This window comes from Tomitella biformata AHU 1821, assembly GCF_000524475.1.
GTDB classification, from domain to species: Bacteria; Actinomycetota; Actinomycetes; order Mycobacteriales; family Mycobacteriaceae; genus Tomitella; species Tomitella biformata.
The window spans coordinates 170,651-225,101 of the sequence record NZ_BAVQ01000043.1 but is presented as its reverse complement, the minus strand read 5'-3'; the positions used below and the strand labels follow the sequence as shown (position 1 = coordinate 225,101).

The window sequence follows — 54,451 nt, the reverse complement described above, 5'->3', positions numbered from 1 at the left end:
GGGATCCAGCTGCTGCCGAACACCCGCGTCACCGCGCTGGTCACGGATGGCGAGGGCGCCGTGGTGGGAGTGGAGGGGATGACCATGCGCGATGCCCCCGCGAACATCCAGCGCATCTATAACGGCCTGGTCCGCGTCTCCGACAAGCCCGGCGTCTACGCGCCCGACCTGCGCGCGATCATGCAAAAACGCGCCCGCAAGCTCGAGGCCAAGCACGCGCGGCCCATCCGGATCGGCGCGGGCAAGGTCATCCTCGCCACCGGCGGGTTCATCGCGAACAAGGCGATGGTGCGCGCGCACGCGCCGAAGTATCGCATCGGGCTACCGCTCGGCACCGCGGCGTGCGACGGCAGCGGCATCACGATGGCGGCCGAGCTGGGCGCGGCCACCGGCAAGATGTCCCACGTGTCCGCGTGGCGTTTCATCACCCCGCCGGCCGCGCTCATGGGCTCGCTCGCGGTGAACGTGGCCGGTGCGCGGATCCTGGACGAGTCCCGCTACGGCGCGGCGCTCGGCGTGGAGATGGTGGACAACCACGACGGCCGCGGCTGGCTGCTGCTCGACGAGGCCCTGCTGAAGGACGCCCGCACGCAGCTGGGCCCGCAGACGGTGTGGTTCCAGCGGATGCAGATGGAGGGCCTGTTACGCATGGGCCGCGTCAGCGGGGCCACCCTCGAGGAAGTCGCGCAGAAGGCCGGGATCGACCCCGTGGGCCTGCGGATGAGCGTCGACGCACACAACCTCGCGATCACCAAGGATGTGGAGGACCCGATGGGCAAGCCGGCCGAGTTCCGTCGCCCGCTGATCACCGCGCCGTTCTCGCTGCTGGACATCTCCGTCCGGCCCAGCCAGATCAACCCGACGCCGATGCTCACGCTGGGCGGGCTCGTCGTGGACGAGAAGACCGGCCTGGTCCAGACGACAAGCGGCTCCAGCATCCCCGGGCTGTACGCCGCGGGCCGCGCCGCCGTCGGCATCTGCTCCAACGCCTACGTCAGCGGGCTCTCGATCGCCGACGCGATCTACTCCGGCCGCCGGGCGGGGGCGCACGCGGCGGGGCGATAGCCGACAGCCGGTGCCGGGTGTCAGCCGATGACAGCGCGCAGCGCGTCCAGGACCCGCGCCAGGCCGAACTCCCAGGCGGCCGCCGGGCTGTAGGCCGCGTCCATCGCCTCGCCGGCGGCGGCGCCGACGCGTTGAGCAAGGGGATAGTCGTCGCCGAGATAAGCGGCCAGTCGAGGACCCCAGGCGGACCACGCCGCGGCCATGTCGGCGGCGCGGGGATCGGGGCGGCGGGCCTGCGCGGAGGATCGGGCGAAGTCCAGGACGAAGGTCAGTGCCGCGTCCCGGTCGATGTCGGACAGGCCCGCGCCGTCGAACGCGCGGAGCTCGTGGTCGTACTTGGCGATGGTGCCGGGCCCCAACGCGGTGCGCTGATCGGCGATATCCAGGATCCACCAGTGTCCCGAGTACAGGTCAAGCTCGGACTTGGCGACCTGCCGGACGCGCCCGCGCCAGCCCTCGTCCGCGTATAGCGCGGGTCGGTGGCGGGCGCAGGCGGTGTCGAGCATGAGCACCCGCAGGTCCTCGAGCGAGCCGACGTGCGTGTACACGGCCATGGCGGAGATGCCGAGGTCCGCGGCGAGGCGGCGCGCGGTCACGGCGTCGAGCCCCTCGGCGTCCGCGAGGGCGATGGCGGCGTCCACGGCCTGCGAGGTGGTGACCTTCGCCCGCGGGCCGCGGGCGCCGCCGCGGGGCGCGAGGGGATGCTCGCGCCACAAGAGGTCGATCAGCTCCTGGGCCATGCGGCGCCTCCACCGGTCGGGAATACTTCTGCCACGATAAACCTTATACGTCGTACAACTATCTTGGAGGTCATCTTGAACGTCACCGGCACCGCACTGTCCCTGAACGTCGCCGACACCGCCGCGTCCGCCGAGTTCGCCAAGGCGCACTTCGGCTTCACCGAGGAGATGGCGGCCGACGGCTTCGTCTCACTGGCCCACCCCAGCGCCGGGTTCAACATCGTGTTCTTGCGCACGGGCCTCGAGTCCTTCAAGCCGGCATCCATTGCCGGGCCGGCGGGCGAGGGCCTGCTGATCGCCTTCGTCGTCGAGGATATCGACGCCGAGTTCGCCCGCATCGCGGCCGGGGGCGCGGAGGTGGTCACGGCGCCGGAGACCGAGGAGTGGGGCGAGCGCTTCTGCCAGTTCGCCGATCCCAACGGGATTGTGTGGCAGCTGGTGCAGTGGGTGTGACCTACCGCGAGACGGTGTCCTTCGCCCAGCGGTAGTCGGCCTTGCCGCTGGGGGAGCGGCGGATTTGCTCGACCACCACGAGCGAGCGCGGGGCCTTATAGCCGGCCAGCAGCGGGCGCAGATGCTCCTTCAGCTCGGCGAGCGTGGGCTCGGCGAAGCCCTCGCGGAGTTGGACCACCGCGGCGACGGCCTGGCCGAACTTCTGGTCCGGCGCGCCGGCGACCAGGGTGTCGAGGATGGCCGGGTGGCTCTTGAGGGCCTGCTCGACCTCCTCGGGGAAGACCTTCTCGCCGCCGGTGTTGATGCAGCCGGAGCCGCGGCCGAGCACGACGATGGAGCCATCGGCCTCGACGCGCGCCATATCGCCCAGGATCGACATGCGCACGCCGTCCTTGACGGGGAACGTCTCGGCGGACTTGACCGGGTCGCCCAGGTACTCGACGGGCACGTGGCCCAGGCGGGCGAGGTAGCCGACCTCGTCGGAGCCGGGCTCGATCGGGTCGAGGCGCTCGTTGACGACCGTCGTGTGCTTGCTCGGCGGCAGGCGCAGCACGCCCTCGTCGTCCATGGTGACCGTGCCGTCGGCCCCGGACTCGGACGCGCCGAAGCTGTCGCGGATAAACGTGTTCGGCAGCAGCTTGAGCAGCTTCTGACGGGATGCCTGGGACCAGATCGCGCCGCCGTTCGCGACGGAGAACAGGCTGGACACGTCGTACTTGTCGGGATTGGCGGTGAGCTCGTCGACGAGGGGGACGCCCATCGCATCGCCCACGATCATGACGATCTGGATCTTCTCGCGCTCGACGAGCTTGAGGGCGTCGACGTGGTCGAAGTTGCGCATCAGCACCTGGCGGGCGCCCATGAAGAACATCGAGAACATGGCGTAGGACGCCGCGCCGTGCATCAGCGGCGCGGTGACCAGCAGCGTCATCGGCGGGAAGTCCACGGCCGCGTCGGTGAGCTCCTTGATGGACTCGCGGGGCTCGCCGTACTGGTTGCCGCCCGAGAGTGCGGCGTAGAAGAAGTCCTCCTGCCGCCACACGACGCCCTTGGGGTTGCCGGTGGTGCCGCCCGTGTAGACGATGAACTTGTCGTCGATGCTGCGCGGGCGGAAGTCACGGGCGTCGGACGCGGGCTCGTAGATGTCGGCGAAGCGCTGCACAGAGACTCCGCACGCCGCGCCGGCCGCGACGAGCTCCGGCACCGGGTCGCCGATCACGAGGACCGCCTTCAGGTCCGGGCAGTCCGCGAGGACGTGGGCGACGAGCGGGGTGAACTCCGTGTCGACGACCAGCACCTTGGACTTGGAGTTGGTGTACAGGTATGTCAACTCCGCCTCGGTGTAGCGGTAGTTGATGTTGACCGGAACCGCGCGGATCTTCAGCGCGCCGATGAGGCACTCGAGGAACTCCAGGCTGTTGCGCATGTGCATGGCAACGTGCGTGCCCGGCTCCGCGCCGACCGCGGCGAGGGCGTGCGCGGCCTTGTTGGAGGTCGCGTCGAGCTCGGCGAAGGTCAGGGTCGTGTCCTCGAAGACCAATGCGTCGCGTTCGCCGATGGCGTCGGCGAGGGCCTCGTAGATGTCGGCAAGGTTCACAGCTCAGTCACCAGTCCTCAGTTGTCATTCGTCGTACGAGACCTTCACAATGTCGGTCAGGGGAAGCGATTGGCAGCCGAGGCGGATGCCGTCGGCAATGTCTTCGGGCTCGAGGACCTCGTTGATCAGCATGGACACGTCGCCCTCGGTCACGATGCACGCGCAGGCGCTGCATGCGCCCTGGCGGCAGGAGAACGGCGCGTCGAGGCCCTTGCTCAGCAGCAGGTCCAGGAGCTTGGTGTTGCGGGGCCACGCGAAGTTGTGGGTCTCACCGTCGAGGATGACCTCCACCTGCGCGGCGTCGGCCTCCTCCTCCGCGGTGAGATCGTTGAGGACGATCTCCGCGAACGGGTCGCCGTCGATGGACTGGAACACCTCGACGTGCACGCGGGCATGCGGCATCCCGAGATCCGTCTTGAGCGCAGTCTCTGCGGCCGCCATGAACGGGCCGGGGCCGCAGATGAACGCGTCGCGCTCGTGGAACGGCGCGGCCAGCGCACCGAGGGTGGTCTGCGACGGCAGGCCCTGCAGGCTCTGGATCCAGTGGATGATCGACAACCGGTCTGGGTGCTTGGCTTGTAGGTCGCGCAGCTCCTCGGCGAAGATCACCGAGCCCTCGTCGCGGTTGGCGTAGATCAGCGTCACCTTGGCGGAGCCCTTGAGCAGGGCGGACTTCAGGATCGACATCACCGGGGTGACGCCGCTGCCCGCGGCGATCAGCAGCAGGTCCGTGTCGAGGTTCTTCGGCACGAACATGCCCGACGGCTGCAGGACTTCGAGCTCGAGGCCCGCGGCGGCGTTGTCGCAAAGCCAGTTCGAGGCGTAGCCGTCGATGGTGCGCTTGACGGTCACCGTCAGCTCGTCGTCCGCGAACGGCGAGCTCGACAGCGAGTAGCTGCGCGCCACCGAGCCGGTGCGCTCGCTCGGAATGCGCAGCGTGAGGAACTGGCCGGGTTCATATGCAAACCTCGTGCTCAGCTCGACGGGGATCTCGAACACCAGCGAGCGCGCGTCGTCGGTCTCCGCGACCACCCGTGCCAGCTTCAGGGTGTGCACGTGGCTCCCGACCAACCCAATGTTGGTCGGGAGCCCGTTGTTGTCTTCCTCAGGCATTCCCAGCGTCCTCTTTATTGTCCTCGAACTCCGGAGCAGCATTGCCATGCTCCGGCAGTGTGATCACACCTAATCGAACAGCATGCCCGATCGAGGACTCTAGGTTGGGGCAGGCGTCTTGCAGAGCGGAAACTTTGCCTGCCGCGCGGGCCTCGGCGAACCGGGGGCACACCTTCGACGGCGTCTCCTGCCACTGCACGCTGGTCTGGTCGAGGCTGTTCTTGCGCACCAGCACCTCAGTGCCGCACGCCTCGCAGGAGACTGGCGCCATGCCGGCCTCCATGTAGCGGAACCGGTCGTCGGCGGTCGCCGCCCGCATCGCCTGCGCCGCGATGGGGTCGGTGAACGTCTTGGCCTTGGCCCAGCCGTGCTGCTCTGACCCGGACACTGGACTAGGCCTGTGCCTGCTGCTTGCGCGCCAGGTTCTCCGCGACCTCGGACTCCCAGTACTCGTTGGCCTTGGTGGTGTCCACCTCGTACTCGAAGCGCTGCGTCATGTCCTCGGTGATGTCGGCGACGTCGACGTAGAACTGCTCGTACCAGCGTCGCATCTGGTAGACGGGGCCGTCGTTGTCGCAGAGCAGCGGGTTGTCGATCTTGGTCTTGTTCTTCCAGATCACGACATCCTGGAGGAAACCCTCGCTGATGCCCTCGGTGAACTTCTCCGCGAGGGTGTTGGCGAGCTCGTCCGTGACGCCCTCGGGCTTCTTGACCATGACGCCCCACTGCAGGACGAACGCGTCCTGGCTGATGGGGTAGTGGCAGTTGATCAGAACCGACTCGACGCGGTAGCCGCTGTAGATGTTGATCAGCGGGTTGATCATGTAGGACGGGCCGTAGTACGCGGCGACGGACTCCAGCAGCGTGTCGCCGCCGTACTGCGAGGCCATACCGACGTCCGGGCGACCCTTGGTGGTCAGCCACTGCGAGGCCACATGGCCGTCGAAGATGTTCTTGAAGTACGTCGGGAACGCGTAGTGGATGTAGTAGAAGTGCGCCATGTCGACGACGTTGTCGACGATCTCGCGGCAGTTGGAGCCCTCGATGACCATCGAGTTCCACGTCCACTCGGTCCACTCGTCGGAGCCGAAGCCCTCGAGCTCGGGGATCGAGATCTCATCGGTGGGCTGGCTGCCCTCGGGGTCGTTCCACACGAACAGCTGGCCGTTGCGCTCCATGGTGGGCCAGGTCTGCGTGCGGGCGCGCATGGGGACGCGCTTGGCGTAGGGGATGTCCTTGCACTTGCCGTCGCCGCCCCAGCGCCAGTCGTGGAACGGGCAGGCGATCTCATCGCCCTTGACGGTGCCCTGGGAGAGGTCTCCTCCCATGTGGCGGCAGTACGAGTCGAGGACGTTGAGCTTGCCCTCGGAGTCGGCCCAGATGACGAGCTTGCCGCCGAAGGCCTCGATGGAGTGGGGTGTGCCGTCTCGGAAAGTCTCGGCCAGGCCTAGGCAGTGCCAGCCGCGGGCATAGCGGGTGGGGGCCTCGCCGACATCGATGTGCCTGACGTCTTCATGGATTTCGCTGCTCGGCATTGAACTCACATCCTTGCTCATTGCCGGCCCCGGCGCGGGAACGGCGTTGATCGCTGTAGGTAGAACAGGTTATAGAAATACTACTAGCGATGCTAGTCCAGAGGGTTGTATAGGGCCAGATTGCCAGGAGAACTGGCTGAGGGGATCCTGGTCTCGACACCTTTAGGAACGTGTTCTAGTCTTGCAGCTATTAAGGTGTCCGATAGTCACTACATGAGGAGTTCTGGGGATGAGCAAGGACATGCAACACGAAGTGCTGGGCCGTATTGACGCCCTACTGCCGGCGATTCGCGAGCGCGCGGCCGAGGCGGAGGAGTTGCGTGTGCTGCCCGAGCAGACGCTGACGGACCTGCAGGAAGCGGGCTTCTTCAAGCTGCTCCAGCCCAGCCAGTGGGGCGGTTACGAGGCCAACCCCGTGGTCTTCTACGAGGCCGTCCGCCGACTGGCCGGGGCCTGCGGATCCACCGGCTGGGTCGCCGGCATCGTCGGCGTGCACAACTGGCACCTGGCGCTGTTCTCCCAGCAGGCGCAGGAGGACGTCTGGGGAGTCGACCCCAACACCCGCATCTCCTCCTCGTACGCGCCCATGGGCGCTGGCGAGGTCGTCGAGGGCGGCTACAAGGTCAACGGCTCCTGGGCCTGGTCCTCGGGCAGCGCCCACGCGGAGTGGATCGTTGTCGGCGGGCCGGTGTTCAAGGACGGCCGCGCGGTCGACTTCGTCAGCTACCTGATCCCGCGCGCCGACTACGTCATCGATGACGTCTGGCATGTCGTCGGGCTCAAGGGCACCGGCTCCAACACGCTGAAGGTCAAGGACGCGTTCGTGCCCTCGCACCGCGTGCTGAGTTTTAAGGCGATGTCGAACCTGACCGCGCCGGGCCTGGAGAACAACACCGCGCCCGTCTACAAGATGCCGTGGGGCACCATCCACCCCACGACCATCTCCACCCCCATCGTCGGCATGGCCTACGGCGTGTACGACGCGCATGTGGAGCACCAGGGCAAGCGCGTGCGCGCGGCCTTCGCCGGGGAGAAGGCCAAGGACGACCCGTTCGCGAAGGTCCGCGTGGCCGAGGCCGCCAGCGACATCGACGCCGCCTGGCGCCAGCTCTCCGGCAACGTCGCCGACGAGTACGCGCTGATCGTCGCCGGCGAGGAAGTGCCCATGTCGCTGCGCATGGCCGCCCGTCGCGACCAGGTCCGCGCCACCGGCCGCGCCATCGCGTCCATCGACCGGCTCTTCGAGGCCTCCGGCGCGACCGCGCTGGTCACCGACGGTGTCATCCAGCGCCTGTGGCGCGACGCCCACGCCGGCCGAGTGCACGCCGCGAACGACCCCGAGCGTGCGTACGTGATGTACGGCGGCTCGGAGTTCGGCCTGCCCATCGCGGACACGATGGTGTGAGCATGAGCATCAGGGCGCTGGCGTACCTGCGCATCGAGACCACCGACATGGCGGCCTGGCGCGACTATGGCCTCAAGGTCCTCGGCATGGTCGAGGGCAAGGGTGCAGACCCCGAATCGCTCTACCTGCGCATGGACGACTACCCCGCGCGCCTGGTCATCCAGCCCGGCGAGCGCGAACACCTGTACTCGATGGGCTGGGAGTGCGCCACCGAGGAGGGCCTGCAGGAGATCCGCGACCGGCTCACCGCCGCGAACTGGGCCTTCGAGGAGGCGACGGCGGAGGAGCTCAAAGACCGCTGCGTCGTCGGGATGATCAAGTGCGTCGACGCGTCGGGCGCGCGGCTGGAGATCTTCCACACCGTCGCCCTGCAGCACCGCCGCATCACCAACCCGTACGGGCATAAGTTCGTCACCGGCGAGCAGGGCCTGGGCCACATCGTCCTGGCCACCAAGGACGACGAGGCCGACCTGGCGTTCTACCGGGACGTCCTCGGATTCCGCCTGCGGGACTCGATGCGGTTGCCCCCGCAGGTGGTCGGGCGGCCAGCCGACGGCGAGCCCGCGTGGCTGCGCTTTCTTGGCTGTAACCCCCGTCACCACAGCCTGGCGTTCGCGCCGCTGCCAAGCGCCACGGGTATCGTGCACCTGATGGTTGAGGTGGAGAACTCCGACGATGTCGGACTGGCTCTGGACCGCGCGCTCCGGCGCGAGGTCAAGATGTCGGCCACCCTCGGCCGCCATGTCAACGACCAGATGCTCTCGTTCTACATGAAGACGCCCAGCGGCTTCGATGTGGAATACGGTTGCGAGGGACTGGAAGTCGACGACGCCGATTGGATCGCGCGCGAAAGCACCGCGGTCAGCCTCTGGGGGCACGACTTCATGATTGGATTCAAATAACATGACCGACGCGGCACCGGTGGAGATCGACGGCAGGGCACTGCGCAACATCTTTGGGCAGTTCTGCACGGGGATCACCATCATCTCGACGATGGTCGACGACGAGCCGGTGGGCTTCGCCTGCCAGTCCTTCGCCGCCCTTTCGCTCGATCCTCCACTGGTGCTGTTCTGCCCGATGAAGTCCTCCCGCTCCTGGCAGGCCATCGAGCAGACGGGGAAGTTCTCCGTCAGCATCCTCTCCGAGGAGCAGCAGGAGGCGTGCGCCGTGTTCGGCTCGCGCAACCCCGACAAGTTCGGCAACGTCGACTGGCACAAGTCTCCGGGCGGGATGCCCCTCCTCGACGGCTCCCTGGCCTGGCTGGACTGCACCATCGAGAACGTGCACGACGGCGGCGACCACCTGGTGGTCTACGGCCGGGTGCAGGCGTTCAACTCGATGACCAACAAGACGCAGCGGCCGCTGCTGTTCTACCGCAGCCAGTACACCGGCATACAGCCCGACAAGTCGGTGCCTGCCCAGTGGCGTGCCGACCTGGAGGAGTTCCTGTTCACGGCCGGTGACAAAGAGACCTGGCTGTAAATGGGTGTGCACCGCGACCGCATGCTGCGCGGTGAGCTGTACCTCGATCAAGACCCTGAGCTGCTGGCAGAGCGAGAGCGCTGCCAGCAGCTCACTGGTCTATTCAATGCCGCTCCGGAGCCTGAGCGCTTCGGGGTCCTCGAGGATTTGCTGGGTTTTGTGGGGGAGGGAGTGCGCATCATGCCGCGCTTCCAATGCGACTACGGCTACCAGATCCGCATCGGCCGCGGCTCGTTCATCAACTACGACGCCATATTTTTGGACTGCGCCCCGATCACCCTGGGCTCTAGCGTCTTCATCGGCCCCCGCGCCCAGCTGCTGACCCCGCTGCACCCGATGGCGGATCACGAGGCCCGACGGCAGGGCTGGGAGACCGCCAAGCCCATCGTGATCGGCGACAACGTGTGGCTCGGCGGCGGCGTCATCGTCTGCCCAGGCGTCACCATCGGCTCCGAGTCCGTGATCGGCGCGGGCAGCGTCGTCACCCGGGATGTGCCTGCGCGGGTCTTCGCGGCGGGTAATCCGTGCCGGGTGATCCGCGAGCTCTAGCCGAGGGTGCCCCGCGTGGCGAGGAACAGCAGCCCCGCAAGAGCGCCGCCCAACAGCGGGCCCACGATCGGCACCCACGCATACCGCCAGTCCGCGGAGCCCTTGCCCTTAATCGGCAGCAGCGCGTATGCGACGCGCGGGCCGAGATCGCGCGCCGGGTTGATGGCATAGCCCGTCGGCCCACCAAGGCTCGCGCCCAGCCCGAGCACCACGAATGCCACCGCCGCGTAGCCCAGGCCCGCGTTGCCGACATTCAGGCTCGCCACCCCGTCCGTCGCCGAGAGGCCGGGGCTCAGCAGGATCCAGAACACCAAGACGAACGTCGCGATCACCTCGGTGACGGTGTTCCAGCCGTAGTGCCGCACCGCCGGCGCGGTCGCGAAGATGCTGACGGACTCCGAGTGGTCGGCCTCCGCGTCGAAGTTCTTCTTGAACGCCAGCCAGCACAGGACCGCGCCGACGAATGCGCCCAGCAGCTCCGCCCCGAAATACACGGGCACCAGCGCCCACGGCGACTTGTTGGAGATCGTCAGCCCCAGCGTCACAGCGGGATTCAGGTGCGCGCCGGAGCGCCACGCAATCGACGCGCCGGCGAAGACCGCCATGCCCCAACCCATGTTGATCAGCAGCCAGCCCCCGCCGTGGCCCTTGGATTGCTTGAGCACGACGGTCGCCACCACCCCCGCGCCGAGCAGGATCATGATGGCGGTGCCGATCGACTCCCATACGAAGACCTGGAGCACAGAGGGGTGGACGGGCATGGCGGCTCCCTGGTGGCGGCGGTGTGGCTACACGGTATTCGGGCCCGCGGTACTTGGCAGGGAGAATGGGAAAGGCCCCCGACCGGGCGAACCGGGGCGGAGGCCTTTCTGCTGCGGATGGCTCTAGATGCTGGCGTCGAGCGAGCCCATCGACAATGACGGCGCGCCGGCGAGTAGCGGGCCGAGATCGGTGATGGCGCCCTCGCCCGCGCGGAACTTGCGGTACTCGGCGTCGTGCTCGGCTGACTCCCACAGCTCGAGGAAGCGCCACACGTTGGAGGACTTGGCGTCGATGACTGTCTCCACGCGCACGCAGCCGGGGAATGCGCGGGTCTCCTTGAGTACCCGCGTCATGATCTCGCGGGCGGCATCGAGGGACTCCGGCTTGAACGTCAACTCCAGGATCGCGAGCTGCTGCATTTTCACTCCTAGTAATCGGGTAATTAACGTGGTCGAGGATTCTGTGGATCATTCTGCGCCGACGAAAACCCCGTGTGGCCGAGCCCAATTGGACGGCATGGACCACCGTGGCCACAGTTTCCGACGCTTCGCCGATAGTAACCCGCGTCACTTTTGGCTGAGGGCCATGGTCGACTCTGCCGACATTCGATGCGGGTGCTGGGCGCACTGTCCAGGAGCCGTCTGGCTACTGAGCAGTGGGCCGTGGACGCTCCAGCACCGTGTGATCACCCGGCTTGAAGCCGAACCTCTCGTATAGCCCGTGTGCGTCCTCGGTGTGCAACAGCCAGCGGAACCCCGCGCCGGGGCCGTTCTCGATCATCTCCGCGACCAGCCGGACCCCGAGGCCGTGCCGGCGGTGCTCCGGCAGCACGAACACATCCGACAGGTACGCGATAGATACCCCGTCGGAGATCGCCCGGGCGAAAGCCACCAGGCTGCCCTGGGCGTCGTAGCCGCCGACCACCCGCCAGGAGCCGTCGATGCACGCCGAGATCTGCTCCGCGGTGCGCCACCTGCCCCAGTAGGCCTCGGCCATCAGGAATGCGCGGATGACCTCGTGGTCGAGGCGCTGGGGATCATCGCTGAAGGTGTAGTCCACTGGTTGATTATGGCCCGTGGACGGTCCCGCGGGACCGTCCACGGCGGGCGGGACTGTCAGAGGGCGGGGATAGAGTGCGGCAAATCGTTCTACGGGGGTAGAGATGATCGATCCACTCGGCGAGCCACTGCCTGACGATGCGCACATGGCTGCGGCAAAGGCCAAAGCGGCGGAGATAGCGGAGTTGGGGGATGAGCTCTGCTCGCTGGCCGGGCATATCGCGGCCGCCACCGCGAAGTTCCTGGCCTTGCTCGCAGAATTCGATGCCAAGGCCGGCTGGGCCGGCGCCGGCATCGTCTCCTGCGCGCACTGGCTGTCCTGGAAGTGCGGGTTGGACCTGCGCACGGCACGTGAGCACGTGCGGGTGGCGAAAGCGTTGACCACCCTGCCGAAGACCGAGGCCAAGTTCGCCGGCGGCAGATTGTCCTACTCCAAGGTGCGGGCCATCACCCGGGTCGCGAAGCCGGAGACGGAGGGGGACTTGGTCGAGATCGCGCTGGAGGCGCCGGCCTCGCAGGTGGACAAGCTCATCCAGGGGTTACTCGCCTCACCAGATCCGGACAGCGACCCATCGGTGGTGGTGCCGCCAGATCCCAGCCGCCTGCGAATGTCGCATCGCTGGGACGAGGACACTGGCGACCTGGTGATCACCGGGCGGTTCACACCGGAGGATGGCGCGGTGATCCTGGCTGCGCTGACCAGGGCCGAGTTCGAGCGACTGCGCAAGGACGATGGAGAACCGGACTTGACGGGGCCGCCGCCGTCGAACGTGGGCCCCGCGATGGTCGTCATGGCCCAGACAATGGCGGCGGTGGTGGAGGCACCGGCCGGCGCGCCGGCGGCGGAGATCGGCTTCATTGTGGAGAAGGGAGCCGCGAGGGTCGAGGGCGGGCCAGGCCTGGGGAAGCAGGCCGCGAGCGAGGTGCAGTGCGGGGGCATCGGCCGACGGATCACCAAGGGCCGCGGCGGCGGCCCGATCCTCGGCTACGGGCGGCGGCGCAGGATGCCGTCGCAGGCACAACTCGACGTGCTGCACCTGCGAGACGGCTGTTGCCAGACCCCAGGGTGCGGCCATACCCGCTTCCTCCACGCCCACCACGTCCGCTTCTGGGAGAGGGGTGGCAGGACGGATATGGACAATCTCATTTTGCTCTGTGGATCGTGCCACCGGGCACTTCACCATGGGGAGTTCACGATAAAAGCGTTGGGGCAGCAACAGTTTCAGTTCCGGAACAAGGTGGGAGCGGTTGTGGAGCGGGCACCGGGTATCGCCGGAGATCCGGCCAAGGTGTTCGACGGCAGCGTGGATCGGGACGCGATCATCCCTGGATGGCGGGGCGACGTCATGGATATGGGCTACGCGACGAGCGTCTTGATCGACAGTTGGGAATACCAGAAGCGGGCGAGGAAGGCCGCGGAGGAGGAAACGAAAGGGGGCGCGCCGGAAGAAGATCCGACGCGCCCCTCTGACGAAGCGACCTAGCTGAGGCCGACCGCGCCCTCGAGTGCTCTCAGATGCGTGCGGGGCTGCCCAAAGAGCTGGGCACTGCCGTGCGCGCGCTTGAAGTACAGGTGGGCATCGTGCTCCCACGTGATCGCGATGCCGCCGTGCAGCTGGATCGACTCGCCGGCGACCGTCTGGAAGGCCTCCGAGCAGTAGACCTTAGCCAGCGCGGCGTCGGTCGAGCTCAAAGACTGGGCCGCGGCGTAGGACATCGACCGGGCGGTCTCCACGAGGACGTAGAGGTCCGCCATGCGGTGCTTGAGCGCCTGGAAGCTGCCGATCGCACGGCCAAACTGCTTGCGCTGCTTGGTGTACTCCACCGTGAGCTCGAGCAGCCGGGCCGCTGCGCCGACCTGCTCAGCGGACAGCGCGATGGACGCGATGGTGAGGGCCCGCTCGACGACCTCGGTGCCGGCGGCCAGCACGGTGGTAGCAGCGCTGTCGAACCGCACGCTCGAGAGCGGGCGGGTGGGGTCCATCGCGGCGGTGCGCGCGCGGGTGACGCCGGCCGCATCCCCGGCGACCTCGAACAGCGCGGGGCCGTCCGGCGTGTTCGCGGCGACCAGCAGGACATCGGCGGTGTCGCCGCCGATGACGTAGGACGCCTCACCGGTCAGGACGCCATCAGCGAAGGAGACCGCGAGATCCGTTGCGTTCCACACGCCCTCAGCTCCCGACCAGCACAGCGCGAGGGCGGTGGAGCCCTCTGCGACGCCGGGCAGCAGGCGGGCACAGGCCTCGGTGTTGCCAGAGGCGAGCAGCGCCTGCGCGCCGATGACGACGCTGCCGAGCATGGGCGAGGGCACCAGGTTCCGGCCGAGCTCCTCGAGCACGAGGTGCGACTCGAGGTAGCTGACGCCGATCCCGTCGAACTCCTCTGGGATCGACAGGGCGGCGACGCCGACCTGCTCGCACAGCAGCGACCACAGCGTCTCGTCGTAGCCGGCCGCGGACTCGGCGGCGGCGCGGACGGCCTCGCTGCCTGCGTGCTTGGCGACGACGTCGCGGACCGTCTTGGCTAGCTGGCGCTGGTCCTCCGTCAGGGTGCCGGCCGCGGAGAGGCTGACCGGGGCGCTCACAGCGCCGCCAACACGCGGGCGCGGTGCGCGGCCGGGGTGCCCCAGGCTGTGAGCAGGGCGCGGGTGCGGGTCAGGTACAGCGACAGATCGTGCTCCTGCGTGTAGCCGATGGCGCCGTGGACCTGCAGGGCGACGCGCGAGGACTTATAGGCGGCCTCGGCGCAGGCGACCTTCGCGGCGCTGACGTCGCGGCGTGCGGTGGGGGAGCCGTCGCGCACGGCCATCGCGGCGGCGTGCAGCAGAGGCGCGGCCATCTCGACGGCGACGGCGACCTCGGCCAGGTGGTGCTTGATGGCCTGCAGGCTGCCGATAGCGCGCCCAAACTGCTTGCGCGCCTTGGCGTATTCGACGCTGACGTCGAGCATGGTGCGGCCCAGGCCCTGTAGTTGCGCCGCGGTGGCAAGCGCGCCCAGGTCGAAGGCCGCAGCCAGGGCCGCGTCGTCGATGGTCCCGAGGGACTCGCCCGCGGTGACCTCGAAGAGCTTGCGGGCCAGGTCCACAGACTGGCGGGAGGAGCCGGGCGTGCCGACGGACACGTCGTTGCCGGTGACGAGCAGCGTCAGCGAGGCCGCGTCGGAATCCACCGCGAACGGCGTCTCCGGCGGGGCGGCGACGGTGGCGAGGGCGCCCTCGGCGAGCGCCTCGAGGCGCTCGGGCGCGACGGCCGCGAGCAGCGCTGGGGCGACCGCGAGGGTCTCGGCGACGGGGCCGGGCACGGCGTGGCGGCCCAGCTGCTCGATCGCGACGACGAGGTCGATCGCGTCGGCGCCCATGCCGCCGTGCTCCTCGGCGATGGTCAGCGCGGTCACGCCGGTCTCGGCGAGGCGCTCCCACACGGTGAGGCCGGGGGCGGTGTCACTGGTGTTCCAGGAGCGGATGACGGCTGGCAAGTCGGCCTTGCCGAGCAGCGAGTCGATGCTGGCGGCGAAGTCGGTGTGGTCGGAGGTGAGTGCGAATCTCATCGGTCTGCCTTCGGTAGGCCGAGGAGACGCTCGGCGATGACGTTCTTCTGAATCTCGTTGGTACCGGCGTAGATCGGGCCCGACAGGGAGAACAGGTAGCCGTCCATCCAGTCGGTCATCAGCTCGGCCTCGGGGCCCAACAGGTCGAGGGCAGTCTCGTGCGTGGCGACGTCCCACTCGGACCAGAAAACCTTGTTGATCGAGGACTCGGCGCCCAGCTGGCCGCCATCGTTGAGGCGAGTGACGGTGCCCCAGGTGCTCAGCTCATATGCGCGGGCGCCGATCCAGGCGTCGGCGACGCGGCCGGCCAGCGCGGTGTCGCCCGCGTCGCCGGTCTCGCGCCACTGCTTGAGCAGGCGGTCGGTGGTCGCGAGGAAGCGGCCCGGTGCGCGCAGGGACAGCCCGCGCTCGTTGGAGGCGGTGCTCATCGCGACGCGCCAGCCGTTGCCGACGTCGCCGATGATGCCGGAGTCTGGCACGAAGACGTCCTCGAGGAAGACCTCGGCGAAGCCGGGCAGGCCGTCGAGCTGGTCGATCGGGCGCACGGTGACGCCCGTCGATTTCAGGTCGAACATGAAGTACGTGATGCCGCGGTGGCGCTCGGAGTCCGGGTCGGAGCGGAACAGGCCGAAGCCCCAGTCCGCGAAGCTGGCCCGCGAGGACCAGGTCTTCTGGCCGTTGAGCAGCCAGCCGCCCTCGACCTTCGTCGCGGTCGCCCGCAATGATGCGAGGTCGGAGCCGGACTCGGGCTCGGACCAGGCCTGCGCCCAGATGTCGTCGGCGCGCGCCATGCGCGGCATGATGACGTCGAGCTGCTCCTTCTTGGCGTGCTCGAACAGCGTGGGGGCCAGCAGGAAGATGCCATTCTGGCTGACGCGGCCCGGCGCGCCGGAGCGGTAGTACTCCTCCTCGAAGATGACCCACTGCTCGAGGGACGCGTCGCGGCCGCCGTACTCGGCGGGCCAGGATACGACGGACAGGCGCGCGTTCGCCAGTGTGCGCTCCCACTCGCGGTGCGCCTCGAAGCCTTCGGCGGTGTCCATCGAGGGGAGGGGCTGCGAGGGCACATTCTCGCGCAGGAAGGTGCGGACTTCGTCGCGGAAGGCGACGGAGTCGGCATCGAATTCGAGGTCCACTACGTGTTGTCCTTTTCTCTGTTTGCGGCTGCCATCGCCTTGGCGTCCATGCCGCCGAGCGAGTCTCCGGCGCGGGTCTCGGCGTTGTAGGAGTGGGCGAAGTGGTGGTAGCCGAAGGCGGTGTCGATCCCGTCCTGCAGGCCCATCTGGTTCTCGCAGAGGTTGACCACGCGCTTGGTCAGCGCCAGGCCGAACTGCGGCATCTGCGCGATCTTGCCGGCCATCTCGTCGACGGTCGCGGCCAGCTCCTCGCGGGGCACGACGCGGTTGACCATGCCGACCTCATAGGCGCGCTGCGCGGTGAAGCGGTCGCCGGTGAACAGTATCTCCTTGGCCAGGCGCGGCCCGAGCATCCACGGGTGGGCGAAGTACTCCACGCCCGGCATCCCCATGCGCAGCACGGGATCGGAGAAGAACGCGTCGTCGGAGGCGACGATGAGATCGCAGATCCAGGCGAGCATGAGCCCGCCGGCGATGCACGCGCCATGCACCTGGGCGATCATCGGCTTCGGGATCTCCCGCCAGCGGCGGCACATTCCCAGGTAGACCTCCATCTCGCGGGCGAAGCGCTGGTCGCCGCCCTCGCGATCGGTGTGGTCCCACCAGATGGCGGCCTTGTTCTCGTAGCTGACATGGTGGTCGCGCCCGGGCGTGCCGATGTCGTGGCCGCCGGTGAAGTGCTTGCCGTTGCCGCGCAGCACGATCACCTTGACCGCGTTGTCCTCGGTGGCGCGGGTGAACGCGGCGTCGAGGGCGTAGGTCATCACCGAGTTCTGCGAGTTCGAGTACTCGGGGCGGTCCAGGGACACGTACGCGACGGGGCCGACGACCTCGTACGCGACAGGATTGGCGTCACTCATTTGGCTGTCTCCTTCAGGACGAGGTCCCGGAGCTCGTTCTTGAGCACCTTGCCCGACGCGTTGCGCGGCAGCGCCTTGACGAGGCGCACGGACTTGGGGTTCTTGAAGTTCGCCAGGCGTTCCTTGGAGAACGCGAGAACCTCTGCCTCCGTGAGGGACTGGCCGTCCTTGACGACGATGAACGCGCAGCCGACCTCGCCCATCCGCTCGTCGGGCACGCCGATGACGGCGGACTCGGCGACGGCGTCTAAGCGCGCGAGCTCGTTTTCCACCTCGGCGGGGTAGACGTTGAAGCCGCCGGAGATGTACATGTCCTTGAGGCGGTCGGTGATGTCGAGATAGCCGCGCTCGTCAATGGTCCCGACATCGCCGGTGTGCAGCCAGCCATTGGCGTCGATGGTCTTGGCGGTGGCCTCGGGGTCGTCCAGGTAGCCCAGCATCACGTTGTCGCTGCGGACGAGGATCTCGTCCTTCTCGCCCAGGCGGACCTCCATGCCGGGGATTGCCCGGCCGGAGGATGTGGAGATCGTGACGGGGTCGTCCTCGGTGCGGCACATGGTGATGACGACGGCCTCGGTCTGGCCGTAGGCGGTCAGGACCGCGTCGAAGTTGAGGTCGGACTGCATTTTCTCGACGAGTGCGACGGGCACAGGGGCCGCGCCGGTGATGGCGATGCGCAGCGACGTCATGTCGAAGTTCGCGCGGTCCGGGTGGTCGAGGATCGACTGGTAGACCGTCGGCGCGCCGGGCAGCACGGTGATGCCCTCCGCGGCGACGATCGTCATCACGGCGGGGACGTCGAACAAGGCCATTGGCACGATCGTCGAGCCGTGCAGCAGGCAGGGCAGGATCCCGGCCTTGTACCCAAAGGAGTGGAAGAACGGGTTGATCAGCAGCATCTTGTCGGTCGTAGTCATCTCGGCGCAGTCGGCCCAAGCGGCGGCGATGCCGACGGTCTGGCGGTGCGCGGACAGCACGCCCTTGCTCTTGCCGGTGGTGCCAGAGGTGAAGAGGATGTCGGCGACGTCCTCTGGCCCGACGGCGTCCGCGCGCGCCTCGGCCGCGGCGGGGTCGACCGCCGCTGCGGCCGTGCTGATGTCGGCCCAGTCCAGGACGGCGCCCGAGGGCAGCGTCGGAGTGGTGGGCGCGGAGCCGTTGCGCAGGTCGCCGCCCATCACGGGCATCCGCAGCGCCAACCTGAGTGCGGGCAACTCCGTCGCGACGGCGAGCATCTCGCCGAGGCGGTCATAGCCCAGGAAGCGCTCGGGGACGATGATCGCGGCGGCACCGGTGCGCTCGACGAGGTCGAGGGCCTCATGTCCGGTGTAGCGGGTGCTGATGGGGACCAGCGTCGCGCCGACGTAGTGCGCGGCGAGCGCGGCCTCCACCCAGTGGTGGGTATTGGGGGCCCACAGCGCGACGCGGTCGCCTGGCTGGACCTCGTGGGCGATCAGCGTGCGGGCGATGAGGCGGACGCGTTCGAGCAGTTCTTTGTACGTGATCCGCTCGGTGCCATCGACGATGGCCTCCGCTGCGGCGTGCAGGTCCGCGGCGCGGCGTAGGACGGCGGGAGTGGTCCTCGGCTCGGCTTCGGCGCTCAAGGCTTCGGTGCTCAAGAATTCTCCTCGACTGGGCAAGATTCAAAGTTACATAGACGTACACAAGCAAGTGCTTGGTAGGGTACCGTACCAATGTGGATGAAAGCCAGAGTATTGACTTCGAAGCGGGTGCGCCGATGACTGATCAAAGCCTGTCCCCTGCCGATTCGGCGTTCGCGGCTGAGGTGCGTGAGTGGTTGGCGCAGAACCTCACTGGCGAGTTCGCCAAGCTCAAGGGCCTGGGCGGCCCGGGCCGTGAGCACGAGGCCTTCGCGGAGCGGCTCGAGTGGGACCGGCACCTCGCCGCTGCCGGCTGGACCTGCCTCGGCTGGCCCGTCGAGTACGGCGGCCGCGACGCCAGCATGGAGCAGCAGGTGCTCTTCCACCTCGAGTACGCCCGCTCCGGCGCCCCCGCGCGCGTGAGCCACATCGGCGAGGAGCTGCTCGGCCCCACGCTCCTCGCGTTCGGCACCGAGGAGCAGAAGCAGCGCTTCCTGCCCGGCATCAAGAACGTCACCGAGCTGTGGTGCCAGGGCTACTCCGAGCCCGGCGCCGGCTCCGACCTGGCGGGGGTGACCACCAACGCGAAGCTCGACGGCGACAAGTGGGTCGTCAACGGCCAGAAGGTGTGGACCTCCCTCGCCCACCTGTCCGACTGGTGCTTTGTCATCGCGCGCACCGAGCCCGGCTCCGCGCGCCACAACGGGCTGTCCTACCTGCTGGTCCCGATGGACCAGCCCGGTGTGGAGGTCCGCCCGATCATCCAGCTCACCGGCACCTCGGAGTTCAACGAGGTCTTCTTCACCGATGCCGTCACCGACGCGTCGCTCATCGTCGGCGCGCCCGGCCAGGGCTGGCGGACGGCCATGGGCACGCTGGCGTTCGAGCGCGGCGTCGCGACCCTGGGCCAGCAGGTCCAGTTCGCCGGCGAGCTCGCGGCGCTGGTTGCGCTGGCTGAGTCCAACGGCTCCGCCACAGACCCCGTCATCCGCGAGAAGCTCAGCCGCGCGTGGGTGGGCTTGCAGGTCATGCGCGCGCACGCCATGCGCACCCTCGGCGAGGGCAACCGCGAGATCGCCGGCGCCCCGTCCGTGGCGAAGCTGCTGTGGGCCCGCTGGCACCGCGACCTCGGCGAGCTGGCGATGGAGGTCCAGGGCGGGCCGTCGCTGCTGGCGGCGCCGTCAGTGACCAGCGAGGGCGACCAGTTCGACGAGTGGCAGCGGATGTTCCTGTTCACCCGCGCGGACACCATCTACGGCGGGTCCGACGAGATCCAACGCAACATCATCTCCGAGCGCGTGCTCGGACTACCGAGAGAGGCTCGCCCATGAGCGCAGCAGCCCAATCCCCGGCACCCAAGTCCCCGTTGGCCACCATCCCCGAGGAGATCGGCGGCCACGACCTGCTCAAGGGCAAGAAGGTCGTCGTCACCGCGGCCGCCGGCACCGGTATCGGCTTCGCCACCGCCCGCCGCGCGCTGCTCGAGGGCGCCGACGTGCTGGTCTCCGACTTCCACGAGCGCCGCCTCGGCGAGACCGTCGACAAGCTCGCCGCCGAGTTCCCGGAGCAGACCGTGGTCTCCTTCGTCTGCGACGTCTCCAGCACCGAGCAGGTCGACGCGCTGATCGAGAGCGCCGCGCAGCAGCTCGGCCGCATCGACGTGCTCGTCAACAATGCCGGGCTGGGCGGGGAGACCCCCGTCGTCGACATGACCGACGACCAGTGGGACCGGGTCCTCGACATCACGCTGAACAGCACCTTCCGCGCCACCCGCGCGGCGCTGCGCTACTTCAAGTCGGTGGAGCACAACGGCGTGCTCGTCAACAACGCGTCGGTCCTGGGCTGGCGCGCGCAGCACTCGCAGGCGCACTATGCCGCGGCGAAGGCGGGCGTCATGGCGTTGACCCGCTGCAGCGCGGTCGAGGCCGCCGAGTACGGCGTGCGCATCAACGCCGTCTCGCCGTCCATCGCCCGCCACGCGTTCCTGGCGAAGGTCACCAGCGAGGAGCTCCTCGACCAGCTGGCCTCCGGCGAGGCCTACGGCCGCGCCGCCGAGGTCTGGGAGATCGCGGCGGTCATCGCGATGCTCGCCAGCGACTACACCACCTACATGACGGGCGAGATCGTCTCGGTCTCTAGTCAGCGCGCATAGTAGATCCACGAAAAAGGTGGCCTCCCCGCAATCGCGGGGAGGCCACCTTTTTGTCTTTATGCGTTCGCGCCCACGAGCTCTGGCTCGGCAGCCTTGCGCTGGGTCTGCTGCTTGGGGATCGCCAGGGTGACGGCGGCCGCCACGACCGCAACGGCACAGCCGATCAGGAGTCCGACGCGGAAGCCGGACTCGGTGGGCAGGAAGTGCGGGCCGACCTGCACGCTCATCTGGGCGAGCACCACGCCGACGACGGCCGCGGCGAACGAGGTGCCGACGGAGCGGGTGAGGGCGTTGAAGCTGTTCGCCGAGGCGGTCTCTGACAGCGGCACCGCGCCCATGATGAGGGCCGGCATCGCGCCATATGCGAGGCCCGTGCCCGCGCCGCAGATGGCGGCGACGATGGCCAGGCCCCAGACGGAGCCCATCAGGGCCATCGAGGAGCCGTAGCCCGCCGCGATGACGAGGCAGCCGATGAACAGCGTCACCTTCGGCCCGTAGACGGTGGATAGCTTGCCGCCGAAGCCCGCCGCGATCATCATCACGAAGCCGCCGGGCATCATCCACAGGCCCATCGCGAGCATGGACTGGCCCAGGCCGTGGCCGGTGGAGGTCGGCAGCTGCATCAGCTGGGGGAGGATCAGCGCCTGCGCGTACATGGCGAAGCCGACGGCCAGGGAGGCCAGGTTCGTCAGGAGCACCTGGCGGCGGGCGGTGATCCGCAGGTCCACCAGGGGATCCTGGACCCGCAGCTCCCACATCCCCCACGCCAGGAGAACGGCCACTGCGGCGACGAATAGGCCGATGGTGGTGCCGCTGGTCCAGCCCCAGGTGCCGCCCTTGGATACGCCGAGCAACAGGCAGACGAGGCCGACGCCGAGGCCGAGGCCCCCGATCAGGTCGAAGCGGCCGGGTGCCCGCTCGACGGGCATCGGGGGGATCGCGCGCCACATCAGGCCCATCGCGACCAGGCTCAGCGCGGCGACCGCCCAGAACAGCATTCGCCAGTTGTAGCTCTCGGCAACGGCGGCAGCCATCGGCAGGCCGAGCGCCCCGCCGATGCCCATCGACGCGCTCATCAGGGAGATCGAGCCCATGAGCTTCTCCTTGGGCAGCAGGTCACGCATGATGCTGATGCCCAACGGGATTAGGCCCGCGCCCAGGCCCTGCATCGCGCGGCCAGCGATCATCGGCAGCAGCGACCCGGACACCGCGCACAGCACCGAGCCGAGGATTAGTGGCACAGTGCAGATCATCAGCATGCGGCGCTTGCCATACATGTCGCCGAGGCGGCCGGAGATGGGCGTGGCGACGGCGGCTGCGAGCAGCGTGACTGTGATGACCCAGGTCGCGTTGGACGCGTCGGTGTCCAGGATGCGGGGGAGGTCGCCGATCAGCGGGACGACGAGCGTCTGCATCAGCGCGGCGACGATGCCGGTGAAGCCCAACACGGCGACGAGGGCACCGGGCTTGACTGCGGGTGGAGCGGGGGTCGGGCTGGCCACGAGGGGCTCCTTGCTGTGGATATTGAGTCAATGTGCACGATACATACCCATTGCATGATGCACCATTCCTGCATGGTGCATAATTGGTCACATGGAGAAGCCGACGGACATGGTTGAGTTCGAGACGATGTTGCTCGCCCGGCACATGATGCGGCAGTCGCCGCACCCGCGCCGGGCCGCCGGGCACCTGGACTCCAGCGCGTACACCCTGCTCAGCCGCATCAGCGTGGAAGGGCCAATGTCGATCGGTGAGCTCAGCGCCGCCTTCGGGCTCGACTCGTCGACCCTGCAGCGCCAGACGGCGGCGGTGCTGCGGGATGGTCTAGTGGATCGCATCCCGGATCCGGACGGCGGGATGGCCCGCAAATTCCGGATCAATGCCGAGGGCTCGAGACGACTGCTCGCGCACCGCGAGGAGAACATGTCTGGGCTCGAGAAGGTGATGGCGGACTGGTCGGTCGAGGACGTCGCCGAGTTCGCGGGCTGGCTCCAGCGGTTCAACACAGACATCGAGCGACTTGCCGAGAACTTGTGGCCACGGCCCGAATCGTAGTCCGCAACCCCTAGCAAGCGCTTGGTTGCTATCATGGGTGGGTGACTGTCGATCAGGTGGGGAAAGCGGACTCGTCGAAGTCTGAGCGCCGAGCGGAGCTGCTCGGCATCGCGGCTGCGCTTTTCGCGGAACGGGGCCTGCGCGCGACGACGGTCCGGGACATCGCGGACGCCGCAGGCATCCTCTCTGGCAGCCTCTACCACCACTTCGACTCGAAAGAGTCCATCGTCGACGAGATCCTGCGTGGCTTTCTCGACGCGCTGTTCGGTCGATACCGCGAGATCGTGGCCGCGGGGGAGGACTCGCGCGCGACGCTCGAGGCGTTGGTGCGCGTCTCCTTCGAGTCCATCGACAACTGGCACTCGGCCGTCGCCATCTACCAGGACGAGGCCAAGCGCCTGGCGACGCTGCCGCGCTTCGACTACCTCGCCGACCGCAACCGGGAGTTCCGCCATCTCTGGCTGACGGTGCTCCATGAGGGCGCGGAGGACGGCAGCTTCCGCGAGGGCCTCGACGTCGAGATCGCCTACCGCTTCATCCGCGACACCGTGTGGGTCGCGGTGCGGTGGTACCGGCCAGGTGGGCCTCGCGCCATCGACACCATCGCCAACGAATACCTGTCCATCGTGCTCGACGGCATCTCAGCCGACAGCTAAGACTTTAGGAGAAGGCCATGCCAGAGGCATACATCATCGACGCCATCCGCACCCCCGCAGGCAAGCGCGGCGGAGCGCTGGCGAATATGCACCCCGCTGATATGGGCGCGCATGTCATCAAGGCGATTGTCGAGCGCACCGGCATCGACGCGGCGCAGGTCGATGACGTCATCTTCGGCTGCGTCGACGCCATCGGCGGCCAGGCCGGCAACATCGCGCGCACCGCGTGGCTCGCCGCCGGCATGCCGGAGGAGGTCCCCGGGACCACCGTCGACCGCCAGTGCGGCTCCTCGCAGCAGGCCATTCACTTCGGCGCGCAGGCGATCATGAGCGGCACCGCCGACCTGATCGTCGCCGGCGGCGTGCAGAACATGAGCCAGATCCCGATCTCCGCCGCGATGATCGCTGGCAAGGAGTTCGGCTTCGATGACCCGTTCTCCGGCTCCGAGGGCTGGCGTGCGCGTTACGGCGACCAGGAGGTCTCGCAGTTCCGCGGCGCCGACATGATCGCCGAGAAGTGGGACATCTCCCGCGAGGACATGGAGAAGTTCGCGCTCGAGAGCCACACCCGCGCGTTCACCGCCATCGCCGAGGGCCGCTTCGACCGCGAGATCGTCCCGGTCGGCGACTTCACCACCGACCAGGGCCCGCGTGAGAGCTCGCTGGAGAAGATGGCCTCGCTCAAGGTCCTGCAGGAGGGCAGCCGCCTGACCGCGGCCGTCGCCAGCCAGATCTGCGACGCGGCCTCCGCCACGCTGATCGCCTCGGCCGCGGCCGTCGAGAAGTTCAACCTCAAGCCCCGCGCGCGCATCCACCACATGAGCGTGCGCGGCGCCGACCCCATCTTCATGCTGTCGGCTCCGATCCCGGCCACCGAGTATGCCCTGAAGAAGGCCGGCTTGACGATCGACGACATCGACGTCGTCGAGATCAACGAGGCCTTTGCGCCCGTCGTCATCTCCTGGCTCAAGGAGACCGGCGCCGACCCCGCGCGGGTAAACCCCAACGGCGGCGGCATCGCCCTGGGCCACCCGCTGGGCGCCACCGGCGCGAAGCTGTTTGCCACGATGCTGTGCGAGCTCGAGCGCACTGGCGGCCGCTACGGACTGCAGACCATGTGCGAGGGCGGCGGCACGGCGAACGTGACCATCATCGAGCGCCTCTGACACACGCAGACCGCAACGGGCAGGCACCAGGTTCGACGGTGCCTGCCCGTTGTTCGTTTACCGACCGGTGAGACAGCGGGCCTGCGGATTCGGACTCTGCGGTCTAATCGATTTCATGACAGACATCGAAGCCCGATTTTCCGCGCTTGAGACCCGGTTGCGCCTGCTCGAGGACCACAACGAGATCCAGGCCCTCATGTACAGCTACGGACCCGCCGTCGATAGCGGCTCCGCGCCCGAGGTCGCTGCCCGCTGGACCGAGGATGGCGTCTACGACGTGGACACCGGGGCGATGAACAGCCGTGCCGAGATCCACGCGATGGTGTTGTCCGACGCGCATCAGGGGTATATCCACAATGGCTGTGGGCATGTGATGAGCCCCGCCTACATCGTCGTGGACGGCGACACCGCCGTCGGCACCACCCACACCCAGCTGATCTTCCAGCGCAAGGACGGCAAGGGCTACAACATCAGCCGCGTCACTGCGAACCGGTGGGAGTTCGTGCGCACCGCGGAGGGCTGGCGCGTGCAGGTGCGCAAGAGCCGGGTGCTCGACGGCGGCGAGGAGGGCCGCGGAGTGTTCGCCGCGGGCGTCCGGACCTAGGCCCGGTCGCGTAACTCCGTGAGCATCCGCTGCAGCTCCACCACATCGTGCTGGAGCTTGGCCAGCGGATCCTCGGGGTCCGGGGCGTCGGCTCGCGCCGTGAACCCGTCGAGGAAGACCGCGATGGTGTCACGGCGCAGCTGGTCCGCGAGCTCGGGGAGCGACACGCGATTGAATCGCACCGTCGTCCACACTGACTCGCGCAGCATGCGGTGGAACTGCGCGGCGTCCACGTCTGCCCGTAGCTCCCCACCGGAGACGCCCTGGGCCACGGCGCCCGCCCAGTGTCGGTTCGACACCTCGACCGCCGTCCGCATGCGCTCGACGTCCCCGCCCAACGCGGCCAGCCCCTCGTTCTGGTAGATCTCCGTCGCGTAGGGGTGGGCGATGGCGGCCTCGAACGACGCGGCGACCATCCGGTCCAGTCGCTCCCGCGCGGACTCGCCCGCGACCTTGGCGCGCTCGTACTTCGCGTTGAGGTCGTCGATGAACGCGATCACGATGGCATAGGCGATCGAGTCTTTGGCGGCGAAGTAGTGGTACAGGCTGCCGGAGAGTATGCCGACCTCCTCCGCGATGTCGCGGACCGTCGTCGCCGCGACCCCCTTCTCGCTGAATAGCCTCGCGGCGTGCAGCAGGATCTCGTCGCGCCGGGACAGTCCCACGGTGTGCCTCTCTGTTCCAGAGATCTAGCAAGCGCTAGATTCCTGCTGACTCTAGCGCAGCCAGGGGTAATCCTACTGGCCTGCGGACAATGGACCTACTGATTGACAAGACCGCACAGGCTTGTGACACTTGCCACGTCACAATCAAGCAAATGCTTGATTGCCCAGGCCAGTCACCATGGCCAAGCTGAGGAGAGATATGAAGACACTGATCATCGGTGGCACGGGCATGATCGGCACGGAGATCGCGGCCGTACTGCGCGAGCGGGGGGACGACGTGACGGTGGCCGCGCGCACCGCGCCGGCGAGCGGCACGGTCGCCAGCGAGTTCCCCGTCCTGCTGGGCGACTACAGCGAGGGCGGCTTCACCGCCGCGGACCTCGCCCCGTTCGAGGGCATCGTCTTCGCGGCCGGCAACGACATCCGCCACATCCCCGCAGACGCCGACAGGGCCGAGTTCTGGGAGAAGATGCAGATCGGCGGCGTGCCCCGCTTCGCCGCACTGGCCAAGGAGGCCGGCGTCCCGAACTTCGTCCAGATCGGCAGCTACTACCACCAGATCCTGCCCGGGCTGGTCGAGACCAACGACTACGTCCGCGCCCGCGCGCTGGCCGACGAGCGGGCCCGCGATCTGGGCGATCACCAGTTCACGGTCTCCACACTCAACGCGCCGAATATCCTGGGCGTCACCCCCGGCCCCTCCATGGCCCGCATCGGGCGATTCCTCGCGTGGGCCGACGGCACGATGCCTGAGATCCCGAACTTCACCCCCGCGGGTGGCACCAACTACATGTCGGTACGCTCGCTCGCCGAGTCCGTCCGGGGCGCGCTGGACAACGCCGAGACCGGCACGGCATACCTGCTGGGCGACGCGAACCTCGCGTTCCGCGAGTACTTCCAGATGATCTTCGACGCCGCGGGCAGCTCCATCACGCTCGTCGAGCGCGACGAGGCGCATCCGATGCTCCCGGACCCCTTCATCGTGCAGGGCCGCGGCAACACCATCTCCTATGAGACGGACCCGGCCGAGACAGCGGCGCTCGGCTACACGCAGGGCGACGCGCCCCGGGCGATCACCGAGATGGTGGCGCTGACCAGGGCCGGAGCCTGATGACCACCGAGATGTCCGGGCCGCTTCTCGCGGGCCGGACGGCGATCGTCACCGGCGGCGCCAACGGGATCGGGGCGGCAATCACCAGGCTGTTCGCCGCGCACGAGGCGAAGGTGGTGCTGGTCGACGTGGACGCGGCCGCCGCGGCGGCCCTGGCGCGCGAGGTCCCGGGCGTGACGGCAGTCGTCGCCGACGTCACCGACCGTGACGTGGCGCTGCGCCTCGCGGAGCACCAGGCGGACATCCTGGTGAACAACGTCGGCGACTTCGTCAGGCCGCCACTCAATTTCGCCGACGCGGACGCCGGCGAATGGCAGGGCATCGGGGAGGTCAACCTCGGCCACGTCCTGCGCGTGACCCACGCGGTGCTGCCCGGGATGATCGAGCGCGGGCGGGGCGGGTCCATCATCAACCTGACCACCGTCGAGGCGCACCGCGGCATCCCCGGCCACGTGGTGTACTCCACCTATAAGGCGGCGGTGCGGCACTTCACCCGCAGCCTGGGGCTCGAGGTGGGGCGCCACGGTATCCGGGTCAACGCCATCGCCCCCGACCTCGTCGAGACCCCGCAGGTCCCGTACGAGCGGCTCGTCGCGGAAGAGGATCGGCACCGCTGGCCCCAGTGGGCGCCGCTTGGCGGCCCCGGGCAGCCGGCGGACGTGGCGGGCCCCGCACTGTTCCTCGCGTCGGAGTTGTCCCGTTTCGTCACCGGCACGACGGTGCACGTGGACGGCGGCAGCCACGCCGCGGGCGGCTGGTTCGCGCGCCCGGACGGGAGCTGGACCAACCGCCCGCTCAACCCCTAGTGCGAATCACCTGAGAAGGCGCTCCGATCTGCAGAAACTCCACTCGCGAGAGTGCGAGTTGAGGCGAGATTCGGGGTGCCTTCTTGTGCCTTTACCACCTCTCGCATGACCCATTCGCCAAGCGCTCGCTTGGGTTTGACCGAGCGCTTGCTTCGGGTATAGCTTTGCTCTCGGCCATTGCCGGTGGGTGACGACTGTCACCGTCCTTGGCCGTACCTGGGCCAGTGCGGCCCGCCGGACGGAATGAATGGAGTCACGGTGAAGAAGTGGAAGTTGCCTGCGGTCGCCCTCGTGGGCGTCGCGAGCTTGACCCTCGGGGGTTGCGCCGGTGGGTCCGACGGCGTCTCGGATGACACGTTCAACGTCTATGTCGCGGCGGCGGTCAGCGGGCCGGACCAGTTGGCGAAGAACGCGAAGACCTCCGTCCTGGCGGTGCAGGCCAGCGCGCAGATCGTCAACGAGAAGGACGGCGGCATCGATGGCCGCCAGGTGAGGGTGACCGTGCTCGACGACGGCGGCGACCCCACCATCGCGGTCTCGAAGCTGTGGGAGATTGCGGCCGGTAAGAGCCATCCGGACCTCTACATCAACACCGGCGCGTCGACGATCGCGGCGGCGACAGTGCCGATCTTGACGCGGAACAAGATCCTCTCGTTCTCGATGAGCCCCACCGATAACGGCTCGAATCCTGAGTCTGCGCCCTACAACTTCGATATCTCGCCGAGTGCGGCGACCTACGCCGCAGGCATCGCGGAGTATGTCGCCGGCGAGGGCCTGCAGGACGTCGGCGTTATCCACGGAAGCAGTTCCTATGGCGAGCTGTTCGGTGCGGAGATGGTATCCGCGCTGGAAGCCGTCAAGGTCAAGGTTGCCCAGAGCCAGGAGTACGACACGGCGGCGCTGGACATGACCGCGCAGCTGCAGTCGCTGAAGAACTCCGGCGCGAAGGCGCTCATTGTCGACGCCTACGGCGCGCCCTTGGGCTACCTGCTCAAGAGTCTTGAGCGCCTCGGCTGGGAGGTGCCGCTGATCGGCAACAACTCCATCGCCGGCACGTCCTCGATCGCCACGCCCGCCCCCGCCGGCTTCCTTGGCGTGAAGGAGGCGGAGAACGTGATCATGCAGGTCTTCCAGTCCACCTCGTTCGACGCGGACAACGTCCTGGTCAACAACGCGGTCGCGACAATGGCCGACCTCGGCAAGATCGAGTCCACGCTGATCGTCGCCCAGTCCTTCGATGCCATCCCGATGGTTGCGGCAGCCGCGGCGAAGGCTGGCAATACCAACCTCGAGGAGCTCGTCGAGGCCATCGAGGACCCGCAGGTGCAGGAGAGCGCCGAGACGGCGATGGTCCCCGTGCCGAACTACAGCGCCACCGACCACAGTTCCAGCCCGGACTCGGCGACGTTCACGTACATCTCGCCGTCGCTATTGCTCAACGGCCAATTCGGCAATCCTGCGGCCGGGGGAGCGTAACTATGACTCTAGTGTGGTCAGGTCTCGCGCTCGGCGCGGTTTACGCACTGGTGGCGATCGGGTACAACATCGTCTACATCTCCTCGAAGTCCTTCAACTTCGCGCACGCGCAGTTGATGATGATGGGCACGTTCGTCGCGTACACGGGGCTGGTGACGCTCGAGCTCCCGGTGCTCGTCGTCGCGGTGCTCGCCGCCTTGGTGGTGATGATCATCGCGGGCCTCGAGGAGGTCCTCGCGGTCCGCCCGGTCAAGGACCACCGGTCGCTGCTGGTCACCACCCTCGGCGTCTCGGTCCTGCTCGACGGCGTCACCCAGCTGCTCTGGGGCCGCGATCCCCTCGACGTGCCCTTCTTCGCCTCCAATAACGTCGTCGAGATCCTCGGCGGCCGCACCTACCCGGCGGAGATCGTGCTGTTGCTCAGCGCAGTCGTGCTGGTGGTGGTGCTGTCCCGGTTCACGAAGATGAGCCGCTACGGCCTGGCGCTGATCGGGCTCTCGCAGGACGAGGAGGCGGCGAAGCTCAAGGGCATCAACGTCCGCAAGTTCATGTTCATGGCGTTCGTCGCCTCGGGCGCGATCGCGGGCCTGCTCGGCCTGCTGGTGGGCCCGAAAACGTTCGCCGTTGCCACCCTCGGCACGTCATTGGCGCTGAAAGGCTTTGTGGCGCTAGCCATCGGCGGATTCGGCTCGCTCTATGGCGCGTTGATCGGGGGACTCTCGGTCGGATTGATCGAGGCGTTCGCGACCTATCAGCTCGGTTCGCAGTACAGCAACATCTCGGTGTTCGTGGTGTTGATCGGCATCCTCATGCTCCGCCCCGCGGGCCTATTCGGCAAAGTCACAGAAAGGGTGGTCTGACCATGGGTATGTGGTTGGTAATCCGCCGGATCCCCAGCTGGGTGTTCCCACTGGCGCTCGGTGTTCTCCTGATCTTCCTGCCCATGCTCGGGCTGGACTACGGCACGACGCGAAACTTGCAGCTCGCCTGCATCCTGGCGCTGGTGGTCAGCGGTTTGAACCTCAGCCTCGGCTACGCCGGTGAGCTGGCGATGGGCCAAGCCGCGATGTACGCGGCCGGCGCCTACGTCGCGGGGCTGATGTCCGTGCACGGGCACACCGACCTGTTCCTGCAGATCATCGTGGCCTCCGCCGTCGCGCTCGTCGTCGGCGTGGTCACCGGCATCCCCGCACTTAGGCTGGGCAGCTGGTCGCTCGCGATGACCTCGTTCTTCCTAGTGCTCCTGATCCCGGACGTGCTCTCGATCTTCAGCGTGCAGACCGGCGGGCAGAACGGCCTCACGGGCATGGTCCCGGCCACCCTGTTCGGCGGCACCATCAGCACCGAGGCGTTCTACATCGTCGTCGTCGTGGTCATGATCGCGTGGTTCGCGGTGTTCCGGAACCTCGTGGTCTCCCGGCACGGCGTCGCGTTCCGCACACTCAAGCAGAGCCCCATCCTCGCGTCGGCGCAGGGCATCTCCGTGTACCGAATGAAGCTGACCGCCTTCGCGATTGGCGCGATCCCGGCCGGGCTGGCGGGCGCGCTGTTCGCGAACCTCGACCTGTATATCTCGCCGCTGTCCTTCAGCTTCACCATTGCGATGACGGTCCTCGCAGCGAGCATCCTCGGCGGCTCCGCCAGCGTGTACGGCGCGTTCGCCGGTGCGCTGATCATGCAGTTCGGGCCCAACCAGTCCACCGAGTTTCAGGACTACGCCCTGATCTTCTACGGCATCTTCCTGATCGTCGGCGGCGTGCTGCTCAGCGGCGGCCTCGCGAAGTACGCGAAGCTCGGCATCGCGAAGCTCGACCGCATGGCGGGCTGGGCGCCGCCGACGCCCACGGCGCGGCCGGGAGATGCGTTGCCGGAGCAGGCGATTGCCGGCGAGAAGCTTGTGGTCAGCGGACTGGAGAAGTCGTTCGGCGGCAACAAGGCGCTCAACGGGGTCGAGCTGACGGCGCTGCCGGGGCAGATCACCGCGCTGATCGGGCCCAACGGCTCCGGCAAGACGACGCTGATGAACATGATCGGCGGGTTCTACCGCTCCGACGCCGGCGTGATCCGCCTCGGCGACGGAGAGCTGCAGACGCTCACCTCGGACGCCGTGGCGCGGCGCGGGGTGGCCCGCACGTTCCAGACCCCGAACATCCCGGAGGAGATCACGGTCCTCGAGGCTGTGCAGACCGGCCGCTACACCACGGACCGGGTCTCGATGCTGGCGTCGATCCTGCGGCTGCCGAAGTACTGGAAGGTCAAGCACGAGGACCACTTCGAGGCGATGCGCGTGCTCGAGCTGGTGGGCCTCGCGGAGCAGGCCCACGAGAAGGCATCGGACCTGCCGCTCGGCAACCGCCGACTCCTCGAGCTGGCGCGCGCCGTGGTGGCCCGGCCCGGGCTGCTGCTGCTCGACGAGATCGCCTCGGGGCTCGACGAGCACGAGATCGTGCGGCTGGCGGAGCTGGTGCGCCAGATCCGCGCGGCCGGCTCCACCGTGGTGCTGGTCGAGCACAACTTCGACCTGGTGCTCAAGCTCTCGGACGTGATCTACGTGCTGGCGCAGGGCCAGGTCATCGCCGAAGGTACCCCGGACGAGATCGAGACGAACCCGCGGGTACTCACCGAGTACCTGGGGATCAGTGTGGAAGAGGTGAGCTCCTAATGGGCGCAACAGGATTGACGGTTGAGCACGTGGCTGCAGGCTACGGCGACATCCGCGTCGTCACGGACGTGAGCGTGCAGGTGTGGCCGGGCAAGATCACCGCGCTGCTGGGCCGCAACGGTGCAGGCAAGTCCACGACCCTGCGCGCGATCTCGGGGCTGAACAAGGCCACGGCTGGGAAGATCATCCTCGAGGGCAGCGACATCACGTCGATGCCCGCGCACAAGCGCGTCGGCGCGGGCCTGGCGTATGTCCAGGAGGGCAAGAAGGTCTTCCGGGAGCAGACGGTGGACCAGAATCTGATCCTCGGCGGCTTCTCGCAGCGGTTCTCCAAGAAGAGGCAGGCCGCCGCGCTCCACGAGGTCTACGACATGTTCCCGATGCTGGCGGAGCGCAAGACCCTGCTCGCGGGGGCGATGTCGGGTGGCCAGCAACAGATGCTGGCGATCGGGCAGGCGCTGATGTCGAAGCCGCGGGTGCTGCTCCTCGACGAGCCGTCCGGCGGACTCGCCCCGGTGATCGTCAAGGACGTGATGCGGCAGGTGGAGCTGCTCAAGCAGAGCGGCCTCGCGGTGCTGTTGGTGGAGCAGGAGGTCGACACGGCGTTGTCGGTGGCCGATCACATGACGGTGATCGACATGGGCAGGGTTGTGATGGATAAGCCGGTCGCGGAGATTACGGATCGGGTGGGTCTGCGTGAGGCCTACCTGGGCCGCGCCGACATGGCCACAGTCAAATGAATCGGGAATAGTCGACACTGGTCGAGTTGGAAGTATCAGTGGCGGAGCAGTGCCTCGACATCGAGGACATCAAGCGGCTGTTCGTGGAGTGACTGCGCGAGTCCTTGGACGGCGGGCTGCCCCAGGACAAGCCGCCGCGCTCCGGGGACGGAGAGCCCCTGCCGTAGTTCGACCGCGACTTACACGAGGGGTAGTACCACTAGCCCAGAGGCAACAGGAATTGGCCAGGTCTCCGCGCACACGGGGGCCTGGCCAATTCGCTGTCAGTTGGCAGAGGCTATTTCGCCGCTGCGAGCTGCGGCACCAGCTGGTCGAGCGCGAAGGGGATGCTTAGCGCGTTCGGCATCGACATCGCGCTGCCCAGGGGCTGGTCCACGTAGACGACGCGGCCGTCGCGGACCACGTCGAGGGCCTGGAACAGTGGGTCCGCGGCGAGCTTGGCCTGGGCGTCGTCGTAGTCGAGGACCACCAGCGTGTCGACGTTGAGCAGCTCCGCGTTCTCGGCGGAGATGTCGGCGTAGAACTTGCCATCGGCGATGAGGGACTCGACGTCCACGGGCAGGGTGAAGCCGAGCGAGGCGAGGGTCTGGCCGCGGCCATCGCCCGGGCCGTAGACGTAGTAGCCGCCGGTGGCGTTCATCAGCATTACGGCGCCGGTGCGCGTGGAGAATTCCGGGTTCTGGGCGCGGGCCTGCGTGAACAGATCCGTCGTCTGCGCGATCAGTTTCGTGGCCTGCTCACCCTTGCCGATCGCGTCGCCGATCATCTGGGTGCTGACCTCCCACGGCACGGACCAGTCTGCATAGTCGGCGGGCCGCACCACGGTGGGCGCGATCTGCGAGAGCTGCTCGTAGGCGTTGCGGTCCACGACGTTGTTGACTGCGATGATCAGGTCCGGCTGGGCTGCGGCGACCTGCTCGACGATTGCGGAGCCGACCCCGTCGCTCCCCGTGTCGATGACCGTCGGCCGGGCGTCGCCGAGCGCGTCCTCGGCCCACGGGCCGACGCCGGCCTCGTTGACGATTGAGCCCGAGCCCCAGGGGGAGACAGTGATGGGCGTGACGCCGAGCGCCAGGATCGTGTCGATGTCGCCGAGGCCCAGCGCGACGACGCGCTGCGGGTTCGGGGGGACCTCGGTGGAGCCGTACTGGTGCTCAATGACGGAATCGCCGCCGACCGCCGCAGCGGTGTCGTCGCCCGTGGCCGACGAGCAGCCCGCCGCCAACATAGATAGGGTTGCGACGGCCGCGACCAGGGCCTTGGTGGATTTCCGCACGATATCTCCGCTCATTCGAGAATTAGGCCAGGCTAGCCTAACTGAATGGTTTCCGGGCTTCGCAGCCAGACCGGGACTAGGGTCGAGTCATGTGCCGAAACATCACCGAGCTCCGCGGGCTCGAGCCGGCCGCCACCGCGGAGGAGATCGAGGCCGCGTCAAGGCAATACGTCCGCAAGGTCAGCGGGATCGCGAAGCTCTCCGACGCCAACCGTGAGGCCTTCGAGACCGCGGTCGCCGAGGTCACCGCGACGACCACGCGCTTGCTCGCCGTGCTGCCCGCACGGCGGCAGCCGCCGCCGACCGTCCCGCCGCTGCGCCGGCCCGAGGTTCGGGCCCGGATCGCCGCACGCAGTGACTAAGACACGCCCGGCCGCGGGGTGATTTACGGTCCCGCGGGACCGTCGAGATGAGAAAAAGGCCGGCCGGGAATGGATCCCGGCCGGCCTTCTATCTGTGCGGTTCTACTTGCGGAGAGCGGCGAGCGCGTCGATGCGCTCGCAGGCCTCGAGCACGATGCGTTCGATCAGGTCCTGGCAGCTGGGCAGGTCCTCGATCATGCCCACGACCTGGCCCGAGGCCAGGACGCCGGCGTGGGTGTTGCCCTCGACCAGTCCGGCCTTGAGCAGCATCGGCGTGTTCGCGGCCATGATGATCTGCTGCCACGTGCGGTCGCCGGCCTTCTTCATGGCCAGGCCGTCGCGCGCGATGGTGGACCACTTCATGCCGGTCATCGCCTTGAACTTCACGGCGTTGGAGACCGCTGCCGCGAGCCCGCGGGCCCCGTTGGAGCCCTCGAGCGCGTTCACCAGCTCGGTGTTGAGCACGCGGTGCGGCATGCCGTCGACCTTGCGGGAGACCGTCGTGTCCTGCAGGCCCCGGCTGAGGTATTCCTGCTTGACGGAGTCCGGCACGGAGCTGTCGGAGGTCAGGAGGAAGCGGGTGCCCATCGCGACGCCCGCGGCGCCATAGGACAGGGCCGCCGCCAGGCCGCGGCCGTCGAAGAAGCCGCCGGCCGCGACGACGGGGATCCCGTTCGGGCCCAGCGCGTCGAGCACGCTCGGCAGCAGCAGGGTGGTGGCCACCGGTCCGGTGTGCCCGCCGCCCTCGCCGCCCTGCACGATGACGGCATCGGCGCCCCAGGAGGACACCTTCACCGCGTGCTTGGCCGCGCCGATCGATGGGATGACGACGACGCCGTTGTCCTTGAGCTGTGCGATCAGCTCCTTCTTCGGCGCCAGCGCGAACGAGGCGACCTTCACGCCCTCGCGGATCAACAGCTCGGCCCGAGCCTTGGCGTCGGACGCGTCGGCGCGCATGTTGACGCCGAACGGCTTGTCCGTCTGCTGCTTCGTCTTGATGATCGCCTGCTCGAGCTCCTCGTACGTCATCGTGGCCGAGGCCAGGATGCCGAGGCCGCCCGCGTTGGCGGTCGCCGAGGTCAGCGCGGGGCCGGAGACCCAGCCCATGCCGGTTTGGACGATCGGATGCTCGACGCCGACCAGCTCGGTGAACGGGGTGGAGAGCTTCCCGGTCACAGAGAGACCTCGCGGTCACGCGCGTTGCGGGGGTCGATGACGTCGCGGATCAGGCGCAGCTCCTCGGCGGTGGGCTCGCGCGTGACGGCGGCCTCGTCGAGCCCGGCGATCTCGAACGACGTGTTCTCGCGGACCTGCTCGGCGGTCACGCCTGGGTGCAGGGACACGGCGCGCATCGTCTGGCCGGGGCCCTCGTAGTCGAACACGCCCAGGTTGGAGATCACCTGGTAGTTCTTGAGGAAGCGGAACGCCGGGTTCTCCGGGTCCACCTTGTCATAGCCAACGCCGCACACGACGTCGACCTTCTCGGTGAACACGCGGGTGGAGTGCTTGCCCACGAAGTAGCTGGTGGCGTGGTTGATGGAGTTGCCGGGTGCGCCGCGCAGACCGAACATCTGGCGCGTGGGCTTGTCCAGGGGGCCGAACGCGGCGAGGTTCTGGTTGCCGCGGCTGTCCAGCTGGTTGGCACCCATCACCACGTGGCGACGGCCCTGTGCGACGACGTCGAAGACCTTCGAGAACGGGATGTAGCCCTCGATGGCGGCGGTGGCGCCGAGTGCGGGGGCATCGGCCAGGATCAGGGCCTCGCCGTCGGTGATGATCAGGTCCGGGACCGTGGTGAGCTTGGCCAGGCGGGCGCCGATCAGCGGCAGCGTCGCCATGGGGGACGCGAACTTGTCGGCGTCGTCGGCGAACATGTCGGCGCACGCGATGGCGCAGTACTCCGCGCGGGTAATCTCACTCATGACTGGTTCTCCTCTGCGAACTTCTGCACTGCGGCCTGGTAGCCGGCCTCGCCGCCGGACAGGTACGTGTCGGTGAATGCCTGCCAGCCCTCGTCGGTCTTGGCGGACTCGGCGTAGTGGCGCTGAAACTTCTCGTCGCGCTTGTAGCCGCCGGCGAACGTGAAGTGCGCGCCGTTGGGGGCCGCCGAGACGGAGTCGACCATCGAGCGGTTGAGGATCAGCGCCTGGCGCGGCACGGCCGCGACGAGCTCCTCGGTGCTCACGATCTTCTCCGCGCTGACGATGCGCTGCTGCGCCGCGAGGCAGAACAGGTCGTCGAAGTACGGGTCGATGCCGGTGTAGGCGGCGTTGCCGTGGGCGTCGGCCAGGTCCAGGTGGACCAGGGCGGCGTCGAGGTTCAGCGCGGGCATCGCGATGACGGACTCGATGCGGCCGTCGGCGTCCGGGTACGGAGATGCGACGGTCTTGAGCTCGTCGCCCCAGACGGTCTGCGCGTCGGAGCCGAGGCCGCCGCGGATGGGCTGGAACGGGAGGCGTGCGGCGGCGGCCTGCAGGCCGGCCTTGACCATGCCCTCGTCCATCTCGCGGGACTCGAGGGTCCCGGCGAGGCGGGCCTTGGCGAACCAGGGATCGTAGAACGGCGCCGAGTCCAGGGACACGAAGCCGTAGTAGGCGCGCTTGACCTTGCCCGCGGAGATCAGCAGGCCCAGGTCGGCGCCGAGGTAGCCGACGACGGTCAGGTCGGTCACGTCGGTGCGCATGAGTGCGCGGACGAGGGCGAGGGGCTTGCGTCGTCCGCCCCAGCCGCCGATACCGATGGTCATCCCGCTCTCGATGCCGGCGACTGCCTCATCGAGTGAACGGCGCTTATCGCGCATTTCGGCCATTACTTGCTCTCTCCCTTGATGGTGTTGGACTTCGGCTTGCCGGAGGCCACGAACTCGTCGCGGTGCTCGTCGGCAACGCCAGCCAGGTTCAGCTCGAACGTGAAGCCCTGCTCCAGGCGGTAGCTGGTCTTGACGTCGATCGGATCGATGCCGTTGATGGCCTCTTTGGCCGCGCGGATGACCCGCGTGTCCTTGGCGGCGATCTTCTCGGCGATGTCGATGGCGGCCTGGTCCAGCTGCTCGCGCGGGACGACGTCCCACACGGAGCCGAACTGCTGCAGCTTCTGTGCGCTGATGTTCTGGGCGCTGAAGTACAGGGTGCGCATCATGTGCTGGGGGACCAGGCGGGCGAGGTGCGTGGCTGCGCCGAGCGCGCCGCGGTCCACCTCGGGCAGGCCGAAGATCGCGTCGTCGGAGGCGACAATGACGTCCGCGTTGCCGACGAGGCCAATCCCGCCGCCGACGCAGAACCCGTTGACAGCCGCGACGACGGGCACGGGGCAGTCGTAGACCGCGGCGAACGCGGCGGCGCAGCCGCGGTTGGCGGCGATCAGCGCGTCATAGCCCTCGGTGGCCTGCATCTCCTTGATGTCGACGCCCGCGTTGAAGCCGCGGCCCTCGGCCCGCAGGATCACGACGTGCGTGTCCAGGTCCGCGCCCGCGGCCAGGATGACGTCGGCCAGCTCGAACCAGGCGGCCGAAGGCAGCGCGTTGACTGGCGGGTAGTCGACGGTCACGGTCGTGATGCCGCTCCCGTTCGAAGAGGTGGTGATGCCCATGGGGGATCTTCCTAACGTTGTTTACCAAACCAAGCAATTGCTTGGTAAGTTATCACATTAGGAGCCGGTATGGCTGTGATCATTTCTACGACAGGAGCAGTGCAGTGAGCGGATTGGTCGAGGGACGCGTCGTCATCATCACGGGTGCGGGACGTGGCATCGGGCGCGAGCACGCGCTGGCCTACGCGGCCGAGGGCGCGAAGGTCGTCGTGAACGACCTCGGCGCCGGCGCCGACGGCTCGGACGTGGGCGAGCACCCCGCGGAGCAGGTCGTGGCCGAGATCAAGGCCGCCGGCGGCGAGGCCGTCGTCAACGGCGACGACGTCGCGGACTGGGCTGGCGCGGAGAACCTGGTCAAGCAGGCCGTCGAGACTTTCGGCGGCCTCGACGTGCTGGTCAACAACGCGGGCTTCCTGCGTGACCGCATGCTCGTGGGCATGAGCGAGCAGGAGTGGGACGCGGTCACCCGCGTGCACCTCAAGGGCCACTTCGCCCCGCTGCGCCACGCCGCCGCCTACTGGCGCGCGGAGTCCAAGGCCGGCCGCGCCCGCGAGGCCCGCATCATCAACACCACCTCCGGTGCGGGTCTGCAGGGCAGCATCGGCCAGGGCAACTACGCCGCCGCCAAGGCCGGTATCGCCGAGCTGACCATCCAGGCCGCGGCCGAGATGGCGAGTTACGGGGTCACTGCCAACGCGATCGCCCCCTCGGCCCGCACTCGGATGACCATGGGCGCCGGTGGCGAGATGGCGGAGGCCATGACGGCCAAGGAGGGTGAGTTCGACGCGATGGCGCCGGAGAACATCTCCCCGCTGGTCGTCTGGCTCGGCAGCGTCGAGGCGGGCTCCGTCACCGGCCGGATCTTCGAGATCGAGGGCGGCAAGATCACCGTCGCGGAGGGCTGGAGCCGCGGCGCCGTGAAGGACAAGGGCGCGCGCTGGGAGCCGGCGGAGCTCGGCGCCGTGGTGCCCGCGCTGCTTGAGGCGTCCAACACGCCGATCCCGGTGTACGGCGCGCGCTAGTCGCATTCCGCGCGAAGGGGAGCTCAGCCGAGCTCCCCTTCGAGGTTCTCGTATACGTTGTTAGGCATGGCTAACACTCTTGACTCGGGCCCCGTCTCGCCCCTCATCGCGGACCTCTATGCGCGTGCCGCGGCGACACCGCGGCCCGCCCAGCGGCCCGGCCCGGACGCGAGCGCCCAGGAGCGCGCCGACGCGATGGCCGAGGTGTATATGCCGATCGACCCCGTGGCCGGTCGGATGCTCTACTCCCTCGTCCGGGCGACGCGCCCCGAGATCGTCGTCGAGTTTGGGATGTCCTTCGGGATCTCCACCCTGCACCTGGCCGCCGCGGTCCGGGACAACGGCGTCGGCCGGGTGGTCACCACCGAGATGAGCGCCGCGAAGATCGCTGCGGCGACGGCGACGTTCGCTGAGGCGGGCCTGGCCGACGTCATCGAGGTCTTGGCGGGCGACGCGCTGGAGACCTTGGCCGCGCTGCCCGGCCCAGTCGGGCTGGTCCTGCTCGACGGCTGGAAGGAGCTCTACCTCCCGGTGCTGGAGATCCTCGAGCCGCGGCTGCCCAGCGGCGCGCTGGTGATCGCCGACAACGCCAGCCATGCCGGTGCGCAGCCCTACCTCGAGCGCGTCCGCGAGCCCGCTAGGGGCTATGTCAGCGTGAACTTCCCGTCCAAGGCGGACGACAGCATGGAGCTGTCCTGCCGGGTCTGAACATAAAAGTAGGGGCAGCCCAGCCGGGCTGCCCCTACTTCTTTCTGTCTAGCCGCGGCCGATCTGGGTGCGGACCACCAGGTTCACACCTGGGAAGTACGCGGCCAGTTCACTGCGCACCTGCTTGAGCGCGGTCGTGCCGAAGCCCTGGGCGCGACAGTCCCGGCAGATCCACAGCCGGACCTCGACCTCGCCGTTCACAAGCTCGCCGATGACCAGGCCCACGGCCTTGCCGTCCTCCTGGGGATCCTCCGCCACGAACCAGGCGGCCGCCTCCTCATCGATGCGGCCCAGGCCGGCTTCGATCTCCGCGTCGACCCGCTCGTCCGCGTACAGCGTAGAGCCGTCCGGGCGGGGCTCGGTGGCACGGTCGCGGAACAAGGTGCGGTCCACGTCGCGGGCCGCGAAGGGGCGCAGGCGCACCTCGCGGTCGCCGGGGCCGATCCACTCGAGGGCGCTGTTCGCGTCCTCAAGCTCCTGCTGCATGCGTCGCAGGTCCTGGCGATTGAGCCGCCAGAGCTGCAGGTTCAGCACGGCCTCGGCGTGGGCCTCAGGGATATCGAGCAACCGCTGGATAGCCGCCGCGGCGTCGCCGCGGTCGGTGCCGCCGGTGATCGCGTCGAGGACCTCGTGGCGACGGCCCAGCGCCTGCACGAGGCTGTCGAGCAGGGCCCGTCGCTCAAGGGTCAATTCCGGTGAAGACATCTGCCGCACACTCCCCGTAGTCGAATTAGATTCTCTCGATGATGGTACCGGTGGCGAGTGCGCCGCCGGCGCACATCGTGATCAGGGCGGTCGAACCGTCGGTGCGCTCGAGCTCGTGCAGCGCGGAGGTGATCAGGCGCGAGCCGGTGGAGCCGACCGGGTGGCCGATAGCGAGCGCGCCGCCGTTGGGGTTGACCTTGTCCATGTCCGGGTTGTGCTGGCTGACCCACGACAGCAGCACGGCGCCGAAGGCCTCGTTGACCTCGAACAGGTCGAAATCGGACATCTTCATGCCGGACAGGTCCAGGAGGCGCTGGGTGGCCTGGACCGGGCCGTCGAGGTGGTACTCGGGCTCGGCGCCCACGAGGCACTGCGAGACGATGCGCGCGCGGGGCTTGAGTCCCAGGGCCTTCGCCTTGTCCTCGTCCATGATCAGCACGGCGGCCGCGCCGTCGGAGATCTGCGAGGCGGTGCCGGCGGTGTGCACGGCGCCCTCGACGACGGGCTTGAGCTTGGCCAGGCCCTCAAGGGTGGTCTCGCGCAGGCCCTGGTCGCGGGTGATCGTCGCGGTCTCGGCGGTGATGTTGCGGTCCGCGTCGAGCACCGGCGCGACGACGGGGATGATCTCGCGGTCGTAGTGGCCCGCGGCCCAGGCGGCCGCGGCGAGGCGCTGGCTGCGCACGCCGAGCTCGTCGAGCTGCTCACGGGTGATGCCGCGGCGCTTCGCGATGCGCTCAACGGAGCCGAACTGGTCCGGCAGATCGACGCTCCAGGAGGCGGGGCGACGGGGGCCGGCGTGCGTGCCGACGTTCGCTCCGAGGGGAACCTGGCTCATCATCTCGATGCCGCAGGCCATGCCCACGTCGATGGCGCCGGCGGTGATCAGGCCCGCGATGAGGTGGTTTGCCTGCTGGCTGGACCCGCACTGGCAGTCGATGGTCTGGGCACCGGTCTGCCACGGCAGGCCCGCGTGCAGCCAGGCGGTGCGGGTGATGTTGTTGCCCTGGGCGCCGACCTGCGTGACACAGCCGCCCGCGACCTGGTTGACCAGCATCGGATCGATGCCGGCGCGCTCGAGGACACCGGTCTGGGCGACGCCGAGAAGCTCAGCGGCGTGCAGCCCCGACAGCCAGCCGCCGCGCTTGCCAATGGGGGTGCGGCCAGCCTCGACGATCACGGGATTTCCCATGGTGGGTCCTTTCAACGATTCGCTTATTGGTAATCCCTGCAAGTTAGAACAGGTTCGAGATGTGGGCAAGCGGGGGTCTCGGTGGGTCTTCCGTGGTGGGGGGTGTTGTGATTCAATGAACCTAGAACGTGTTCCAATATGGACGGGCAACCTGAAGGCTACGCCGTCCGGACGCGCCATAAACGACAGTCAGCCGAGGCAGGAGAAGAGACGTGTCACAACCCAATCTTCCTAAGGGTTTCGACCCCACCGATCCGGATATCGCGCTCAGTGGCGCGCCGCATGCTGAGTTCGCCGAGCTCCGCCGCACCGAACCCGTGTGGTGGTGCGAGCAGCCCCCGACCGTGGGTGGTTTCGCCGACGAGGGCTACTGGGTGGTCTCCAGCCACGAGCTCATCAAGGAGGTCTCCCGCGACTCCGAGCTGTACTCGTCCTGGGAGAACACCGCGATCATCCGCTTCGCCAACGACATCCCGCGGGAGAACGTCGAGCTGCAGCGCTTCATCTTGCTGAATAAGGACGCCCCCGAGCACACCAAGCTGCGCGGCATCATCGCCCGCGGCTTCACCCCCCGCGTGATCGCCGGCCTGCGCAGTGCGCTGGCCGAGCGCGCGCAGAAGATCGTCGAAGAGGCCTACGCCGGCGAGACGGGCGACTTCGTCACCCAGGTCGCCTCGGAGCTGCCCCTGCAGGCGATCGCCGAGCTGATCGGCGTGCCGCAGGAGGACCGCGGCAAGCTCTTCGACTGGTCCAACGACATGATGGGCTACGACGACCCGGACACCGACCAGGACGCGCTCGTCGCCTCCACCGAGATCCTCGGCTACGCGTACGCGCTGGCCGAGGAGCGCAAGGCGTGCCCGGCCAACGACATCGTCACCAAGCTGCTCGAGGCGGACATCGACGGCGAGGGCCTGAGCTCCGAGGAGTTCGGGTTCTTCGTGATCCTGCTCGCCGTCGCAGGCAACGAGACCACGCGCAACGCGATCAGCCACGGCATCCTCGCGTTCATGGAGAACCCGGACCAGTGGGAGCTCTACCGCAAGGAGCGCCCCGACACGACGGCCGACGAGATCGTCCGCTGGGCCACCCCCGTCGCCGCGTTCCAGCGCACCGCCACCCGGGATACCGTCCTCGGCGGCAAAGAGATCAAGAAGGGCGACCGGGTGGGCATGTTCTACACCTCCGGCAACTTCGACGAGGCCGTCTTTGACGAGCCCCACAAGTTCGACATCACCCGCGACCCGAGCCTGCACCTGGGCTTCGGCGGCACCGGCGCGCACTTCTGCATCGGCACGCACCTCGCCCGCCTGGAGATCAACCTGATCTTCAACGCGATCGCCGACGTGATGCCGGACATCAAGCGCCTCGGCGACCCGGATCGTCTGCGCTCCGGCTGGCTCAACGGCATCAAGGAGCTGCAGGTCGACTACACGGGCAAGTGCCCGGTGGCGCACTAGCGGCTAAGAACCTGGGGAGGGACCGCATTCGCGGGCGAGACTTCGGTCTCGCCCGCGAATGGCGTTTTTAGGCCCAGTGGTCGTTCGTCGTGAGCGCGGCGAGCAGGTGCCGCACGGCCATCGCCCGGCGATACGGGTGGCCCTCGAGCTGGTCCAGCGCGCACTCGGGGTCGGCTGGCGGGCCGAGGTGGGTGCAGCCGCGCGGGCAGTTCTTCGCCGCCTCGTCGAGGTCCGAGAACGCGCCGAGCACATCGCCGGGGGAGATGTGCGCCAGCCCGAACGAGCGCACGCCCGGGGTGTCGACGACCCAGCCGCCGCCGGGCAGGGGCAGCGCGACCGACTGGGTGGACGTGTGCCGGCCCTTGCCCACGCCCGAGACGACGCCGATAGCGCGGAACGCGTCGGGCACCAGGCGGTTGACCATGGTGGACTTGCCGACGCCGGAGTGCCCGAGCATCGCCGTGACCTTGCCGTTGAGCAGCTCGGTGACGGGGCCGACGTCGTCCGCCTGGCCGCCGAGGACCACATCGATATCGAGGTCCGCGAAGGCGCTGGCGAACTCCTCCGGGTCGGCGAGGTCGCTCTTGGTCAGACAGAGCACGGGCGTCACGCCGCCCACATACGCCGCGACGAGCGCGCGCTCGACGAAGCCGGTGCGCGGCGGCGGATCGGCCAGCGCCACGACAATCAGCAGCTGCGCGGCGTTCGCGACGACGATCCGCTCGAACGGGTCGGTGTCGTCGGCGGTGCGTCGCAGGACGGTGCTCCGCTCATGGACGCGGACGATGCGGGCGAGTGTGTCGGGCTTGCCGGACAGGTCTCCCACGACGTCCACATAATCGCCGACCACCACCGGGGTGCGGCCGAGCTCGCGGGCGCGCATCGCGACGACGCGGCGGTTCGGGTCGCCGTCGATGGCGCAGCCCCAGCGGCCGCGGTCCTTGGAGATCACCATGGCGCGTTGCGCGTCGAGGTGGTCGGGCCGGGTCTTGGTCCGGGGTCGCGTGCTTTTGCCGGGCCGGACGCGGACATCGGACTCGTCCCAGTCCCGTCGGAGGCTGGACCGTCGCGGAGTGCTCAGGAGCTCGCCTCCAGCATCGTCGTCCACATGGCGGGGAAGTCCGGCATGGTCTTGCCGGTGGTCTCGATGTCCTCGACGACGACGTCGCGCACCTGCAGCCCGATGATCGCGCCGGCGGTCGCCATGCGGTGGTCGGCATAGGAATGCCAGGTGCCGCCGTGCAGGGGGGCCGGGGTGATCTCGATGCCGTCCGGGGTCTCGACGGCGTTCCCGCCCAGGTTGTTGATCTCGGCGGTCAACGCGGCCAGCCGGTCCGTCTCATGCCCGCGCAGGTGCTCGACCCCGCGCAGGCGGGAGGGCTCGGAGGCCAGCACGGCCATCGCCGCGACGGTGGGGGCCAGCTCGCCGGTGGCGCGTAGGTCGATATCGATGCCCCTGAGCTGCTGTGGTCCATGCACGGTGAGCAGGTTGTCCGCCCAGTCGACCCCGCAGCCCATCTGCTCGAGGATCTGGCGGATGGCGTCGCCGCCCTGTGTGGTGCTGGCCGGCCAGTTCGGGACGCTGACCCGACCGCCGGTGACCGCGGCCGCGGCGAGGAACGGGGTGGCGTTGGACAGGTCCGGCTCGATAACCCAGTCCACCGCGCGGATGGGCCCGGGCGTGACGATCCACGTGTCGGTGCCGGCCCCGTCGTGCTCGGTGGTCACGGTGACGCCGGCCTCGGTGAGCATCTGGATGGTCATGTCGATGTGCGGCATCGAGGGGACGGGCTTGCCGCGGTGCCGGACGGTGAGGCCGTGGCGGTAGCGCGCGCCGGAGAGCAGCAGGCCGGAGACGAACTGCGAGGAGCCGGACGCGTCGATGTCGACGATGCCGCCCTCGAGGGAGCCGGTGCCGAAGACGGTGAAGGGCAGCGCGTTGCCGGCGACCTGTGCGCCGAGCAGGCGCATCGCGTCGAGGATCACGCCGAGCGGGCGCACCCGGGCCTGGGCGTCGCCGTCGAAGAAGACGTTGCCCTCCGCGAGCACGCTCAGCGGCGGGAGGAAACGCATCACGGTGCCGGCGAGCCCGCAATCGACAGTCGCGCCCTGGATGGCGCCGGGCCGGACGGTGAGCTCGTCGCCGTCGCCCTCGATGTTGATGCCGAGCTGGCGCAGCGCGTCGATCATCAGGTCGGTGTCGCGGCTGCGCAGCGTGCCAGTGATGGTGGAGTCGCCGTCGGCGAGAGCCGCCAGGATCAGGGCTCGGTTAGTGATGGACTTCGATCCGGGCAGGGCCACAAGGGCGTTGACAGGACCATCGACGGCAGGCGCATTCCACAGGCTCACCCCTCCATCTTGGACTATGGGGGTCCGCAGGCGGCGCGCAGACACGGGGATCGTGCCAGCATTGAGACATGTGCGGCAGGTATGCGACGACGGTGGACCCGGCTTTGCTGGCGGTGGAACTCGACGCGATCGACGAGAGCGGGCCGGGGCAACCCGACTACAACGTGGCCCCGACGACCCCGGTTCTGACTGTGGTGCGCGTGCCGGCGGTCGCCGAACGGACCCTGATCAGGCGGATGCGCTGGGGGTTCGTGGCGCCGTGGGCCGAGGAGTTCGCGGCGGGCCCGCCGCTGTTCAACGCCCGCGCGGAGTCAGTGGCGACCAAGCCGACCTTCCGCGACTCCATCCAGTCCCGCCGCTGCCTGGTACCGATGGACGGCTGGTACGAGTGGCAGGACAAGGTCCCGCTGTATATGGCGCCGCGGGATGGCTCCACCCTGTTCATGGCGGGTGTGTGGTCGTTATGGGGCGGGCAGCGGCCGTCGGTCGCGATGCTGACCACCGACTCTGTCGGGCCCCTGCGCCAGGTCCACGACCGGATGCCGCTGATCCTGGCGCGCGCGGACTGGGCGCGCTGGCTTGATCCCGCAGCCGGGCTGGAGCCGGCGCTGCTGGCGCAGCCGTCCGCGGAGATCGCCGAGTCGGTCGGCATCCGGCGCGTGTCCCGGCAGGTCAACAGCGTTCGCAACAATGGGCCGCACCTGCTGGACCCGGATCAAGACGAGCCGGAGCAGCTCACATTGCTGTGATGGCCGCCGTCGTCGCCCCGCACAGCGCGATCAGGTCCGCCGGCGCCAGCTCGAGGTCCAGGCCCCGCCGCCCGCCGCTGCACAGCACCCGATCCCAGCCCAGCGCGCTGGCGTCGACCACGGTCGGGAGCCTCTTGCGCTGGCCGAGCGGGGAAATGCCGCCGACGACGTAGCCGGTGGAACGCTCCGCGTCGGCCGGCTCCGCCATCACAGCTTTACGCGCGCCGAGCGCCTTTGCGGCGGCCTTCAGCGAGAGCGAGCTCGGGACTGGCAACACCGCCACCGCCAGGCCGTTCTCGGTCTTGACCAGCAGGGTTTTGAAGATCTGCGCGGGTGCCACGCCCAACTCGTCGGCGAGCTGGGCGACGGCCTCCGCGCCGAAGGACCGTACCCGCGGATCGTGCGCATAGGTGTGCACGGTGTGTGCCACGCCGGCCTTCACGCAGGCGGCGGTGGCGGGGGTGGTGGGGGCTTTCGACATGGCACTGAGGATAGGTCGGGAACATCGGACGGCGCGCGGCTGTTGCACCAATGGCCCCAGCGAAAGGAAGATTGTGGTGTCACAGTTATGCGCGGACAGGCCTCTGACCCTGGTCGAGGTCGTCGGAGCGGCGTCGACGGTACCCTTCACAGGTGGGGCAACGGAAGGAATAAACTTGCCGATCACCGAAGGGTCTAAGTCACAGCCCGAGGTAGTTGAGTCAGATGCAGTTGTAGAGACCGACGCAGAGCTCAGTGAGCGCTTCGAGCGCGACGCGATGCCGCTGCTCGACCAGCTCTACGGCGCGGCGCTGCGCATGACGCGTAAGCCTGCGGACGCCGAGGACCTGGTGCAGGAGACGTACTTGAAGGCGTTCTCCGCCTTCCGCTCGTTCCGTGCCGGCACCAACCTCAAGGCGTGGATGTACCGCATCCTGACCAACACGTACATCAACGGCTACCGCAAGAAGCAGCGCCAACCCGCGCAGTATCCGACGGAGGAGATCACCGACTGGCAGCTCGCGGCCTCGGCGGAGCACACCGCGGTGGGCCTCAAGTCGGCGGAGATCCAGGCGTTGGAGCAGATGCCCGACTCGAAGATCAAGGACGCCCTGGCTCAGTTGCCGGAGGACTTCCGGATGGCTGTCTACTACGCGGATGTCGAGGGCTTTCCCTATAAGGAGATCGCCGAGATCATGGACACCCCGATCGGCACGGTCATGTCGCGGCTGCATCGAGGCCGCAAGCAGTTGCGGGGCTTGCTCGCAGATGTTGCCCGCGAGCACGGAATCGATGTGGACAAGGTTGGCGCGAAGTCGGCCGCCACGGCTCAGGGGAGCGTCAAATGAGCGAGAGCCTGCCAGAGAACCTCGATTGTTCGGCGGTCATCGCCGACGTCTGGCTGTTCCTCGACAACGAGTGCGACGAGGCGACGCGGGAGCGGCTCAATCGGCACATGGCCGGTTGCCGCGCCTGCCTATCCACCTACGGCATCGAGGAGCAGCTCAAGGTGTTGCTGGGCCGCAAGTGCGGCGGCGAGCATGCGCCGGAGGGGCTGCGTCAGCGCCTGAGCATCGAAATTCGCAGATCGGTCACCATCACGCGGATCGAGACTGGGGATTAGCTGAAACTAGAAAAACGGGCCGGGAGTCGAATCGACTCCCGGCCCGTTTGCTCGTCTTAGTTCGCGTTCGGACGCTTGCCATGGTTGGCCTTCGACTTCTTGCGGTCACGACGCTTACGGCCTCGCTTGCTCATGCGATTCCCTTTCGACTGGTGGACCCACACTGGAGCGGGTTCACATCGGGGTCCTAATTATCGCACGGGGCCGCCCTTGTGGTTCGATTGGTCCAGGAGTAGCGGCCAGCGAGGAGCATTGATGACCGAGGAGATCCGGGCCGAGATGGTGGCCAGCGTGTTCCAGGTGGTGGCCGCGGAGGGTGATTCCGTGGTGGAGGGCGACACTCTGGTGGTGCTCGAGTCCATGAAGATGGAGATCCCGGTACTCGCCGAGACGGCTGGGACCGTGACCTCTGTGGACGTCGCCGTAGGCGATGTCATCCAGGCTGGCGACCTGATCGCGACCATCTCCTAGCCTCGTGTCGACACTCAGCGAGCTGCTTGCCGAGCACACCGACCTGTACGGCGAGGCCGTCGACCACCTGCAGCAGCTCGTCGGGGAGTGGCAGCTGCTCGCGGACCTTTCCTTCGCGGACCTGATGCTGTGGGCTCCCCGGCGCGGCACGGCGGACGAGACGGTGTGCGTGTCCCAGTGCCGCCCGACCACGGCCGCGACCGTGCGCCCGCGTGACGAGGTCGGCTCCATTGCGACGCCCGACGAGGTGCGCCGGGCCGCCGATGGCGTGGTGTCGGTGCGCTGGCGCGGCGAGGTGATCGCGGCGCTCAGTAGCGCGTCGGGCACCGTTCGTCCCCGGGTGCCCAGCCCGCTGGAGGCCGTCTACCTCGACTGCTCGCAGCTGCTGAGCCAGATGATCAGCGAGGGCACTTATCCGATGCCCGAGCAGGCGGAGGTCATCCACTCCAGTCCGCGGGCCGGCGACGGCCTGGTCCGGCTCTCCCGTGCGGGCATGGTGACCTTTGCCAGCCCCAATGCGCAGTCTGCCTTCCACCGCATGGGCCTGGCGGTGGATCTCGCCGGCCAGAACCTGGGCGATCTGACGCAGACACTGATGACCGATTCGCTCGACGGCCAGGAATTGCAGGAGCGGCTGCGGACGTCGCTGGTCGACGGGGACCCGCTGCGGATCGAGATCGATGCGAGCGGGGCCACGATCATGCTGCGCGCGCTGCCGCTGCGGACGGCCGGTATCGCCCGGGGAGCGGTGGTGCTGGTCCGGGACGTGACCGAGGTTAAGCGGCGGGATCGGGCGCTGCTCAGCAAGGATGCGACGATCCGCGAGATCCACCATCGGGTGAAGAACAACCTGCAGACGGTGGCGGCGCTGCTGCGACTGCAGGGCCGGCGCAGCGGCAACGACGAGGTGCGCGATGCCCTGACGGAGGCGGTGCGGCGGGTGTCCTCGATCGCGCTGGTGCACGAGATGCTGTCGATGACCGTCGGCGAGGATGTCGACCTGGACGAGGTGGTGAGCCGCCTGGTGCCGATCATGGCCGAGGTCGCTGGCGGCAACCGAGTGGAGATCCGGCGGACGGGCTCGCTCGGCGTGCTCGAGGCGGACCGCGCGACGCCACTGGTGATGGTGCTGGCGGAGCTGGTGCAGAATGCTGTCGAGCACGGCTATACCGATGATGAGCAGGCCGGGACGGTGACTATCGCGGCGAATCGGTCGGCGCGGTGGCTGGATATCGTGGTCCACGACGACGGTGCCGGCCTGCCAGCGGACTTCGACCTCGACCAGTCGAAACAGCTCGGCCTGCACATCGCCCGCACGCTGGTGGCCTCCGACCTCGGCGGCACCCTCACGCTGACGCGGGCGGAGGCCGGCGGCACAGATGCACGGGTGCGGGTGGACACCGTTCGGCGCAGAGCTTGAGCTGGAGACGACGATGGGACCGAGCCACAAGGCCCGATCCCATCGTCGTGGAAGATCTCTGTCGGTGGTTAGACCGTGCTGCGTGAGCGGATCCGCGCGTTGCGGCGCTTGAGCGTACGACGCTCGTCCTCGCTCATCCCGCCCCACACGCCCGCGTCCTGGCCGGACTCGAGAGCCCAGGCAAGGCATTCGCTGGTGACGGGGCAACGCCCGCACACAGTCTTGGCCGTGGCGATCTGCGCGATGGCCGGGCCGCTGGTCCCCACAGGGAAGAACAGCTCCGGATCCTCGTCGCGGCAAATCGCTCGATGGCGCCAGTCCATCACCAACTCCTTACTGGGTGCGTAACGCACCGTTAGTTCAATATTATTGAAAAGTCTGTTTGGCGGTAACCTTCGTACCCCGCCAATGAATGCTGCCATGTGCTGCGGTAATGTCAATAGAGTTCCGCTCACTCGTGGTCAAGGTCACTAGCGATCTGGTGGCCCTTGGCACTCGCAGAGCTGATCTCCGCATGCGCAAAACCGCGGGCCCATGCAGCACCCCAACGCACCCCGAGTACACTACGCGGATTGCCGCCAGTAGGGTAGGGGTTTTGCGGGAATTGTGACCCAGGCCAAGTTTCAGTTGGCCGCTGGAGCCACCACTTCGAGCATGTCCGGGACGGACGTGAACTCGATATCCGAGCGGGTGCCCAGGTAGTCGCCGTCGATCTGGAAGCCGATCGGTTCGGCGCTCTGGATCCGCACGGAGGGGATGTCGTCGAGCCGCAGGAGGCTCTTGTTCTTTGGCTGCGCGCTGGCGCTAAGTAGCTGCCGTGTCACCAGCAGGCTGGTGATGGTCCCCATGCTGCGCATCGCGAACAGGCCGAGGCCGCCCTCGAACGTGGTGCCCGGATTCGTCTCGACTGGCCGTTCATTCAGGTATGTCCACGGGCTGGTGTTGGAGACGAACGCGTAGTGCACGCCCTCGACCGGCTCGCTGCCGGGGACGGTCACCGTCAGCCGCGCCGGGGAACGGGCATCGCGCAGGAACGTGCGGACGGTGGTGCGGACATAGCGGGCGGGCGTCGCCAGGTGCCCAGCCTTGCGGGCGCCCTCCATGGACTCGACGACCTTGGCGTCCACGCCCATGCCGGCGGTGAAGCAGAACCAGCGGTTGTCGCAGTGCCCCAGCCCGATGCGCCGCATTTGGCGGGCCGCGAGCAGGTCCAGCAGCTGGTTGGTGGCCTCAACCGGGTCCGGCCGGATGCCCAGCGAGCGGGCGAAGACATTGGCGGAACCGCCGGGCACAACGCACACCGTGGGTGTGCGGCCGAGCGGAAGCTGTTGCATCGATCCGGGTTGCGGCGCGCCGAGCAGGCCGTTGATGGCCTCGTTCACGGTGCCGTCGCCGCCGTGGATCACCACGTGCGACATGCCCTCGAGCGCCGCACGATGGGCCAGCTCGGCGGCGTGTCCGCGGTGGGTGGTGTGGGCGACTTCGAGCTTGAGGCGGCTCGCGAGCGCATGCGCCAGCAAATCCCGGCCCGCAGGGGTCGTCGCGGTCGCGTTCGGATTGACGATCAGGAGGGCGCGCACGGTCAGTCACCCTAGCCGGTCTGGCAGTGTGCGGCTGACCTAGGCTGGGCCGGTGCCCGAGAACTTGTCGAAGGAAGATCCCGAGAACCATCCGAGCGGCTTGCCGCAGACCGTGCTGGGGGCTGGCCTGATCGTGCTCCTAGAGGGCCTGGTCGGCGTGGGCGTGGGGGTGTACTTCCTCATCGACGGGCTGCGCGGCCATGAAGAGGTCGGTATCAGCGCCTACGGCACGGCGGCCTGGTTCATCATCCTGTTCGGCGCGGTGCTGGCGGCGGGCATCGGCCTGCTGCGCGGGCAACGCTGGGGCCGGGGCATCGGCATCATCACCCAGGTGCTGCTCGCGCCCGTGATGTTCGCGCTGTTCGGCGAGTCCAACCAGCCGCTCTGGGGCACGGTGCTGCTGGTGTTGATCGTGCCGGCGTTCGTGATGTTGGTGATGCCGAAGACCTCGGCCTGGATGAGTCGGCGCTAACGTCCCCCGGCCGCCAGCGCGTGGAGCGGATTGCCGGTGAGCCGGTAGTTGGTCCACTCCGTGCGTCCACCGGCGCCGATGGACTCGTAGAACCCGATGGCGGGCGCGTTCCAGTCCAGCACCTCCCACTCCAGGCGGGTATAGCCGCGTTCGACGCACACCTGCGCCAACGCGCCCAGCAACAGAGCGCCATGCCCCTGGCCTCGGCGCTCGGGCAGGACGTACAGGTCCTCGAGGTGGATGCCGTGCACCCCGTCCCAGGTGCTGAATGTCAGGAACCACAGCGCCATGCCGACCACGGCACCGTCCTCCACCGCGACGTGCCCGAACACGGCGGGCTGCTCGCAGAACAATGCCGCATGAACCTGTTCCGGCGTCGCGGTGCATTCGTGCCGCAGCCTCTCGTATTCGGCCAGACCGTAGATCAGTTCGACGATGGCGGGCACATCGGCCGGCGCGACCCTGCGGATCACGCGCGCGGTCCGGTGATCGAGCAGATCAGCGGGATATTGTGCGCATATCCGAGCACGGCGACGCCGGCCGCGGGCATTCCGAGATGTGCCCCCATGGAGACCTCCTGTGCCAGCCAGCGCGCCATCAGCACGCGGGAGAAATGGCCATGCCCGACGAGTATCGCGTCGCGCTCGGCGGGTAATGCTGCTAGGACCTTATCCGCCCGTCGTCCCACGTCCGCCGCGCTTTCCCCGCCGGGGCAGGGCTGCGTGAACACCGTCCAGCCTGGCGCGCTCTCCCGGATCTGGGGGGTGGTTCGCCCCTCATAGTCGCCGTAGTCCCATTCGGCCAGGTCAGAATCGATGCGATCGGGGGCCAGCCCGGCCAACTCCGCGGTGTCCAGGGCACGGCGGCGAGGGCTGGCGAACACCAGCGGATCGCGGAGATCCAGTTCGTCGAGGTGCCCCGCCACGGATCTGGCCTGGCGAATGCCGAGGTCGGTGAGGGGGATATCGGTGCGGCCCGTGTGGCGGCCAGTGGCGGACCACTCAGTCTCGCCGTGGCGCAGCAGGATGACGCGTTTGGTGATGGTATTCACCTAGACATAATGCACTTTTCCGCTGCCGGTGTGGCATGTGCTAGTCCCATCGGACAAGATGGTGCCGTGGCGAGAACTCTGGCAGTGGCCAATCAAAAGGGTGGGGTGGCGAAGACGACTACGGTCGCCTCGCTGGGAGCGGCGCTCGCGGGGCTGGGCAAATCGGTCTTGCTGGTGGACCTGGATCCGCAGGCCTGTCTGACTTTCTCGCTGGGGCATGACCCGGACCAACTCCACGGTTCGGTCCATGAGGTGCTGGTGGGCGACGCCGCGGTGGCAGACGTCCTGCTCGACACCGAGGGCGGCGCGAAGCTGTTGCCGGCGACGATCGACTTGGCTGGCGCGGAGGCGCTGCTGCTGATGCGCCCCGGCCGCGAGCACGCGCTCCGCCGGGCTCTGGTCGCGGTGGCCGACGACTTCGACGTGGTCTTGATCGACTGCCCGCCCTCGCTGGGCGTGCTCACACTCAACGGGCTGACGGCCGCCGACGCGGTCATGGTGCCGCTGCAGTGCGAGACGCTGGCCCATCGAGGGGTGGGGCAACTGCTGCGCACGGTCTCCGAGGTGCAGGCCATCACGAATCCGAACCTGTCCTTGCTCGGCGTGCTGCCGACTCTGTTCGACGCGCGCACAACGCATAGCCGCGACGTGCTGGCGGACGTCTCCGACCGGTACGGCATGCCCGTGCTGGCCCCGCCGATCCCGCGCACCGTCCGGTTCGCGGAGGCGTCGGCCTCGGGTGCGACAGTGCTGTCCGGCCGCAAGAACAAGGGGGCGACGGCGTACCGGGAGCTCGCCGCGAACCTGGTCAAGCACTGGGACGACGGCGCCGAGCTCAAGATTGTCTCCGTCGACGAGATCTACTCCTGAGCTGAACTATCTGGTCCCAGCGCGAACAGCTGGTCCCCGCGCTGCTCCAACACCACAGCACCCGCGACCGCGGTCTCGACCGGGCCCGTGGCCGCTCCGCGATCGACGGGGATGACCCGCGCGCCGAGCCCGGTCCACGGGTCGGCGACGGCGATGCCGCCGGGCACCGGCAGCAGCAGCTGGCCGGCCATCATCGCGCCGGCGCCCAGAGTGCCGGGCCGCGTCCACAAGGTCTCGAACGTCGTCGCGTCAAGCGCGACGGTGGCCGAGCCGGTCGAGAATGTCAGCACCGGTCCGGACTGGACGGCGGGCGGGCCCTGTGCGAAGCCCGCGTCCACGGGCAGCTCGGACTCGCCCAGCGTCGCGCCCAACGCGTCGAAGATGAGGATGGACGGGCGCGGGCTGGGGATGAGCACCGCCGTCCTGCCAGCTCCCGTGGCCAGGACACGGGCACCCTCGACGGGCTGATCCTCGTGCATCAAGAGCAGGGAGCCCTGCACGTCCGGCTTGGTGCTGTCCTCGGGGTCGGGGGTCATGGCGGTCAATCGCTCCCCGGACTCATTCGGGCACTTCTCGAGCAGTGC

At 68.3% G+C, this 54,451-nt stretch carries 61 protein-coding genes (2 of these 61 cut by a window edge); 30 read left to right on the top strand and 31 right to left on the bottom strand.

All coding sequences use genetic code 11. From position 1 onward, the window contains the following. Positions 1–1,065: the 3' portion of an FAD-binding protein gene (locus TBIF_RS14840; protein ID WP_024795567.1), read on the top strand. The gene continues 531 nt to the left of window position 1, outside the view; the window shows 1,065 of its 1,596 coding nt (coding positions 532–1,596); its start codon lies off the left edge, out of view; it ends in the stop codon at positions 1,063–1,065. Between the two features lie 20 nt (positions 1,066–1,085). Here TBIF_RS14840 and TBIF_RS14835 read toward each other — a convergent pair whose 3' ends face one another. Further along, positions 1,086–1,805 carry a TetR/AcrR family transcriptional regulator gene (locus tag TBIF_RS14835; RefSeq protein WP_024795566.1) on the bottom strand — a complete coding sequence of 240 codons (720 nt, stop codon included), beginning with the start codon at positions 1,803–1,805 and terminating at the stop codon, positions 1,086–1,088. A gap of 75 nt (positions 1,806–1,880) precedes the next feature. Between TBIF_RS14835 and TBIF_RS14830 the strand changes: the two genes are divergently transcribed. After that, positions 1,881–2,258: a VOC family protein gene (locus TBIF_RS14830; protein WP_024795565.1), complete on the top strand. Its 378-nt coding sequence runs from the start codon at positions 1,881–1,883 to the stop codon at positions 2,256–2,258. A 1-nt stretch (position 2,259) separates the two neighbouring features. On the opposite strand, the gene TBIF_RS14825 is transcribed toward TBIF_RS14830, so the two are convergent. From TBIF_RS14825 to TBIF_RS14810, 4 genes are read right to left on the bottom strand one after another with little or no spacing between them, the layout of a single operon-like run. Continuing rightward, positions 2,260–3,855, bottom strand: a complete 1,596-nt coding sequence (locus tag TBIF_RS14825; protein WP_024795564.1) for an acyl-CoA synthetase — start codon at positions 3,853–3,855, stop codon at positions 2,260–2,262. 24 nt (positions 3,856–3,879) lie between these two features. Next, the gene (locus tag TBIF_RS14820) at positions 3,880–4,968 is read right to left on the bottom strand and encodes a ferredoxin--NADP reductase (RefSeq protein ID WP_024795563.1); all 1,089 of its coding nucleotides are present in this window, start codon (positions 4,966–4,968) and stop codon (positions 3,880–3,882) included. Further along, the gene (locus TBIF_RS14815) at positions 4,961–5,356 is read right to left on the bottom strand and encodes a hypothetical protein (protein WP_024795562.1); all 396 of its coding nucleotides are present in this window, start codon (positions 5,354–5,356) and stop codon (positions 4,961–4,963) included. The genes TBIF_RS14820 and TBIF_RS14815 overlap by 8 nt, the downstream gene beginning before the upstream one ends. Positions 5,357–5,360: 4 nt before the next feature. After that, positions 5,361–6,503, bottom strand: coding sequence for a 3-ketosteroid-9-alpha-monooxygenase, oxygenase component (locus TBIF_RS14810; RefSeq protein WP_024795561.1), 1,143 nt, complete (start codon positions 6,501–6,503; stop codon positions 5,361–5,363). A gap of 241 nt (positions 6,504–6,744) precedes the next feature. On the opposite strand from TBIF_RS14810, the gene hsaA reads away from it, so the two are divergent. Genes hsaA through TBIF_RS14790 form a run of 4 tightly spaced genes read left to right on the top strand, consistent with a single transcriptional unit; the run spans position 6,745 to position 9,939 of the window. Beyond that, the gene (gene hsaA, locus TBIF_RS14805; protein WP_148302283.1) at positions 6,745–7,908 is read left to right on the top strand and encodes a 3-hydroxy-9,10-secoandrosta-1,3,5(10)-triene-9,17-dione monooxygenase oxygenase subunit; all 1,164 of its coding nucleotides are present in this window, start codon (positions 6,745–6,747) and stop codon (positions 7,906–7,908) included. 2 nt (positions 7,909–7,910) lie between these two features. After that, positions 7,911–8,810, top strand: a complete 900-nt coding sequence (gene hsaC, locus TBIF_RS14800; protein WP_024795559.1) for an iron-dependent extradiol dioxygenase HsaC — start codon at positions 7,911–7,913, stop codon at positions 8,808–8,810. A 1-nt stretch (position 8,811) separates the two neighbouring features. Then, positions 8,812–9,390 carry a 3-hydroxy-9,10-secoandrosta-1,3,5(10)-triene-9,17-dione monooxygenase reductase subunit gene (hsaB, locus tag TBIF_RS14795; protein WP_024795558.1) on the top strand — a complete coding sequence of 193 codons (579 nt, stop codon included), beginning with the start codon at positions 8,812–8,814 and terminating at the stop codon, positions 9,388–9,390. Beyond that, entirely contained in the window at positions 9,391–9,939 is a 549-nt protein-coding gene (locus TBIF_RS14790) for a sugar O-acetyltransferase (protein WP_024795557.1), read from the top strand. Here TBIF_RS14790 and TBIF_RS14785 read toward each other — a convergent pair. From TBIF_RS14785 to TBIF_RS26000, 3 genes are all read right to left on the bottom strand, one after another. Further along, positions 9,936–10,700: an MIP/aquaporin family protein gene (locus TBIF_RS14785; RefSeq protein WP_024795556.1), complete on the bottom strand. Its 765-nt coding sequence runs from the start codon at positions 10,698–10,700 to the stop codon at positions 9,936–9,938. The genes TBIF_RS14790 and TBIF_RS14785 overlap by 4 nt on opposite strands. Positions 10,701–10,823: 123 nt before the next feature. Then, positions 10,824–11,120: a putative quinol monooxygenase gene (locus TBIF_RS14780; RefSeq protein WP_024795555.1), complete on the bottom strand. Its 297-nt coding sequence runs from the start codon at positions 11,118–11,120 to the stop codon at positions 10,824–10,826. A gap of 226 nt (positions 11,121–11,346) precedes the next feature. Beyond that, positions 11,347–11,760: a GNAT family N-acetyltransferase gene (locus tag TBIF_RS26000; RefSeq protein WP_024795554.1), complete on the bottom strand. Its 414-nt coding sequence runs from the start codon at positions 11,758–11,760 to the stop codon at positions 11,347–11,349. Positions 11,761–11,905: 145 nt separating this feature from the next. Between TBIF_RS26000 and TBIF_RS14770 the strand changes: the two genes are divergently transcribed. Further along, the gene (locus TBIF_RS14770) at positions 11,906–13,243 is read left to right on the top strand and encodes an HNH endonuclease signature motif containing protein (RefSeq protein WP_024795553.1); all 1,338 of its coding nucleotides are present in this window, start codon (positions 11,906–11,908) and stop codon (positions 13,241–13,243) included. On the opposite strand, the gene TBIF_RS14765 is transcribed toward TBIF_RS14770, so the two are convergent. From TBIF_RS14765 to TBIF_RS14745, 5 genes are read right to left on the bottom strand one after another with little or no spacing between them, the layout of a single operon-like run. Continuing rightward, positions 13,240–14,343: an acyl-CoA dehydrogenase family protein gene (locus TBIF_RS14765; protein ID WP_024795552.1), complete on the bottom strand. Its 1,104-nt coding sequence runs from the start codon at positions 14,341–14,343 to the stop codon at positions 13,240–13,242. The genes TBIF_RS14770 and TBIF_RS14765 overlap by 4 nt on opposite strands. Further along, positions 14,340–15,305: an acyl-CoA dehydrogenase family protein gene (locus TBIF_RS14760; protein ID WP_024795551.1), complete on the bottom strand. Its 966-nt coding sequence runs from the start codon at positions 15,303–15,305 to the stop codon at positions 14,340–14,342. Before TBIF_RS14760 ends, TBIF_RS14765 begins: the two co-directional genes overlap by 4 nt. After that, positions 15,302–16,441, bottom strand: coding sequence for an acyl-CoA dehydrogenase family protein (locus TBIF_RS14755; protein ID WP_024795550.1), 1,140 nt, complete (start codon positions 16,439–16,441; stop codon positions 15,302–15,304). Before TBIF_RS14755 ends, TBIF_RS14760 begins: the two co-directional genes overlap by 4 nt. Then, on the bottom strand, positions 16,441–17,301 hold the full coding sequence (locus TBIF_RS14750) for an enoyl-CoA hydratase (protein WP_024795549.1): 861 nt from the start codon (positions 17,299–17,301) through the stop codon (positions 16,441–16,443). The genes TBIF_RS14755 and TBIF_RS14750 overlap by 1 nt, the downstream gene beginning before the upstream one ends. Beyond that, positions 17,298–18,917 carry a FadD3 family acyl-CoA ligase gene (locus TBIF_RS14745; RefSeq protein ID WP_235174756.1) on the bottom strand — a complete coding sequence of 540 codons (1,620 nt, stop codon included), beginning with the start codon at positions 18,915–18,917 and terminating at the stop codon, positions 17,298–17,300. Before TBIF_RS14745 ends, TBIF_RS14750 begins: the two co-directional genes overlap by 4 nt. A 119-nt stretch (positions 18,918–19,036) precedes the next feature. On the opposite strand from TBIF_RS14745, the gene TBIF_RS14740 reads away from it, so the two are divergent. Then, positions 19,037–20,230 (top strand): acyl-CoA dehydrogenase family protein, encoded by a 1,194-nt coding sequence (locus tag TBIF_RS14740; protein ID WP_024795547.1) that lies wholly within the window; start codon positions 19,037–19,039, stop codon positions 20,228–20,230. Further along, positions 20,227–21,051, top strand: a complete 825-nt coding sequence (locus TBIF_RS14735; protein ID WP_024795546.1) for an SDR family oxidoreductase — start codon at positions 20,227–20,229, stop codon at positions 21,049–21,051. The genes TBIF_RS14740 and TBIF_RS14735 overlap by 4 nt, the downstream gene beginning before the upstream one ends. 56 nt (positions 21,052–21,107) lie before the next feature. On the opposite strand, the gene TBIF_RS14730 is transcribed toward TBIF_RS14735, so the two are convergent. Beyond that, complete coding sequence (locus tag TBIF_RS14730; RefSeq protein WP_024795545.1) at positions 21,108–22,553, bottom strand: MFS transporter; 1,446 nt, start codon at positions 22,551–22,553, stop codon at positions 21,108–21,110. Between the two features lie 91 nt (positions 22,554–22,644). On the opposite strand from TBIF_RS14730, the gene TBIF_RS14725 reads away from it, so the two are divergent. The 4 genes from TBIF_RS14725 to TBIF_RS14710 all read left to right on the top strand — a co-directional run bounded on the left by TBIF_RS14725 (position 22,645) and on the right by TBIF_RS14710 (position 25,532). Then, on the top strand, positions 22,645–23,106 hold the full coding sequence (locus tag TBIF_RS14725; RefSeq protein ID WP_024795544.1) for a MarR family winged helix-turn-helix transcriptional regulator: 462 nt from the start codon (positions 22,645–22,647) through the stop codon (positions 23,104–23,106). A gap of 41 nt (positions 23,107–23,147) precedes the next feature. Continuing rightward, positions 23,148–23,762 (top strand): TetR/AcrR family transcriptional regulator, encoded by a 615-nt coding sequence (locus tag TBIF_RS14720; protein ID WP_304941179.1) that lies wholly within the window; start codon positions 23,148–23,150, stop codon positions 23,760–23,762. Between the two features lie 17 nt (positions 23,763–23,779). Continuing rightward, the gene (locus TBIF_RS14715) at positions 23,780–24,928 is read left to right on the top strand and encodes an acetyl-CoA C-acetyltransferase (protein WP_024795542.1); all 1,149 of its coding nucleotides are present in this window, start codon (positions 23,780–23,782) and stop codon (positions 24,926–24,928) included. Positions 24,929–25,043: 115 nt separating this feature from the next. Then, positions 25,044–25,532, top strand: a complete 489-nt coding sequence (locus tag TBIF_RS14710; protein ID WP_024795541.1) for a nuclear transport factor 2 family protein — start codon at positions 25,044–25,046, stop codon at positions 25,530–25,532. Here the strand turns inward: TBIF_RS14710 and TBIF_RS14705 are convergent. Next, positions 25,529–26,197 (bottom strand): TetR/AcrR family transcriptional regulator, encoded by a 669-nt coding sequence (locus TBIF_RS14705; RefSeq protein ID WP_024795540.1) that lies wholly within the window; start codon positions 26,195–26,197, stop codon positions 25,529–25,531. The two genes, TBIF_RS14710 and TBIF_RS14705, sit on opposite strands and share 4 nt — an antisense overlap. A 199-nt stretch (positions 26,198–26,396) precedes the next feature. Here TBIF_RS14705 and TBIF_RS14700 point away from each other — a divergent pair, with 199 nt between their 5' ends. The 6 genes from TBIF_RS14700 (at position 26,397) to TBIF_RS14675 (ending at position 32,992) form a co-directional block, all read left to right on the top strand. Further along, positions 26,397–27,308 carry an NAD-dependent epimerase/dehydratase family protein gene (locus TBIF_RS14700; protein WP_024795539.1) on the top strand — a complete coding sequence of 304 codons (912 nt, stop codon included), beginning with the start codon at positions 26,397–26,399 and terminating at the stop codon, positions 27,306–27,308. Continuing rightward, on the top strand, positions 27,308–28,114 hold the full coding sequence (locus tag TBIF_RS14695; protein ID WP_024795538.1) for an SDR family NAD(P)-dependent oxidoreductase: 807 nt from the start codon (positions 27,308–27,310) through the stop codon (positions 28,112–28,114). The genes TBIF_RS14700 and TBIF_RS14695 overlap by 1 nt, the downstream gene beginning before the upstream one ends. A 258-nt stretch (positions 28,115–28,372) precedes the next feature. Further along, positions 28,373–29,590 carry an ABC transporter substrate-binding protein gene (locus TBIF_RS14690; RefSeq protein ID WP_024795537.1) on the top strand — a complete coding sequence of 406 codons (1,218 nt, stop codon included), beginning with the start codon at positions 28,373–28,375 and terminating at the stop codon, positions 29,588–29,590. Between the two features lie 2 nt (positions 29,591–29,592). After that, on the top strand, positions 29,593–30,450 hold the full coding sequence (locus TBIF_RS14685) for a branched-chain amino acid ABC transporter permease (RefSeq protein WP_024795536.1): 858 nt from the start codon (positions 29,593–29,595) through the stop codon (positions 30,448–30,450). A 2-nt stretch (positions 30,451–30,452) separates the two neighbouring features. Further along, positions 30,453–32,252, top strand: coding sequence for a branched-chain amino acid ABC transporter ATP-binding protein/permease (locus tag TBIF_RS14680; protein WP_024795535.1), 1,800 nt, complete (start codon positions 30,453–30,455; stop codon positions 32,250–32,252). After that, positions 32,252–32,992 (top strand): ABC transporter ATP-binding protein, encoded by a 741-nt coding sequence (locus TBIF_RS14675; protein ID WP_038171253.1) that lies wholly within the window; start codon positions 32,252–32,254, stop codon positions 32,990–32,992. Before TBIF_RS14680 ends, TBIF_RS14675 begins: the two co-directional genes overlap by 1 nt. A 277-nt stretch (positions 32,993–33,269) precedes the next feature. Here the strand turns inward: TBIF_RS14675 and TBIF_RS14670 are convergent, their stop codons facing one another. Further along, entirely contained in the window at positions 33,270–34,283 is a 1,014-nt protein-coding gene (locus tag TBIF_RS14670) for an iron-siderophore ABC transporter substrate-binding protein (RefSeq protein WP_038171251.1), read from the bottom strand. Positions 34,284–34,357: 74 nt separating this feature from the next. Here TBIF_RS14670 and TBIF_RS14665 point away from each other — a divergent pair, with 74 nt between their 5' ends. Continuing rightward, entirely contained in the window at positions 34,358–34,630 is a 273-nt protein-coding gene (locus TBIF_RS14665; protein WP_024795532.1) for a DUF2277 domain-containing protein, read from the top strand. Positions 34,631–34,732: 102 nt separating this feature from the next. On the opposite strand, the gene TBIF_RS14660 is transcribed toward TBIF_RS14665, so the two are convergent. From TBIF_RS14660 to echA20, 4 genes are read right to left on the bottom strand one after another with little or no spacing between them, the layout of a single operon-like run. Continuing rightward, the gene (locus tag TBIF_RS14660; protein ID WP_024795531.1) at positions 34,733–35,806 is read right to left on the bottom strand and encodes an NAD(P)H-dependent flavin oxidoreductase; all 1,074 of its coding nucleotides are present in this window, start codon (positions 35,804–35,806) and stop codon (positions 34,733–34,735) included. Beyond that, positions 35,803–36,552 carry a CoA-transferase subunit beta gene (locus tag TBIF_RS14655; protein WP_024795530.1) on the bottom strand — a complete coding sequence of 250 codons (750 nt, stop codon included), beginning with the start codon at positions 36,550–36,552 and terminating at the stop codon, positions 35,803–35,805. Before TBIF_RS14655 ends, TBIF_RS14660 begins: the two co-directional genes overlap by 4 nt. Continuing rightward, complete coding sequence (locus TBIF_RS14650; protein WP_024795529.1) at positions 36,549–37,439, bottom strand: CoA transferase subunit A; 891 nt, start codon at positions 37,437–37,439, stop codon at positions 36,549–36,551. Before TBIF_RS14650 ends, TBIF_RS14655 begins: the two co-directional genes overlap by 4 nt. Next, a complete protein-coding gene (echA20, locus tag TBIF_RS14645; protein WP_024795528.1) occupies positions 37,439–38,218 on the bottom strand; it encodes a (7aS)-7a-methyl-1,5-dioxo-2,3,5,6,7,7a-hexahydro-1H-indene-carboxyl-CoA hydrolase in 780 nt (259 codons plus the stop codon). Before echA20 ends, TBIF_RS14650 begins: the two co-directional genes overlap by 1 nt. A 104-nt stretch (positions 38,219–38,322) precedes the next feature. Between echA20 and TBIF_RS14640 the strand changes: the two genes are divergently transcribed. Continuing rightward, the gene (locus TBIF_RS14640) at positions 38,323–39,240 is read left to right on the top strand and encodes an SDR family oxidoreductase (protein WP_024795527.1); all 918 of its coding nucleotides are present in this window, start codon (positions 38,323–38,325) and stop codon (positions 39,238–39,240) included. A gap of 66 nt (positions 39,241–39,306) precedes the next feature. Then, positions 39,307–39,948 (top strand): O-methyltransferase, encoded by a 642-nt coding sequence (locus TBIF_RS14635; protein WP_024795526.1) that lies wholly within the window; start codon positions 39,307–39,309, stop codon positions 39,946–39,948. Positions 39,949–39,996: 48 nt separating this feature from the next. Here TBIF_RS14635 and TBIF_RS14630 read toward each other — a convergent pair whose 3' ends face one another. Beyond that, positions 39,997–40,653 (bottom strand): GNAT family N-acetyltransferase, encoded by a 657-nt coding sequence (locus TBIF_RS14630; RefSeq protein WP_024795525.1) that lies wholly within the window; start codon positions 40,651–40,653, stop codon positions 39,997–39,999. A 25-nt stretch (positions 40,654–40,678) separates the two neighbouring features. After that, on the bottom strand, positions 40,679–41,842 hold the full coding sequence (locus TBIF_RS14625; RefSeq protein ID WP_024795524.1) for a steroid 3-ketoacyl-CoA thiolase: 1,164 nt from the start codon (positions 41,840–41,842) through the stop codon (positions 40,679–40,681). A 212-nt stretch (positions 41,843–42,054) separates the two neighbouring features. Between TBIF_RS14625 and TBIF_RS14620 the strand changes: the two genes are divergently transcribed. Continuing rightward, a complete protein-coding gene (locus TBIF_RS14620) occupies positions 42,055–43,302 on the top strand; it encodes a cytochrome P450 (RefSeq protein WP_024795523.1) in 1,248 nt (415 codons plus the stop codon). Between the two features lie 67 nt (positions 43,303–43,369). On the opposite strand, the gene rsgA is transcribed toward TBIF_RS14620, so the two are convergent. Together rsgA and aroA are read right to left on the bottom strand one after the other, a co-directional pair. Beyond that, entirely contained in the window at positions 43,370–44,383 is a 1,014-nt protein-coding gene (rsgA, locus tag TBIF_RS14615; protein ID WP_051461568.1) for a ribosome small subunit-dependent GTPase A, read from the bottom strand. Further along, the gene (gene aroA, locus TBIF_RS14610) at positions 44,380–45,651 is read right to left on the bottom strand and encodes a 3-phosphoshikimate 1-carboxyvinyltransferase (RefSeq protein ID WP_024795521.1); all 1,272 of its coding nucleotides are present in this window, start codon (positions 45,649–45,651) and stop codon (positions 44,380–44,382) included. Before aroA ends, rsgA begins: the two co-directional genes overlap by 4 nt. 68 nt (positions 45,652–45,719) lie before the next feature. On the opposite strand from aroA, the gene TBIF_RS14605 reads away from it, so the two are divergent. Continuing rightward, positions 45,720–46,400, top strand: a complete 681-nt coding sequence (locus TBIF_RS14605) for an SOS response-associated peptidase (protein ID WP_024795520.1) — start codon at positions 45,720–45,722, stop codon at positions 46,398–46,400. Here the strand turns inward: TBIF_RS14605 and ybaK are convergent. Further along, entirely contained in the window at positions 46,387–46,881 is a 495-nt protein-coding gene (gene ybaK / locus TBIF_RS14600) for a Cys-tRNA(Pro) deacylase (protein WP_024795519.1), read from the bottom strand. The two genes, TBIF_RS14605 and ybaK, sit on opposite strands and share 14 nt — an antisense overlap. Positions 46,882–47,056: 175 nt before the next feature. Between ybaK and TBIF_RS14595 the strand changes: the two genes are divergently transcribed. Next, a complete protein-coding gene (locus TBIF_RS14595) occupies positions 47,057–47,728 on the top strand; it encodes a sigma-70 family RNA polymerase sigma factor (protein WP_024795518.1) in 672 nt (223 codons plus the stop codon). Then, positions 47,725–48,003: a mycothiol system anti-sigma-R factor gene (rsrA, locus tag TBIF_RS14590; protein ID WP_024795517.1), complete on the top strand. Its 279-nt coding sequence runs from the start codon at positions 47,725–47,727 to the stop codon at positions 48,001–48,003. The genes TBIF_RS14595 and rsrA overlap by 4 nt, the downstream gene beginning before the upstream one ends. Before the next feature lie 56 nt (positions 48,004–48,059). On the opposite strand, the gene TBIF_RS26725 is transcribed toward rsrA, so the two are convergent. Next, positions 48,060–48,137, bottom strand: coding sequence for a 50S ribosomal protein bL37 (locus TBIF_RS26725; RefSeq protein WP_148302281.1), 78 nt, complete (start codon positions 48,135–48,137; stop codon positions 48,060–48,062). Between the two features lie 121 nt (positions 48,138–48,258). Between TBIF_RS26725 and TBIF_RS14585 the strand changes: the two genes are divergently transcribed. Both TBIF_RS14585 and TBIF_RS14580 read left to right on the top strand, forming a co-directional pair. Further along, complete coding sequence (locus tag TBIF_RS14585) at positions 48,259–48,474, top strand: biotin/lipoyl-binding carrier protein (protein ID WP_024795516.1); 216 nt, start codon at positions 48,259–48,261, stop codon at positions 48,472–48,474. A gap of 4 nt (positions 48,475–48,478) precedes the next feature. After that, positions 48,479–49,894, top strand: coding sequence for a sensor histidine kinase (locus TBIF_RS14580; RefSeq protein WP_024795515.1), 1,416 nt, complete (start codon positions 48,479–48,481; stop codon positions 49,892–49,894). Positions 49,895–49,962: 68 nt separating this feature from the next. On the opposite strand, the gene TBIF_RS14575 is transcribed toward TBIF_RS14580, so the two are convergent. Both TBIF_RS14575 and TBIF_RS14570 read right to left on the bottom strand, forming a co-directional pair. Beyond that, positions 49,963–50,217 carry a WhiB family transcriptional regulator gene (locus tag TBIF_RS14575; RefSeq protein ID WP_024795514.1) on the bottom strand — a complete coding sequence of 85 codons (255 nt, stop codon included), beginning with the start codon at positions 50,215–50,217 and terminating at the stop codon, positions 49,963–49,965. Between the two features lie 300 nt (positions 50,218–50,517). Next, complete coding sequence (locus TBIF_RS14570; protein ID WP_024795513.1) at positions 50,518–51,474, bottom strand: diacylglycerol/lipid kinase family protein; 957 nt, start codon at positions 51,472–51,474, stop codon at positions 50,518–50,520. A 52-nt stretch (positions 51,475–51,526) separates the two neighbouring features. Here TBIF_RS14570 and TBIF_RS14565 point away from each other — a divergent pair, with 52 nt between their 5' ends. Beyond that, entirely contained in the window at positions 51,527–51,946 is a 420-nt protein-coding gene (locus tag TBIF_RS14565) for a DUF7144 family membrane protein (protein WP_235174754.1), read from the top strand. On the opposite strand, the gene TBIF_RS14560 is transcribed toward TBIF_RS14565, so the two are convergent. Further along, positions 51,943–52,419, bottom strand: coding sequence for a GNAT family N-acetyltransferase (locus TBIF_RS14560; protein ID WP_024795511.1), 477 nt, complete (start codon positions 52,417–52,419; stop codon positions 51,943–51,945). The genes TBIF_RS14565 and TBIF_RS14560 overlap by 4 nt on opposite strands. After that, positions 52,416–52,997, bottom strand: a complete 582-nt coding sequence (locus TBIF_RS14555; RefSeq protein WP_024795510.1) for an acid phosphatase — start codon at positions 52,995–52,997, stop codon at positions 52,416–52,418. Before TBIF_RS14555 ends, TBIF_RS14560 begins: the two co-directional genes overlap by 4 nt. A gap of 66 nt (positions 52,998–53,063) precedes the next feature. On the opposite strand from TBIF_RS14555, the gene TBIF_RS14550 reads away from it, so the two are divergent. Continuing rightward, complete coding sequence (locus TBIF_RS14550; RefSeq protein WP_024795509.1) at positions 53,064–53,867, top strand: ParA family protein; 804 nt, start codon at positions 53,064–53,066, stop codon at positions 53,865–53,867. On the opposite strand, the gene TBIF_RS14545 is transcribed toward TBIF_RS14550, so the two are convergent. Further along, positions 53,858–54,451 carry the 3' portion of an Rv3212 family protein gene (locus TBIF_RS14545; protein ID WP_235174752.1) on the bottom strand. 648 nt of this gene lie beyond the right edge of the window, so 594 of the gene's 1,242 nt are visible here — the last part of the coding sequence; its start codon lies off the right edge, out of view; the stop codon is at positions 53,858–53,860. The two genes, TBIF_RS14550 and TBIF_RS14545, sit on opposite strands and share 10 nt — an antisense overlap.

What these genes read in the sequence shown, in the direction of transcription:
- TBIF_RS14685 (WP_024795536.1), top strand. Translation starts at nt 29,593, where the DNA reads ATGACTCTAGTGTGGTCAGGTCTCGCGCTCGGCGCGGTTTACGCACTG.
- TBIF_RS14790 (WP_024795557.1), top strand. Translation starts at nt 9,391, where the DNA reads ATGGGTGTGCACCGCGACCGCATGCTGCGCGGTGAGCTGTACCTCGAT.
- TBIF_RS14725 (WP_024795544.1), top strand. Translation starts at nt 22,645, where the DNA reads ATGGAGAAGCCGACGGACATGGTTGAGTTCGAGACGATGTTGCTCGCC.
- rsrA (WP_024795517.1), top strand. Translation starts at nt 47,725, where the DNA reads ATGAGCGAGAGCCTGCCAGAGAACCTCGATTGTTCGGCGGTCATCGCC.
- TBIF_RS14820 (WP_024795563.1), bottom strand. Translation starts at nt 4,968, where the DNA reads ATGCCTGAGGAAGACAACAACGGGCTCCCGACCAACATTGGGTTGGTC.
- TBIF_RS14625 (WP_024795524.1), bottom strand. Translation starts at nt 41,842, where the DNA reads ATGGGAAATCCCGTGATCGTCGAGGCTGGCCGCACCCCCATTGGCAAG.
- TBIF_RS14810 (WP_024795561.1), bottom strand. Translation starts at nt 6,503, where the DNA reads ATGCCGAGCAGCGAAATCCATGAAGACGTCAGGCACATCGATGTCGGC.
- TBIF_RS14675 (WP_038171253.1), top strand. Translation starts at nt 32,252, where the DNA reads ATGGGCGCAACAGGATTGACGGTTGAGCACGTGGCTGCAGGCTACGGC.
- TBIF_RS14735 (WP_024795546.1), top strand. Translation starts at nt 20,227, where the DNA reads ATGAGCGCAGCAGCCCAATCCCCGGCACCCAAGTCCCCGTTGGCCACC.
- TBIF_RS14715 (WP_024795542.1), top strand. Translation starts at nt 23,780, where the DNA reads ATGCCAGAGGCATACATCATCGACGCCATCCGCACCCCCGCAGGCAAG.
- TBIF_RS14650 (WP_024795529.1), bottom strand. Translation starts at nt 37,439, where the DNA reads ATGGCCGAAATGCGCGATAAGCGCCGTTCACTCGATGAGGCAGTCGCC.
- TBIF_RS14780 (WP_024795555.1), bottom strand. Translation starts at nt 11,120, where the DNA reads ATGCAGCAGCTCGCGATCCTGGAGTTGACGTTCAAGCCGGAGTCCCTC.
- hsaB (WP_024795558.1), top strand. Translation starts at nt 8,812, where the DNA reads ATGACCGACGCGGCACCGGTGGAGATCGACGGCAGGGCACTGCGCAAC.
- TBIF_RS14575 (WP_024795514.1), bottom strand. Translation starts at nt 50,217, where the DNA reads ATGGACTGGCGCCATCGAGCGATTTGCCGCGACGAGGATCCGGAGCTG.
- TBIF_RS14760 (WP_024795551.1), bottom strand. Translation starts at nt 15,305, where the DNA reads ATGAGATTCGCACTCACCTCCGACCACACCGACTTCGCCGCCAGCATC.
- TBIF_RS14605 (WP_024795520.1), top strand. Translation starts at nt 45,720, where the DNA reads ATGTGCGGCAGGTATGCGACGACGGTGGACCCGGCTTTGCTGGCGGTG.
- hsaA (WP_148302283.1), top strand. Translation starts at nt 6,745, where the DNA reads ATGCAACACGAAGTGCTGGGCCGTATTGACGCCCTACTGCCGGCGATT.
- TBIF_RS26725 (WP_148302281.1), bottom strand. Translation starts at nt 48,137, where the DNA reads ATGAGCAAGCGAGGCCGTAAGCGTCGTGACCGCAAGAAGTCGAAGGCC.
- TBIF_RS14770 (WP_024795553.1), top strand. Translation starts at nt 11,906, where the DNA reads ATGGCTGCGGCAAAGGCCAAAGCGGCGGAGATAGCGGAGTTGGGGGAT.
- TBIF_RS14665 (WP_024795532.1), top strand. Translation starts at nt 34,358, where the DNA reads ATGTGCCGAAACATCACCGAGCTCCGCGGGCTCGAGCCGGCCGCCACC.
- TBIF_RS14635 (WP_024795526.1), top strand. Translation starts at nt 39,307, where the DNA reads ATGGCTAACACTCTTGACTCGGGCCCCGTCTCGCCCCTCATCGCGGAC.
- TBIF_RS14785 (WP_024795556.1), bottom strand. Translation starts at nt 10,700, where the DNA reads ATGCCCGTCCACCCCTCTGTGCTCCAGGTCTTCGTATGGGAGTCGATC.
- TBIF_RS14585 (WP_024795516.1), top strand. Translation starts at nt 48,259, where the DNA reads ATGACCGAGGAGATCCGGGCCGAGATGGTGGCCAGCGTGTTCCAGGTG.
- TBIF_RS14630 (WP_024795525.1), bottom strand. Translation starts at nt 40,653, where the DNA reads ATGTCTTCACCGGAATTGACCCTTGAGCGACGGGCCCTGCTCGACAGC.
- TBIF_RS14670 (WP_038171251.1), bottom strand. Translation starts at nt 34,283, where the DNA reads ATGAGCGGAGATATCGTGCGGAAATCCACCAAGGCCCTGGTCGCGGCC.
- TBIF_RS14655 (WP_024795530.1), bottom strand. Translation starts at nt 36,552, where the DNA reads ATGAGTGAGATTACCCGCGCGGAGTACTGCGCCATCGCGTGCGCCGAC.
- hsaC (WP_024795559.1), top strand. Translation starts at nt 7,911, where the DNA reads ATGAGCATCAGGGCGCTGGCGTACCTGCGCATCGAGACCACCGACATG.
- TBIF_RS14835 (WP_024795566.1), bottom strand. Translation starts at nt 1,805, where the DNA reads ATGGCCCAGGAGCTGATCGACCTCTTGTGGCGCGAGCATCCCCTCGCG.
- TBIF_RS14695 (WP_024795538.1), top strand. Translation starts at nt 27,308, where the DNA reads ATGACCACCGAGATGTCCGGGCCGCTTCTCGCGGGCCGGACGGCGATC.
- TBIF_RS14710 (WP_024795541.1), top strand. Translation starts at nt 25,044, where the DNA reads ATGACAGACATCGAAGCCCGATTTTCCGCGCTTGAGACCCGGTTGCGC.
- TBIF_RS14740 (WP_024795547.1), top strand. Translation starts at nt 19,037, where the DNA reads ATGACTGATCAAAGCCTGTCCCCTGCCGATTCGGCGTTCGCGGCTGAG.
- TBIF_RS14680 (WP_024795535.1), top strand. Translation starts at nt 30,453, where the DNA reads ATGGGTATGTGGTTGGTAATCCGCCGGATCCCCAGCTGGGTGTTCCCA.
- ybaK (WP_024795519.1), bottom strand. Translation starts at nt 46,881, where the DNA reads ATGTCGAAAGCCCCCACCACCCCCGCCACCGCCGCCTGCGTGAAGGCC.
- echA20 (WP_024795528.1), bottom strand. Translation starts at nt 38,218, where the DNA reads ATGGGCATCACCACCTCTTCGAACGGGAGCGGCATCACGACCGTGACC.
- TBIF_RS14750 (WP_024795549.1), bottom strand. Translation starts at nt 17,301, where the DNA reads ATGAGTGACGCCAATCCTGTCGCGTACGAGGTCGTCGGCCCCGTCGCG.
- TBIF_RS14700 (WP_024795539.1), top strand. Translation starts at nt 26,397, where the DNA reads ATGAAGACACTGATCATCGGTGGCACGGGCATGATCGGCACGGAGATC.